The sequence below is a fragment of the Rhizobium sp. S152 genome, from assembly GCF_030380735.1.
Taxonomy (GTDB): Bacteria; Pseudomonadota; Alphaproteobacteria; order Rhizobiales; family Rhizobiaceae; genus Rhizobium.
In genome coordinates, this window is the sequence record NZ_JAUDRZ010000002.1 from 686,913 (window position 1) to 731,808 (window position 44,896).

Below are 44,896 nucleotides of genomic sequence, written 5' to 3' on the forward strand. Positions count from 1 at the left end.
CGCACGTGCATGGCCACCTCGTCGTCCTGGCCAAGTGCCGCGAGCAGCGCGATCGTGACGATCGAGCGCTCGCGTTTGGTCAGACCTGGGCGCGACCAGACGTGGCCCCAGGCGGCCTCGGTAATTAGATCCTGAAACGGCTTGTCGAAGGCCGTCGAAACAGCTTCCGCGCGATCGACGTGGCTGTCGCCCAGCACGGCGCGGCGGGTCGCCATGCCTTGCCTGTAGCGCTCGGAGGCAAGCGGGGTGTCACTCATGAGCTTTTCCATCTAATGCGAAGTCGATGAATGCGCGGATGACCGCCGTCAGGGCCTCTGGCTGCTCGACGCAGGGAATATGGCCGGCATCGCGGATGATCTCGTAGCGGGCGTTGGGGATGAGCTGTGCCAGCGATTTGACGAGGTCGGGCGGTGTCGAGCCGTCCTGATCGCCGACGATGCAGATCGTCGGCACGGCGATCGCCTTCGCCGCTTCGGTAAGATCGGCGTCGCGCACCGCGGCGCAGGTGGCGACGTAGCCGGCCACCGGCTGGCGGACGAGCATGTTGCAATAACCGTTATAGGCGGTGCTTTCGGGGCGGCGGAAAGCCGGTGTGAACCAGCGCTCCATGATGGCATCGCACATGCTGTCGATGCCGTTCTGCTCAATCGCCGAGATGCGCGTGTTCCAGATGTCAGCGGTGCCAATCTTGTGGGCCGTGTCGCAGAGAATAAGAGCGCTGACGAGATCCGGTCGCTGACGGTAGAGCGACTGGGCAATCAGCCCGCCGACCGAAAGGCCGCAGACAATCGCCTTCTTGATCGCAAGCGTTTCGAGCAGACCGATCAGGTCCGAGGCGTGGTCCTCGATCGTGTAGGGTGTCTGGCCGACATCGGAGAGGCCGTGGCCGCGCTTGTCGTAGAGCAGAATGGCGAAATCGCCCGCCAGCCTGACGATCACGTCGCGCCAGATGCGGAAATCGGTGCCAAGCGAATTCGCAAATACCAGAACCGGCTTGTCGGCCGGGCCGCCGATAACCTGATAGTGGATGGCGATGTCGTTGACACGGGCAAATTGCACTGGAAATTCCTCCTGGCAGGAAACTGAATGTTTAATCTGGTTAGGTAAAATGATATTTCGTGGCGATCCTATAACTTGAGAGTTATGTAAGAGATGATCGACAGCCGCATTAAGTTCCGCCATCTGCAAACCTTTGTCGAGGTCGCACGCCAGAAAAGCGTGATGAAGGCGGCCGAGTTGCTGCATGTCAGCCAACCCGCCGTGACCAAGACGATCCGAGAGCTTGAAGGCGTTCTGGGTGTCGAAGTCTTCGAGCGCGATGGCCGCGGCATCAAGATCACGCGATACGGCGAGGTTTTCCTGAAACACGCAGGTGCGGCGCTTACGGCGCTGCGGCAGGGGCTCGATTCGGTCACGCAGGAGCGGATCGGCGATGCCCCACCAATCCGCATCGGCGCCTTGCCGACGGTATCGACGAGGATCATGCCACGGGCGATGCAGCTTTTCCTGATGGAAAACACCTGGACCCGGCTGAAGATCGTCACAGGCGAGAACGCCGTGCTTCTGGAACAGCTTCGCGTTGGCGATCTCGACCTTGTCGTGGGGCGTCTCGCCGGGCCGGAAAAGATGACCGGATTTTCCTTCGAGCACCTCTACTCGGAGCAGGTGGTCTTTGCGGTTCGCGCCGGCCATCCGTTGCTGAAGGCCAGGCAGTCGCACTTCAATGCGCTCGGTGACTACACGATCCTGATGCCGACCCGGGCGTCGATCATCCGCCCCTTCGTCGAGGGGCTTCTGATCGCCAACGGCGTGCCCAGCCTTCCGAACCAGATCGAGACAGTCTCCGACAGCTTTGGCCGCGCCTTCGTTCGAGCAAGCGATGCCATCTGGATCATCTCCGCCGGCGTCGTCGCCAACGACATCGAGGACGGAGCTTTGGCGGTGCTGCCGATCGATACGAGCGAAACCAAGGGTCCCGTGGGCCTGACCATGCGCAACGACGCCATCCCGTCACTGCCGCTTTCGATCCTGATGCAGACCATTCGCGAAGCGGCCATGGAGGTGGCGGCCGGCCGGCCCAGCTCAAAGCTGGACGCTCAGAAGGGTAATCCGACGTAGTTTTCGGCCAGCACCGTTGCCGCAGCTTGCGAATGTGTCAGATAGTCGAGCTCCGCCTCCTGGATTTTCTGGCCGAAGTCGTCGGTGTCGGGGAAACGGTGTAACATGGTGGTCATCCACCAGGAGAACCGGACCGCCTTCCAGACACGCGACAGCGCCCGCTGCGAATAAGCGTCGATCCCTGAACTCGATCCCTCGGCGTAATATTCCGAAAGGCCGGAGAACAGGTAGTGTACGTCGCTCGCCGCAAGGTTCAGGCCCTTGGCACCGGTCGGCGGCACGATATGGGCGGCGTCGCCTGCCAGAAACAGCCGACCGAAGCGCATGGGCTCGGCAACGAAGGAGCGAAGCGGGGCGATCGACTTCTCGAAGGACGGGGCGGTCTGCAGCGCTTCGGCATGATGCGCGGGCAGGCGGCGGCGAAGCTCGTCCCAGAAGCGCTCGTCGCTCCAGTCCTCGATTTTTTCATCGAGCGGAGCCTGGATGTAATAGCGGCTGCGGGTCTGCGAACGCATCGAACAGAGCGCAAACCCGCGCGGATGGTTGGCGTAGACAAGCTCGTGACTGACAGGCGCGACATCGGCCAGAATGCCGAGCCAGCCGAAAGGATAGACCCTCTCGAAGGTGCGGATCGACCGCTCCGGCACCGCCTTGCGGCTCACGCCGTGGAAACCGTCGCATCCGGCGATGAAGTCGCAATCGATGCGATAGGTCACTCCACCCTTCTCATAGGTCACATACGGGGAATCGTCGTCGAAATCATGCGGCGTGACACTGGCCGCCTCATAGATCGAGATTGCGCCGCTTGTCTCGCGCTGTTCCATCAGGTCGCGGGTCAGCTCCGTCTGGCCATAAACCATGACGCGCTTTCCGCCGCTCAAGCCGACGAGATCGATGCGATGGTCGCGGCCATCGAAGGCAAGCGAGAAGCCGTCATGGAGCAGCCCTTCGGCATGCATCCGGGCGCCGGATTTCGCCCTGTCCATCAGATCGACCGTGCCTTCCTCCAGTACGCCCGCCCGCACGCGGCCGAGAATGTAATCCTTGGAGACACGGTCGAGTATGACGTTGTCGATGCCGGCCACGGTCAGCAGTTGGCCGAGCAACATCCCTGCCGGCCCCGAGCCGATGATGGCGACTTTGGTACGCATGTGTCCTCCCAGCGTCCTCTCCCCCAAGCTTAACGACGCGTCATGCGCGCTCCAACGCGATGGCAATCCCCTGGCCGACGCCGACGCACATGGTTGCAAGGCCGAAGCGTCCCCCGCCTGCTGCCATCTCCAAGGCCGCGGTGCCGGTGATACGCGCGCCCGACATGCCGAGCGGGTGGCCGAGCGCGATCGCACCGCCGTTGCGGTTGACGCGCGGATCGTCGTCGGCGATGCCGAGTTGGCGTAGCACCGCGAGGCCCTGACTGGCGAAGGCTTCGTTGAGTTCGATGACGTCGAATTGCTGCTGAGTCATCGACAGCCGAGCCATCAGCTTTTGCGAGGCTGGTACGGGGCCGATGCCCATGACACGAGGTGGTACGCCGGCCGACACGCCGCCCAGAATGCGGGCGATCGGCGTGAGGCTGTGTTTCTTGATGGCAGCTTCCGAAGCGATGATCAGCGCTGCTGCGCCGTCGTTCACACCTGACGCGTTGCCCGCGGTGACGGTGCCGCCCTGGCGCTTGAACGGCGTCCCGAGGTTGGCCAGCGCCTCGATCGTGGTGGCGCGAGGATGTTCGTCGCGATAGAAGACGACAGGGTCACCCTTGCGCTGAGGGATCGAAACCGCGACGATTTCCCTCGCAAGTCGGCCGTTTTGCTGCGCCGCCGCCGCCTTATCCTGGGACCTCAGCGCGAAGGCGTCCTGATCCTGACGGCTTACCTTATAGTCCTCGGCGACATTCTCGCCGGTTTCGGGCATGGATTCGACGCCGTAGAGCTCTTTCATGAGAGGATTGACGAAGCGCCAGCCGATAGTCGTGTCATGGATTTCGGCGTGGCGCGAGAAGGCCGTGTCCGCCTTGGGCATGACGAAGGGCGCGCGCGACATGCTTTCGACGCCGCCTGCGATCATCAGTTCGGCCTCGCCAGCCTTGATCGCCCGCGCAGCCGCAATGATCGCGTCCATCCCGGAGCCGCACAGCCGGTTGATCGTCGTGCCCGGCACGCTTGCCGGCAGGCCGGCGAGAAGGAGGGACATGCGGGCAACGTTGCGATTGTCTTCGCCGGCCTGGTTGGCGCAGCCGAAGATGACATCGTCCACCGCTTCCCAATCCACCGCGACGTTGCGCGCAATCAGTTCGCGCAGAGGAACGGCACCGAGATCGTCGGCTCTGACGGAGGCGAGCGCGCCGCCGAAACGGCCGATCGGCGTGCGGATGTAATCGCAGATATAGGCTTCGGTCATGCTTCACCTCCCGAAAGCGTGGGCACGATCAAATCCACGACCGGCCCGTCGATATGGAGTCGTGCGCCGGTCATCGCCTGCAGAACCTCGTTCGCCAGATCCGGCAACTTTTCCCGAAGCACGAAACGACCGTCCGCAATGTCGATCACCGCGTGGCTGGTGTAGACGCGGGTGATGCAGCCGACGCCGGTCAGCGGGAAGGTGCACTTCTCGACGAGCTTTGGCTCGCCGTTCTTGGTTACGTGTTCGGTGATGACGAAGACCTGTCGGGCGCCATGCACGAGGTCCATCGCGCCGCCCACGGCGGGCACGCCCTTGGAGCCCACCCGCCAATTGGCGAGGTCGCCGCTCTCGGCAATCTGGTAGGCGCCGAGGATGGCGACATCGAGATGGCCGCCGCGCACCATGGCGAAACTGTCGGCGTGGTGAAAAAAGGCGGCGCCGGGTTTCAGGGTGACGGCGCGCTTGCCCGCGTTGATCAGATCCCAATCCTCTTCGCCCGTCGGCGGCGCCTCGCCGAAGTCGAGAATACCGTTCTCGGTATGAAAGATCGCCTGCCGACCGGGCGGCTGGTAGCGCGCCACCATCTCGGGAAACCCGATGCCCAGGTTGACATAGGCGCCGTCGGCAATGTCCTGTGCCGCCCGCCAGGCGATCTGCGCGTTCGAGAGCTTGTTGTTGCTCATGGGCATGTTGCTCCCTCGCGGATCAGCTCTTCTTCCTGTTTGGGATTGGCAATCTCGACGACGCGATCGACGAAGATGCCGGGGGTCACGACGTGCTCGGGATCGATGCCTCCGGGGGGCACGAGGCTCGAAACCTGCACGATCGTCTGCTCGGCCGCCATGCACATCAGCGGATTGAAGTTGCGGCCGGCCTTGCGATAGGTGAGGTTGCCGTGGGTGTCGCCGACATGCGCCTTGACGATCGCGAAATCGGCCTTCAGCCAGCGCTCCTGCACATAGGGCCGGCCGTCGAATTCGGCGATCACCTTGCCTTGCGCGAGTTCGGTTCCGTAGCCTGTCGGCGTGTAGAAAGCCGGGATGCCGGCGCCGCCAGCGCGGATCCGCTCGGCAAGTGTACCCTGCGGAACAAGCTCCAGCTCGATCTCGCCGGCAAGATACCGGTCCGTGAAGGCGCGGGGATCGGAAGAGCGGGGGAACGAGCAGATCATCTTGCGGACCATGCCCGCATCCATCATCGCCGCGATGCCGATCCGTCCGTTGCCGGCGTTGTTGTTGATGACGGTCAGGTTCCGTGGCCGCTTGTCGATCAGCGCGTGGATCAGTTCGATCGGCGCGCCGGAGCCACCGAAACCGCCGATCATCACGACCGCTCCATCGCCAATCCCGTCGACCGCTTCCGCCGCGCTTCGCACTGTCTTGTCCATTGATCCTCCATCGCCGCTTGTCAGCGGCAGCGCTCTAATTTGTAGGGATCTGAGGTGTGGACGGCAATCACGTTTGTGCGCTATGTCATCTTTGTTCGAATATCGCACATGGGAGCCGACGCATGCAGGTGAAGGAACGTGACATCATGGGTGGTCTCGCCAAGGGGCTGAAGGTGATCGAGGCGTTCACGGCCGAGCACCCGCGTCTCAGCATCTCTGAGGCCGCGGACATATCGGGTTACGATCGCGCCACGACGCGTCGATGCCTGCTGACGTTGGCAGAACTTGGATACTGCGCCTATGACGGCAAGTATTTCACGGTGACGCCGCGCGTGCTTCGGCTTGGAACAGGATGCCTAGCCTCCATGCCGTTGCCCCGCATCGTCCAGCCATGGCTGGACCGGCTGTCGGAGGAGATCGGCCAGAGCACCTCGGTCTCGATCCTCGATGATGCCGAGATCGTCTACGTGGCGCGCGCGTCGCAGCGCCGTGTCATGTCGATCGCTCTGATGCCGGGATCGCGGCTACCCGCCTATTGCACCTCGATGGGACGCGTTCTTTTGGCCGCCATTCCTTCGGAGCGGGCGCTGGAGTTGCTGTCGGCCGAACCGCTTGCGCAACGCACGTCGAGAACGCAGACCGATGTGGGGGAACTCCAACGCATCCTGCAGGATGTGAAGGCCGCCGGCTACGCCTCCATCGACCAGGAGGTGGAAATCGGCCTTCGGTCGGTCGCGGTACCATTGGTCGGCGCGCGCGGGCAGACGCTGGCGGCGCTGAATGTCGGTCTGGCGGCGACGGAAGAGCCGATGCAGGCGATGGTTTCGCGTTATCTTCCGGCGCTGCTGCGTATAAAGGCCGAACTGAGCGGAATTCTGGTTTAGGGTTCAGCTATCCTGCTTCAGCAAACCGCGCGCCAGTGCATGCTCGACACCGCCTTCGATATGCGCGGCAAGGATCTGCTTGGCCGCATCGGCATTGCGTTCGAGGGCGGCATCGAGAAGCGCCTGATGCTCGCGTGACGCCACATCGCCGCGGTAGGATAGCGCGACCATCTGATAGCGCAGATACTTGTCGAAGATGACCGAGTGCGTCTCGATCAGAAGCTTGGAGCCACAGGCCGAAATCAGCGCTTGGTGAAATTCCCAGTCGTATCGTTTCCAGTCTTCAGCGCGGCTGGCATCACCGGTCGCCATCAGCCGCTCAAGGCTGGCAAGCTTGTAGTGGGCCGATACGAGGCGCGCTTCCCACTCCATGTCGCCCTGCGCGAAGGATTGTTCCAGCGCATGGGTCTCCAGGAGCAGCCGCAAGGCGGCGATCTCCCTGAGGTCGGCGACGGAGACTGGGCATACTTGGAACCCTCGCTGGCCCTCCGCCAGCACCAGCCCCTCCGAGGAAAGGCGGTTCAGGATCTCACGCAACGTGCTGATCGAGGTCTCGTAGGATTCCTTCAGCGCATCCAGCTTCAATTTCTGGCCCGGTGCGAGCCGGCCGAAGATGATGTCGGCACGGATGCGGCGGTAGCTGCTCTCCGCAATGGTCTCGTTTTCTGTCTGCTGCAACATCCCGATACTCTGCTATTTTCGATGCGAACTGCGCCGTGTACGTTACCTCATTGTCACAGCTGCTGAAATCCTATCGTCTGCCATATTTAAGAAAGACATAGGAAAGGCATTCTACTGTATGATTTTCCAAATCATCGCGACTGGAGCCCTCGCAACGCAATGCTGAAGAAAACGGGAGAGACGGCTGAAACTGTCAGCGAGGTCGTGTTTCGTCAAATCCGCCAGGATATTATTTCCGGCATTCTGCCGCCGGGATCCAAGATCAAGCTGGAACAGGCGCGCGAACGCTATTCGATCAGCGTCTCCCCGCTGCGGGAAATCCTCAGCCGACTGACAACGGAAAACCTTGTCGTTGCCGAGGGGCAGAAGGGTTTCGAGGTCAGCCCGGCGTCGCGTCGTGAATTGCTCGAACTCGCCGACCTCAGGGTGGTGCTCGAAACCCACGCGCTCGATCTCGCTTTCGCTGCGGGCGATCTTGAGTGGGAGGCATCGATCGTAGCGGCGCATCACAAGCTGGCGGCCGCGGAACGGCGGCTCCTCGCCGGTGATGCCTCGCGCACCATCGAATGGGTGCGCTATGACTGGGAGTTCCACCAGGCGATCGTCTCGGCCTGCAACTCCGCGACGCTGATGGCGACGCTCTCCTCGGTCTTCGACCGCTTTCTGCGCTATCACATGCTGGCCGAGAGCTTCCGCGGCAAGCCGGTGGTCGACGATCACCGAGCGCTCTTCGATTTCGCGCTTCGACGCGATGCGGAACAGGCCAAGGCCGTGATCCGCCGGCATGTGCATAGCGGGGTCGAGCACATCCTGAAAAGCGGCATAGTCGCCTGACCGGCATTCCTAGCCGCTGTCGCGCGGCAGGCCCTCCGGACGCATCTGCTTTTTCAGTGCGGCGATGCGGAAAATGGCATTGGCCGCGCCATAGCCTCGATAGCCCTTGCGCTCGACGATCTCGAAGAAGAAGCCTTCGCCGTATGTGCCGCTGTAGAGCTGGAAATACTCGCCTTGCTCATCGCGGTCGTAGAGAATGTTATGTTCCTTCAACCGCTCGGTGAGATCGGGATCCAGCCCAAAGCGCGCTTCCACATCCCCATAATAGTTCGGCGAAATGTGCAGCGGCTTGAAGCCGGCTTTTCGCAAGGTCTCGGCGGTGTTGAAGATATCGTCGGTGCTGAAGGCGAGATGCTGGATGCCAGATCCGAACTTTTCCGCGATGAAATGGCCGGCGAGCGTCCGCCTGTTCTCCGCGCCGTTAAGCGTGATCCGCAGCGATCCTTCCTCGTTCTCCACCACCTGGCTGCGCACGACGCCGCCGGGATCGATGATATCGACCATCGGTGTCTTCTCGGTCGCGAAGATCGAGGTGTAGAAGAGCAACCAGGTCAGCATCTCGTCGTATGAGACGGTCTGCGCGATGTGGTCGATGCGCAGCAGGCCCGCGCTCGGCGCCGATTGCTGTTCATCGACGGGAATGAAGTCGAGCTCCGCGAAGCGTCCGAGTGGCGACGTCTCGTCGATCAGATAGACGATGCCGCCGCCGACGCCGCGGATCGCAGGTAGTTCGAGTTCGCCTTCGGCGACCGGCTGCAGGAAGGGTTCGGCATCGAGTGCCACCGCGCGCCGGTGGGCCTCGCAGGCATCGTCCACGACAAGCGCAAAGGCATAGGCGAGCGTCCCATGGACGGCGTATGCCGCGTTGGCGAAGCCCGCCTGGTCGATATTGACGAGAATGCGGATGCCGTCCTGTTCGTAGAGGCTGACTTCCTTGCTGCGATGCTTGGCCGTCTTGCGAAAGCCCAGCACCTCGAGGATGCCGATCAGTTCGGCCGCATCGCCCTCATCAGCGGTGAACTCGACGAAGCCCACGCCTTTCACCGTCGCGCGCGGCGGCATGGGCTTTCCAATCTGGTTGTTGCCGCCGAGGCCGCGGCGCACCTGATCGCCCAGATAGATCAGCGAACGGTGGCCGTCGGCCGCGATCTCGCGCGTCGAGCCGCCACGGAACTGGTCGTTGAAGATCTCAAGCGAATAGTAGCCGTCATAACCGGTCGCGGCGATAGCGGATGTGAAGGCGGTCACCGGCAGGTCGCCTTCGCCGGGCATGTTGCGGAAGTGCCGCGACCAGTAGAGCAGATCCATGTCGATCTGCGGCGCATCGGCCAGCTGGACGATGAAGATCTTCTCCTTCGGGATGGAGCGGATGGAATTGATGTCGATCTTGCGCGAGAGGCTATGAAAGCTGTCCAGTACCAGGCCGATATTGTCGTGGTCGGCGCGACGCACGATCTCCCAGGCGTCGCGGTGGTCGTTGATGTGACGACCCCATGCCAGCGCCTCGTAGCCGACGCGCAAACCGCGCGCTGCTGCGCGCTCACCCAGTTCGCGGAAGTCGGCGGCGGCGCGGTCGATGCCGCCGAGCGAGGCGGACGAAACGTTCGAGCAGACGAGGACGAGGTCCGTTCCGAGCTGCTGCATGATGTCGAACTTGCGTTCGGCGCGGTCGAAGGTGCGGCTGCGCAGCGGTTCCGGCATGCCTTCGAAATCGCGGAACGGCTGGAACAGCGTGATCTTCAGGCCGAGATCGCGGGCCATCTTGCCGACATCGGCGGGGCTGCCGTCAAAGGCCAGGAAGTCGTTCTCGAAAATCTCCACGCCATCGAAGCCCGCCCGCGCAATCGCTTCAAGCTTCTCCGGCAGCTCACCGCTGATCGAAACCGTCGCTATCGAGGTCTTCATCTCGTTCATCCTCCCTGACCGATATCGTCGTGACAATCATTATGGCGAATGTCGTGAGAAGTTCAATTCAACGTTTGAAAATAGAAGTCTCATATGATTTTGGAAAACTATGTTGATTTATCCGTCCGCCTCAGGCAATTTTGATCTCACAGTCGGAGGAGAAGGAAGGCTGTTCGGTCGCGACGACCATTGAGGAGGAGGAAAAGATGTTGAAATCCATGTTGTCACGGCGCAACGCCATGCTTGGCGCGGCCGCTTTACTTACCGGCATCGCGCTGGCTCAGCCGGCCGCCGCCGTCACCCCGGAAGAGATCAAGGCTCGCGGCAAGCTGATCGTCGGCATCCAGGGCGACAATCCGCCATGGGGCTTCGTCACCAGCGCCGGCAAGCAGGACGGCTTCGATGCCGATATGGGTGCGCTGTACGCCAAGGAACTCGGCGTCGAAGTCGAGTTCGTTCCGCTTGAAGTCAACAACCGCATCCCGGCACTGACGTCGGGTCGCGTCGACGTTCTCTTCGCGACGATGGCGATGCTGCCGGATCGCGCCAAGGCGGTTCAGTTCAGCCAACCCTACAATGCCAATGCCATCGTCCTGATCGGTCCGAAGAACAAGTCGATAAAGACGAATGACGACATGGCCAACCTGACCATTTCCGTAGCGAAGGGCGCCGCGCAGGACACGCAGGTCACCAAGAATGCACCTGCTTCAGCCACCATCCGCCGTTTCGATGGCGATGCGGCCAGCGTCCAGGCGCTGGTATCCGGGCAGGCCGAGGCGCTGGGCGGCAACATCTTCTACATGGATCGCGTCGAGAAGGCGCGCCCCGGCGAGTTCGAGAACAAGCTCGAGTTCCAGAAGCTCTACAACGGCGCATGCACTCGTCTGGACGAGAAGGAAATCAATGCCTCGCTCAACACCTTTATCGACAAGATCAAGGCAAATGGCGAGCTGAAGAAGGTCTACGACAAGTGGATGAAGGTTCCCGTGCCTGAGTTCCCGGCGAGCCTAGAAGGCATTCCCTTCGCAGCAAAGTAGACCCTTTACGATGGGGCGATGCGACGGCGGCGTCTTGAAAACGGTCGCCGCCGCTTTGCCGCGGCGATGAATGTCTCGTGCCGAACGCGGGAGCGATGATGAGCAACACGATCTTTGTATTGAACGGGCCGAACCTCAATCTTCTCGGTCAGCGCGAACCGCACATCTACGGTTCGACGACGCTGGCTGAGATCGAGCAGCGCTGCACGGCCAAGGCGCGCGACCTCGGCTTCGAGGTGGATTTTCGCCAGACGAATTTCGAGGGCGCACTTATCGAGAGCATTCATGAAGCGCGCCAGACGGCTTGCGGGATTATCATCAATCCGGCGGCACTTACCTTCACGTCGATCGCTCTTCTCGATGCCCTGAAGACCTTCGACCCGCCGAAGATCGAGCTGCACATCTCCAATGTCCATGCCCGAGAGCGCATCTACCACAAGTCCCTGATCTCGCCGATCGCGACGTCGATCATGATCGGCTTCGGTGCGGATGGGTACGAACTCGCGATCCAGGCCATGACGCAACTGGTCGCTTGCAGCCGCTGACCGGACAGGAAAGGCCAGAAACAAGACCATGAACTACACACTGGACTTCACGCCTGTTATCGACGGTCTGCCCAGCCTGCTGCTTGCCTGTCTCGGTACGTTCCTGCTGGCGATCTCAGGCATGCTGCTGGCTATCCTGATCGGCATCGGCGGCGTCATGCTGCGCGATTCTCGCTTCGAGCCGATACGCTGGCTGGTGATCGGCTTCGTCGAAATCATCCGCAACACGCCGTTTCTGGTGCAGATCTTCTTCATCTATTTCGCCCTGCCGCTTGCCGGCGTCAGGCTCGATCCGACGCCGACAGCGATCATCGCGCTCGGCATCAATGGTGGCGCCTATGCGATCGAGATCATCCGCGGCGGGGTGCAGGCCATCCCTGCGGGCCAGAAGGAAGCCGGCCTCGCGCTTGGCCTGCACAAGGCGCAGGTATTCCGCTTCATCGTGTTGAAGCCGGCGCTGAGGGCGATCTATCCGTCACTCACCAGCCAGTTCGTGCTTTTGACGCTATCAACCAGCATCGCCTCGGCGATCTCGGCCTACGAACTCACCTCGGTCTCGCAACGGATTGAATCCGAAAGTTTCCGCAGCTTCGAGGTCTATTTCACAGTCACGGTTTTCTACCTCGTGATCTCCTGGGTGATGATGCGGCTCTTCGGACTCTTCTCGTCCCGCTATTTCAATTATCCGGTCAAGTAGGAGGCGCCCATGGGTCGCGATGAATTCATCTTCCTGCTGATTGGTTTGAAATGGACCGTGGTCCTGTCCGTCGTCGGCTTTATCTGCGGCTCGATCGGGGGGCTTGTAATTGCGCTGCTACGCACCTGCGGCCTGCCCTCGCTGGAAAGGTTGACGGCCGGCTACATCGCGGTGTTTCAGGGCACGCCGCTGTTGATGCAGCTCTTCGTCGTCTATTACGGGTTGGCGCTGGTGGGACTGAAGCTCGACGCGTGGATCGCGGTCGCGATCGGGCTGACACTGCATGCGAGCGCTTATCTCGGCGAGATCTGGCGCGGTTCGATAGAAGCTGTCCCGCGTGGCCAGACCGAGGCCGCCAAGGCGCTCAGCATCAAATACGTCTCGCGCATGAAGGACGTGATCCTACCACAGGCAATCCGCATCTCGCTGCCTGCGACCATCGGCTTCCTGGTACAACTGATCAAGGGAACCTCGCTCGCGGCCATCGTAGGTTTCACCGAGCTGACGCGGGCGGGCAACATCATTTCCAACCAGATCTTCGAGCCGCTGACGGTCTTCGGCATCGTCGGCATCCTCTATTTCATTATGTGCTGCCCGCTGACGATCCTTGGTGCCCGCCTCGAGCGGCGCTTCACGATGTCGGCGCGCTGAGTGCGCCTGCCTGTCCGGGAGAATTGAACGATGACCAATGTGTCGACGACCACCACCGCCGAGCCGATGATCCGCCTGGCACAGGTCGAGAAATGGTACGGTGCCTTTCAGGCATTGCACGATATCAACATGGATGTCCGCCAGGGCGAGCGGATCGTGCTCTGCGGCCCCTCCGGCAGCGGCAAGTCGACGCTGATCCGCTGCATCAACCACCTGGAGAGCTACGAGAAGGGCGAGATTCGCGTCGGCGGCACGCTGCTCGGGAACCGCTCCAAGGATATAGATGCCATCAGGCGCGATGTCGGCATGGTGTTTCAGCAATTCAATCTCTTTCCGCATCTGACGGTGCTGCAGAACTGCATGCTGGCGCCAATGCGTGCGCTCGGGCTTGGCAAGGCGGAAGCGGAAGAGCGCGCACGCAGCCTGCTCGACCGCGTCAAGATCCTCGAACAGGCCGAGAAATATCCGGCGCAGCTTTCCGGTGGTCAGCAGCAGCGCGTGGCGATTGCGCGTGCGCTCTGCATGCGGCCGAAGGTGATGCTGTTTGACGAGCCGACATCGGCGCTCGATCCGGAAATGGTCAAGGAGGTCCTCGATACGATGATCGGCCTGGCGGAGGAGGGGATGACGATGATCTGCGTCACCCACGAGATGGGCTTTGCCCGTCAAGTCGCTGATCGCGTCATCTTCATGGCGAGCGGCGCGATCGTGGAGGAAGCACCGCCCGCCACATTCTTCAGCAATCCAAGGCATGAGCGCACGCGCAAGTTCCTTGGCGAAATTCTGCGTCACTGAAAGTTTTCGGCATGATTTCCGGCACCACCAGGATCATTGCCCATCTGGGCTATCCGACGGAGACCTTCAAGTCGCCGCTGATCTACAACCCCTATTTCGAGAAACACGGCATCGACGCCGTCGTCGTGCCGATGGGCTGCCGGGCCGAGGATTTTCCGGATTTCCTGCGCCTCGTGTTCCGCCTGTCGAACATCCACGGCGCATTGATCACCATGCCGCACAAGGTCACCACGATGGGCTTGCTCGAAGAACTGTCGACGCGTGCACAGGCCGCCGGCGCCTGCAACGCCATCCGGCTCGATGAAGATGGCCGGCTGATCGGCGACATGTTCGACGGGGAAGGGTTCGTGCGCGGCGTGCTGCGCAAGGGCAGGCAGGTTGCTGGCGCCGACGTGCTCGTCGTCGGCTCCGGCGGCGTCGGCTCGGCGATCGCCGCGTCGCTTGCCGCTGCCGACGTTCGACGGATAGCGGTTTTCGATGCAAACACGGAGGCCATGAACGGTCTGACGGGACGGCTGCGCCAGCATTATCCCGATGTGGAGGTGACGGCCGGATCGCGCGATCCTGAAGGCTTCGACATCGTGGTGAATGCGACGCCGCTCGGCATGAAGAGCGACGATCCGTTACCGATCGATGTGTCGCGGCTCTCTCCCTCTACCTTCGTGGGCGAGGTCGTGATGAAGCAGGAGATCACGCCGTTTCTCGAAGTGGCACGGTCCCACGGCTGCGACTTCCAGGTGGGCACCGACATGCTGTTTGAACAAATTCCGGCCTACCTCGAATTCTTCGGCTTTCCAACGACAACGGCCGATGAACTGCGATCGATTGCTTGTATGGGTTGAATTTTAAATCGACTGCATCGCGAAAGAAGCTACTTGCTCCCCAAGTGTTCGAACTCCTGATCGTCGATCGAGTAGGGTTGAAGTCAACAGATGTGCATCGGTATAGCCGATCCCCATGCTGAAAACCGAATAGCGGTCAATGATGGTTATTACCTCTGTATGGGTCGCGACCACTGCCTCACGCTTAGCTGCAAGAAACGCTAGAACCGCATCCCGATCGCGCAGACTGCCTATGGCCAGTTCGCCGATACGAAAGGGTGGCACAGCAACCGATCATCTCCGATGATTTTGGTCAGATCCAAGTCGCCGTGTCGAAAATGGTCAATCCAGATTGAACTATCGACAAGGATCACTTGCTCACTTCGCTCCGGCGGCGCGGCGCTACCTCAGCCTCGGGCATAGTGCTGCCAAGAGCTATTAGCCGTTTGCCAGATTCTACTCGTACTAAAGTCTCGAGTGCTTGACGCACAAGAGCCGCCGTCTCCTTTGTGCCTGTAAGGGATCTAGCCGGTTCGATGAGATTGTCGTCAAGACTAATAGTAGATCGCATAGGTAGCTCCCAAATTTTGATACACTCATAGCACCAATTGGTGCGATAATTTATGCCTCTTAAGCCGGCAATTGACACCATGCCTATTGCGGGTCGCCGGTTCGACACCCGTCAAAGCGTTGCAAGATCGTAGCGCTTATTTTGCACCGTACGTTACCCAGCGCGTTGGATTTCCTTGCTGATCACAAACTGTCTCCAGCCTGCGAAGGCGGGATAATCGTCCATTCGGATTGGGGAGCCCATTACTGCTGGCTTACCTGGATTAGCGATGCGAGGCTGTCCCACCATACGCCCAGCTGGCAAGGAAGCTGACATTCGCTCCCGAACTGAGGGACTTGTCCAATCGGCTAGTGCTGCGGTGTCGCATAAGTCAAAATGATGACGACGGGACGGTTCCACAGGAATTGGTATCGCGTTATCTTGTTAGCATGGAGATGACACCAGTATTTGCACGATTGCGGCCAGACGTCCGCGCGCCCGCCGTTGCGGAGAAGCTTCATGATCTAGGTTTGGAGCTGGCTCGCCTTGGTTCTGAGGATCGGGAAGCCTTGGAAATTGAGCATGCGAGAATGTGCTCCGAAGGTTATTACAACGATGCCCATGTCGCGATCCGCCTGTTTGTTTGGTACGTTACTGAGAGTGGTCGATTTAACCCAGAATGCCTCACGCAACCTGGCACCGTCAGCCGGTCGATCTCCAAAATGCGCCAATGGGCGAACGCTGACCCGGCCCAGGCCGCTTCGGTCGAGATCGAAGTCACCGCATTAAAGCTTTTTCTACTTCAAGTATTTGAGCGCGCTGGTGCGCCCCGTCACGCCATATCCGCTGCCCAGGATCGACTGCTTGGCGCCTAGAATGATCAAGAATTTGTTGTGGGAACACGCCTCATCCTCCGACCGGTCGACATTGTTGTTGATATGCACATGCCGCCATAATCGCTATTGCGCTGTTGAACGCACTCACCACTGAAACTGCCGTACGGCCGAGCCGTGGAGAGCTTCACGTTGCCGTGCGGCAATTCTGGAGCTAGGTTGTGAACCTATACGCATGTGCTCATGATGTCAGAAGCCGCAATCTAATCAATAAGGTGGCGCATGGCGGGTGAAGCGGCTCTTGTTTTCGACAATTTTCCAATGGGCCATCGCGAATTTGTGAAGTAGCTACCCCGCAGTGGAACGGGATACTCGGGGCCGAGCCCGTTTTGGCGAGCTACGAACCCTTGGAAAGCAGTGAAAGCCTACGCCGAACCGGCACGTCGAACGCTACGTACGCAATCGCAGAGAAGCCCACGATAACAGCAGTTCCGATGACAGCCACGGCCAATTGCAGGAGCGGTGAGAAATTCATGCCTTTGGCAAGGAAGCTGAATAGATGGACCAGAGGATAGTGGACCGCATATATGGGATACGATAGATTTCCACTCCATATCGCGCAGCGCCGCGTAAAGGGGTCGAGGTCTGCATTGAGACATGCGAAGACAATTGCGGGCATTAGGATCATGACCACAATTGTGTCGACCAGCGCTTTCGGTAGCCCGGTATCCGGTGACATGAGAACTACGATTAAAAGTACGGATGCGGGAATGAAAATGTGCTTAGGGGCGAATGAGCTATACCTGTAGATCAGCAACCCGACGGAAAAGGACCAGACTACGCGAGGAAATCCCCACCAAAACCCGTTGGGGTTGAAGCCAAAATTGACGGTTCCAGCACTTGCGATCGCAAAAAGCAGCCAAATGCCGCTTACAAAAACAACCGCCAGAAGCGCGCCCGAATACAGCTTGAGCCGAGCGCAAAGGGCAAACGCCGCATTCGCGAAAATCTCGAAAAACAGTGACCATGTGGGCGTATTGAGTGGGAACACCGACTGATCGAGCGTCGGGGTGTGAAGCAAGGATGTTTGCAGTATTGGTAAGACCGTGACGCCAAAGACGAAGGCGATCGCGACGTCTCTCATATGCTGCGTTTGGTCGAGATCCATTCGGCCAAATTCCAATATAGCTGCAACCGTAGCGCCCATAACGATGAGTGGCAAAAGCCTGATCAGGCGCTTGCCAAGAAATGCAGTTGTTGTCAGCGACCCATCCCTCAGCTGGCGCTGATAGGCGCTTGCGATAACGAAGCCGCTGAGGACGAAGAAGAAGTCGACTGCCAGATAGCCGTTGGGTGCGAGGTAAGGGAGATCGAGTCGGGTCTTGAAGTGCTTGAATACCACGACAAGAGCCGCAAGGCCTCGCAGCAGGTCCAAACCGATATATCGATGCCCCGTAGACTCGCTTCTTTCTACTCCGCTGCACAATGCAGACCATTGCGGCTTGATGTATGACAGCATAGGCCGAGATCCTGTTGACGATACGGTTTTCAGTTCGGTCGCGCGACCGTCAGGCATCCACCCTGCCGATCCTGAGGCGTCGCAGCGGCTGTGTTACAATCACCTGTCTTTTGTCATCTCGGTCGCGCGTAGCATCAGGACCTTCCTCGAAGAAGTGCCCTTCACGCTGCAGCCGACGGACAAACCCCTCAAAAACCGGAACGCGCACCCCTTCCAACCCGCGCTTATCTCTCAGGCCGTTGTCCATTCTTTCGTTGACCTCCTTGAAGTACTGCAGCGTGGCTAATACATCAGCTGCGGCCGAACTCGTCCACGATACGGATGATGTCGTCTTCGCCGAGATAAGATCCCGTTTGCACTTCTATCAACTCGAGCATGATTTTGCCTGGGTTGGCCAAGCGATGGACCTCGCCAAGCGGGATGTAGACAGATTCATTCTCTCGCAGCATCTGCACGTTGTCGCCGATGGTCACCTCGGCCGTGCCCTTGACGACGATCCAATGCTCGGAGCGGTGGTGATGCTTCTGTAGCGACAGCTTCTTGCCCGGCGTGACGAAGATGCGCTTCACTTGGAAGCGGTCGCCCTTTAGCACTGAGGTATAGCCGCCCCAGGGCCGGTAGGAAGTGGGGTGGGTCTCGGTCAACTGCGATGTAGTGGGGGCGGCCGCGAGCACCTTCACGAGGTTCCCGACGTCTTGGCTGTCCTGCAGTCGGCCAACATACACGGCGTCCTCGCTGGCGATCACAGCGATGTTGTCCATGCCCTGGACGGCGAGGTGTACACCATGTGTCATGATCAGCGAGTTCTTGGTGTTGACGACCGTCGTATGGCCTGCTGCCACATTGCCATACTCGTCGCGGCTACCGCTTTTCCAGACCGAATCCCAGCCGCCGAGGTCGGACCACTTGAACGCCGAGGGGACGACGGCGGCATTGCTCGTCTTCTCCATGATCGCGTAATCGATCGAGATGTTCGGGGCAGCGGAGAAAGCCTCCTTGTCGAGACGGATGAAGTCGAGATCTCTGGCACTTTTGGTAAATGCTGCTTCCGCTGCCCTCAATGTCTCCGTTGCAAAGCTGCGCATATCAGCCAATAGGCTGGACACAGAGAACATGAACATGCCCGAATTCCAGTAAAAGCCGTCGGTTGCAACCATGTCTTCTGCCTTGTTTCGCGGCGGCTTCTCGATGAAGCGGGCGACCGCGCGCGCCCCGGTTGGAAGTGTCTTTCCGCCTTCAATGTAGCCATAACCGGTAGCCGGTTCAGTAGGCTGTATGCCGAAGGTTACCAGCTTTCCCTCGGCCGCCGTGGCGGCCGCAATGTTGACACAGCCAAAATAGGTGTCGCCGGCAACGATTTCGTAGTCGGAGCCGAGCACGTGCATAATGGTGTCCTCGTCGAGACGATCGCGTACCAGCGTCGCAGCGGCGGCTACGGCGGCAGCGGTATTGCGGGCAACGGGTTCGAGTACGATGGCGGCGATCTCGATGTCCAGTTCACGCGCTTGCTCGGCGACAAGAAAGCGGAATTCTTCGTTGGTAAGAACGACGGGCGGTTCATAGAGCGCAGGATCGGACACGCGCCGCAGCGTTTCCTGAAAAAGCGTTTTGTCGCCCACGAAACGGATAAACTGCTTCGGCGCGGCGGCGCGTGATAGTGGCCAAAGCCGGGTACCCTTGCCGCCTGCCATGATCACTGGAACGATCTTTTTGGTCATCTCTAATATCCTTGGCTATCTCTTGCTTGGTCTATTAATTCGTCTCGACCCAACAGTTGATGCGTTGCAGTCCAAAACCGAGCAACGCTGCCGCGGCTGCTTCGCCTTCCGCTTCGACGTTGCAGCGAATTTCCGGAGCATTGCTGAAGGGGCGGAAATGAATGGTGCGCCGGTCCCCAAGCGTGAGACGCAGCCCGTCGATATCGCTGACGCTGCCGACTTTGCCGATAGGGTCCAGAAGCGTCGCGAGGTTGGACGACCCGGACCGGAGATGTGCCATCAGACGGGCACTTGTCTCAACCGGAAAGTCTTCGAAACGGTCAGCCACGGCAAATGGCAACTCCCAGGAATCAGATATAACCGAAACCGGTTGCCGCCTGGATGCTGCAAGAAAGAGCGTCGCGAGGAGGGGCACGAAGCAATCGCGAGTCGGACGTGCGCGCAGCGTGTGGCCGTTGATGTCGAAGCCGCTCGCGGTCAGCACGCCTCCATTCGCTTGGAAGCCCGCGACATTGTGGTCGCCCGATACGATTGCCTTCTGCATCCCCGATATCACGAAGGGACAGCCGACGCGGGTGCGAATAACGCTGAAGCTATCAGCAGCTTCAATCCCCGAATTCGACGTGACCGGTGTGACCACCAATGTCGCGCCGAGGAAGTTTGCAGCGATCAATCCGAGAACATCACCGAGCAACGGGGTGCCCGTCTCGTCTGCCACTATCGGACGATCCCCGTCGCCATCAGCCAAGACGATTGCGTCGAGGCCATGTTGTCTGGCAGCATCCGTCAGTTTGGCAATCGTCTCGTGACAACTGGCTTCTGTGTCGACGGGAACGAATGTCTCCGACCGACCAAAAGGCACGACTGTCGCACCGAAATGCATTAAGAGATCCACGAGCAGGTCGCGGGCGATCGTGCTATGCCGGTAGACGCCAACCTTGAGGCCAGCAAGCGCGCCCGCAGGAAGAGTATGGGCATTCCGTTCGCGGAGGGTCGTCAGGCATTCGGATGAATCCTCCTGCGTACGCGTGCCGCGGGGCGCAAATGCAAAGCCGGCGCCATCGAGCGCGGTTGCTGCCGCAGTGATTGCAGCCTCGTCCGCTTTGATCTCGCCGGTTGGTCGATGGAACTTGACGTCATTTCGATCCGCTGGGATATGAGAACTCGTCACCATCAGGCAGCCGGCCTTTTGCTGGAGATCATAAAGCGCAAGTGCTGGCGTCGGCGCTGTGCCGCAGTCTTGGACATCGACGCCGAGACTAACATGGGGATCAGTGCAGTTGGTCGCGATCTCTGGACTCGAATCCCTGTAGTCCGGGCCGATCAGGATGGCGTCGCCCGCTTGCGCCAGTCCGCTATCGAGCAGCAGGTAGCGTCCGAACGCGGTGGCAAAGAGAGCCGGGGCTCGACCCTTGAGGTCCTCGGACAGGCCGCGAAGTCCACTCGTTCCGAATTTCATCTTAGGCAATCCTTTTAGGCGTGCACGTTGCTCGCGCCCTAAAAACCCCCCGTTCTAGTCAGGCACATGATCAGGCGTCGTCGCGCTTGGAACTTTCTCTCCAGATGACGAAAATTACGCCGCCAACATATCCCAGTTGCATCAGCAAAAGGCAGAAGGCGCCGTAATAGGCGGTGGTAGCGATGCTGCCGCTATGTGCATAGGACACTGCAGAGAAGACGATACTTGCGAGAAGCATCCTGAAATAGAAGGCCGGCGCTCGCATCAACTCGATGAAGCGCTCGATAGTGTTTCGATTTCCCAGTTTCTTTGTATCGGAGAAAATTCGACGGAACGGTGTGATGCAGGGCGTCAGAATTGACATCGCTCAATCCTCTCTCGGGTCGACCATTTGCCGCGTCCAGTCTATGCCTTCAATAGCGGGGGACGAAATGGACGTCGGCTTTTGACGAAATCGCTTTTGAATTGCTTTCCAGCTTCTGATTATCGGATTGATGAAGGCGCCTCGCAGAGTGTTGAATTTTTGCAGGGTTGCATCACTGTAACCAGCGATCCCAAACTCAACTTCCTCGCCCTTCGCAGGTCTGTACCCGGTTCCAAAAATCCAGTCATATATGGATAAATTGGTGCCGAAGTTTTTGTCCCAATGCGGCTGGAGCTTGCTGTGATGCACCTGGTGCATGTGAGGACTGATTAATACCCGGTCGAACCATCCCAGACCTACGGGAATATGCGAGTGCTTGAGCGGATCAAGGGTCCAGATGGTGAAAATCTTGCTGGCAACTGCCTTAAGAAGGAGGGCTTCGGGAAGGCTGATGTCAAAAAGATATATTAATACGCCGGCCACCGCTCCCGTTATTACGCCCGCCATCGCGCCACCGTAGAGGATAGGCAGCGAGTGGCCGCGCTTGGACGTCAGGGGATTGAGAAAATCGGCTGAATGATGGACCTTGTGCAACTCCCAAAGTGCGGGAACCTTGTGCTCGAGATAGTGGACGACATAGTCGGCGAACTCAGCGGCTAGAAACATCACAATTGTGCAGAGAAACGCCACTGCAAAGGTTGTCGGAATGGGCGTTAAATGACCGAAAAGTGCCGTCAGCGATGTGTTCACGCCAATCGACAATAGCCCCGCTATTGCAAAACCCGGCGCGGCAAAGATGAAGTCCGTGAATTTCCGATAGATATAAATGATCACGTCCATGTGGAAGCTTTTAGAGCGCCATGGATCAAACGGCACGCAGTGCTCAAACACCTCGCGAAGCGAGAATACATGACGGTTCCGGCGAAGCTGGATCGCAAACGAGACAAGGCCGGCGCCGAAGAAAATACCCCAGGTTAGGGCAAACTGCGGAAGGTTCATGAAGTAGGAGTAGAGAACATCGACACTCATGGCATTGCTCCACGGTGCGAAGTAACGCTGTCACCATTGCCCGCTCTCGGACGCCCGAATTCGCGAGAGCTCGAGACAATAGCGGTCCAAAACAACGCTCGGTAAGCATCCATTGTGAATATCATAGCGACATACTCCGCGCGCTTGCGCTTCAGGGGTCGGGCTCCTCCTTCCCGCGACATGTGCTAATTCGGCCCGGTGTCCGCAACGGCCTCCCGCCATCGCTGCACTGCCGCATGTGTATCGATAAGTCATGGTGGAATGGCCAGAGGCCATCGAATTCCATCAAGTATCGTCACAGGACCAAAAGTAATAGTCCGGCGTGACAACTTTATAAAAGTAATCAAATAATTTCCTGAATGTCAAATTACGTCAGATTTTGCAACTTTATTACGCATCTGTCTATAAAATGTTCACATGTATTGAAGTTGGTAAAAAATATCACCGCTTGCTTTCACAAGCGCGCCGTGAATAGGCTTTGTTTCAAACGTTTACATAAGTTTGACTTCCCAAAAGCCGGTCTAATCGCTAGTGTGCAATGCAGCAAGGCTGCTTCCTAGTAGATGCGGGCGAGGACGATGAGTGTCGAGCCGATTGGAGTCTTCACGTTAGTGTTGGGGTTTTACGCCCTTTCGCTTGGCAGCGCGTTTACAGCTGCTCTTCTTGTAATAATGAGCATTTTTGGTTCCGCCGCAGCTCTTGTTGTCGGTTCGGCGAGCGTGCCTCCCGCTCACCTGTTCCTGCTATTTCTGGTTATCTCGATCGTAAGTGGTCGGACTGATCTGCGTCCTGCAACAGCCATGCTGAGCGTAGGAAAACCAGGATTTTGGCTCGCTGCGTTGGTGACCTATGGAGCGATAAGTGCGTATTTCCTTCCAAGATTGCTTTCCGGTGAAACATTGATCGTTCCGCTTGGAATTTCTGAATATCCACTCACGCGCGGCGTCGTCCCTCTCGGACCTGTCTCGAGCAACTTTACCCAGCCAATCTATCTGTTGGCCGATTTTGTCTGTTTCGTTGCGATTTCGGTGATCGGGTCGACATCAGCGGGCTGCAGAGCAATCGTGAATGCTCTGATCGCATATGCCGCGTTGAATATCGGTTTTGCCCTCTTGGATCTGGCAACGGCTGCCACGGGGACGCAGGACGCCCTCCAATTCATGCGCAATGCTCAGTACACGTTCCACGAGAACGAGAGCGTTAATGGCATGAAGCGCATAGTCGGCTCCTGGCCGGAAGCATCGGCCTTCGCAGGCACGACACTCGGCGTACTTGGCTTTACAGGTACGCTGTGGTTGTGTGGAAGAACCAGCCGCTGGCAAGGGTTTCTGGCCGTGGCGTCGCTTTTGCTCATTATGCTGTCCACTTCCTCAACCGGGCTCGTCGCCACACCAGTTTGTTTAGCCATCATGTACTGCACCGCACTTTCAAAGTGCGGCACCTCTCAAGCGAGTGGTAACGCGACCGCCTTTGTTTTGCTATCACCTCTGCTTCTTGTCGTCGCAACCTTGGTCGTCATTTTGAGCAACGATCTATACGGCATGCTCTACGAGTACGTTGATATTCTGGTTCTTAGCAAGGCGACGTCAAATTCTGGTATAGCAAGAGGTGCGTGGAATTCATTCGGGATGCAGAACTTCTGGGATTCTTCCGGATTCGGCGTAGGCCTGGGCACCGCGCGGACGTCAAGCTTTCCGATCGCTGTTTTGTCAAATGTCGGCGTTCCCGGAGCGATCTTTTTCGCGACCTTTGCGATCGCGGCGCTGACGCGGATGGGAAACTCGCCCCAAACATTCGAAAGAGACGTGAAATTGGCCGCACGTAACGGTTGCCTTTGCCTCCTCGTAGGGGGAACTGTCGCCGGGGCAACCGTCGACCTCGGTCTGCTGTTCTTCATTCTGGCTGGGTTGGCTGCCAGTCGCCCGGTACCCTCGGTGGAGGCTGCCGCACCATTTCTCCGCCTGCGCCAACAAAGCGATGGTCCGGCCTGGGTGGCTCGAAATGATCATACCTTGCCATAGAGGGTCGATATGTCCGCGGGCGACCCGACCGACATGACGAGGAAAAACCTGCCCGAACTGAATCCATTGGCGGGCAGTTAGCCGCTCAAGAAGGCGGGGGATTTGTCGCCGATTTGAAAACGACATGGAAGAGGTGATGGCCATGCCAACCATTAATCTGCAGCCTAGCGATACGCTCGTTCCGTTGCTTCGCTGCGATGTCTGCATTGTTGGGTCGGGCCCGGCGGGCGCTACACTGGCACGCGAATTGTCTAATTCGGGACTGAGTGTCGTGCTCTTGGAGAGCGGCGGCGAGCTGCGTGATCCCGAAAATGACGCGTTGAATGATATTGAGAATGTAGGACGACCGCGGGTTCGCGACCAATGGTCGGTGCGCAACCGGATCCTAGGCGGCAGTTCACATACTTGGGGAGGGCGGTGCGGTCCTTTCGATGCCATAGACTTCGAAAAGCGCAATTGGATTGAGAATTCTGGATGGCCCATCGCCATGCAGGAGCTCGATCCTTACATGGATCGCAGCGCCAACCATCTTGGGCTTGCACTTGGCAGCGGCTATAGCGACCAGCGGTTCTGGTCGATTGCAGGACGCAGGGCGCCCAGGCAAGAAGTTGCGGCTGACCTCCTATTGCCGTTCTTTTGGCAATTCAGCAGGGACACCGCGGAATCCTATCCTTTCGAGTATATGCGCTTCGGGCGACACATTGCCAAGCACCTCGGAGCCAACGTCACGCTGGTGACGGGCGCGACTGCGCTGCGGGTGCTGGCAAACGAGGCGCGCACGAAAACACATGGACTTGAATTTGGTACTCGCGACGGGCGAAAGCACAGCCTTGTCGCAAGCTCTGTAGCGCTCTGCGCCGGAGGCGTCGAGAATGCTCGCATTCTCCTGAATTCTCATGAACAAGATCGCAGGTCCCTCGGCAACGATCGGGATCGGGTCGGTCGCTATCTGATGGATCACCTTCGTGGCCCAACGGCGTTTTTTTCTCTTGCCAGTTCCAAAGCGTTGCGTCGCAGGTTCGGACGCTACAATGTTCGCGGTCGTTTCTTCCGTGCGGGCCTCAGACTAAGCCCGGCAGTCCAACGAGACGAAAAATTGTTAAATTGTGCCGGCTGGCTTGGGGAAGTTCTTGCGCCCGATGATCCTTGGGACGCGTTGCGCCGGCTTGCGGCTCGAAAGCCGAGGCTGCCGGAGGACGTTATCAGTGTCGCACGCAACGCCCCTTTGATGCTGGAGGGCGCTATTGACTATTTCGGCGCGCGAAACGGCCTGCCGCGAAAGCTGCAGGAGCTTACGCTCGACTGCATGTGTGAGCAGATGCCCGATGAAGATAGCCGCATAAGCCTGTCGGATCGCCGGGATCGGTATGGTGCGCCCCTGCCAAAGATAGACTGGCGCAGCCATCCGGACGAGGCGCGCACGATGCACCATATGGCCGCGCTGGTTGCTGCCGAATTTGCAAGAATAGGTTTCCCGGAGCCGGCTCTGGCAGATTGGGTTCGCGATAAGGCGCCGATCCCCGCGAGTTTCGTAGATGTTGCTCATCCGACAGGTACGACGCGCATGTCGGATGATCCGGCAAAAGGTGTCGTCGACGTGAATTGTCAGGTTCACGGCGTCCAGGGTCTTTACGTCTCAGGCAGTTCGGTGTTTCCGACGGCCGGACATTGCAATCCCACTCAGATGATTGTGGCTATGGCAATTCGCTTGGCCGACCATTTGAAGGACAGGCTTAATCGCCCATTTTTGACAAAGGTGATCGCTCATGCCGGATGAAACCATTCTTGTCACCGGCGCGACGGGTCGGATTGGACGTTTCGTCGTTTCCGATCTGCTTGAACGCGGCTATCAAGTAAGAGCGACCACCTCGCGAAAGCCACCGCCCGACGACCGGAGGCTTGAATGGCGTAAGATTGATCTTGCTGGCGATCCAGATTTTAACGCGCTCGTCGACGGTTGCAGCGGCGTGATCCATCTTGCCGCCGAACTTGGCAAGAAGGATCGCATGCGAGCGCTGAACGAAAAGGCGACCGAACGCCTTGCAACGGCTGCTGAGGAATTGGGTGTCAAAGCGTTCTGCTATGCGAGCTCGGTCGCCGTTTACGGGAGCGGCCGTTCGGTCGAGATCTCCGAAAGCTCACCCGTCCTTTCCGTTGATCGGGACATCGCCTCGGAATACTGGGCTCTCGACTATGTTCGCGAGTATGGCCGCACCAAGCTTGCCGGAGAAAGGGCGCTCATGCGGGTCGCAAGACGGATGCGGTGCACGGTCCTGAGACCCGCAGTCGTCGTCGACGTTGGCCAGATCATCGGCGTTCGCGACTGGAGCCTCTTTAAGCGCACGCTCGCATCACATCGCCACGCTCATCATATCTACGTTGGCGATGTGTCGGACGCACTTATCTGGGCAGTGGAGAATGGGCTAATGGGCGGGGGCGAGGCTGGGCGTGTGGAGATATACAATATGGCGGAAGACAATCGCGAAATGCCGCGGCACATTGACTTCATGCGCAAGGCTTTCGTAGCAAGTGGTGACCGTCGCTATCGTGTCGCGTGTGCCCCATGGGTCATCGACTGGCTCCATGATTTTCTGCGTTTTCACACCTGGCCGATCAGAAATCCACTTTGGCGCATGCGTTTTTCCGCCGAACGCCTCGAGAACGCCGGATACAAGCTCAAATTCGGGATGGCAAAAGCCGAACAGCTCGCGCTCTCCAGATTGGCCAAGGAGGCCAAAACAGGCGCGCAATCCACACTCGCCGGCCAGAGCAGCGCAGTCTAAGGCTGCGCAAGGTGGCGCCGTCCCTTCTGTTCTAGTCGACAGGATATTTCGATTGTGCTTGTTGTGGAGCCCGGTTTTCATTGTCGCTCGCCCGCCGCGTATACAATGAATGCAGGAGCACATGTGTAAACACATAGCCGGCTTCCAGCACGAAAGCGAATACGAAGCCCCAGGCGATCGCGTTGAGGATCGGACTGCCAGTCGTATAGCCGATGCCAGTATAGACGATCAAGACGACCAGAACAATCAAAGTGAAGATCAGGACCGGCACGCGCAATGCGCTGACCGCCCCGATCAGAAAAGAGATTACAAGCGCCCAGCCCATAGGTTGCTCCGACCTCCCAATCGAATTCTCCCTAATCGAATATAATCATTTATCGCCCATGTCGAGACCAAGCTCAAATTGCTTTACGACAGACGTTACAACCACCGGCAGGTCAATTGCTGCTGACGTTCGTCGAGTTTGCCGCAGGCTCTTCGCGTTGCTGAACCCTTATCATGTCGCCTGGCATGACGGGATCATTGTCGCTGACAACAAGCGTCTGCATGGATCCACCGACAACCCGGTTGACCGTCATCAGGAAGGAGTAGGGATCCTTTTGCTCCGCAAGGGAAGCCATTGCGGACGGAGCGCGGACCTCAAGGTTCTTTAGCTGATCGCGGGCCGTCTTCGTTTTTTCGGTGTTCGACGCGAACCGATCGCGAAGTTCGCCGGCTTCAGTCAGCGCGTTGACTCGATATCTGTTGTGAACGTCGGCAATATCTTGATCGACCTTCGCAAGATCCTGTTCCGTCTTCAGCGCCGCCAGCGCAACGTCGAGATTGCGGCTCTCTAGTTCGGCGACGTTCTGGTTGGCGCCGAGCTGGCGGGCCGATACCGTCAGCCCTTGCGAGACAAGCTTGTTAACCGAGTTTAGATCCTTGCTTGCGAGGTCTATCTGTTTGGCAAGCGAGGCGGCTTTCTCCTTGAGCGCATCGATCTGGTTATTGGCGAGAACCTTGGCCCGATTCAGCGCGTCGATCTCCGTGATCATCGAGCGCTCGCGGGTCTCAAACAGAGACTGTTCTTCTTCCATCATTTTTGAGAATCGCGGTTCGCTAGCCCTTGACGTGAGTTCTTGCGGAAAGACAACTGACGACGTCCCGGCTAGAACTGCCTCCACGCGCGATTGTCGCGCAACAAGGCCAAGTCTTTCAGCCTCCAGCTCCCGTACCTGGCCGCGGCTCGACAAGGCGTCGCGCTGCAGGCTGATCATGCTTGCATCGCTCGAACCAATCCCACCTGCCATGCTGAGGGCCTGTATCACGGTAAGGCCAGGGGTATAGTTGTACTTGCCCGGGCTTGCGACCAGTCCGGTCACAAACAGCGGGCGATACGAGGAGATTTCAACCGAAGCGCTGGGACGCTTCTGCAGCCCGACTTCGTTTTGGAGACGCGATCCGATCGTTTCCGATATCTGCTCCAAAGTCTTGCCTGCTACCGGGACGTTGCCGATAATCGGCAGTGACAGGTTGCCCGCTGAAGAGACGACGAAATCTCCAGACAACGGAGCCCATTCGAATGCCGTCAGCGTGCTAGGGCGCCATTCATAGACGCGTATCTTCAATGTATCTTGTGGTCCAGGCACGTATTCTTCACCAGCATGGGCGCCACCGGCTGCCATGGCAACCGCGACCAATGCTATTGAAACTCCAAGCGTGCGACTTTTCTTTTCGCCGCCGCCCGAAGGACCTTGTCCCCGGATCATTTCGCGTAAGGAGGAAAGACGCATCCTATTACTCCGGTTAAAACTGTCTTGACATCGTGCCGTCTGGGTCAGGCTGATACCGCCAACGTGGCGCCGGTCGCTCGCGCCACATAGCTCCGAAAGCGATCGACAAACACATCACGTCGAAAATCGGCGGCGCGGGATACGGCGTCGGCAGAGTTGAAATCCAGACGGTCCATCCGCTCGACAGCATCAATCAAAGCCTCAACGGTCTGTGCATCAAAGAAGACACCGGTTTTATTGTTGACGACAGTCTCGGTGGCGCCACCCCGGCCAAAGGCGATGACCGGTCGCCCGCTCGCCATCGCCTCGACCGGTACGATTCCAAAATCCTCTTCCCCTGGAAAGATTAGCCCCTTGCATCGCGCGTAGTGATGTCGAAGTGCGTCAAAGGGCTGCGGGCCAAGGATGGTGACCGTCGGACCGGCATTTTTCTTGAGCTGGTCGAGCATCTCGCCGCCGCCGATCACAACCAGCTTAGTCTTCATGCGATTAAAGGCTTCGACGGCCAGATCCGGTCGCTTGTAGCTGACGAGCTCACCGACCATGAGGTAATAATCCTCGACGTCGGCGGGTGCGACCGGTCGAAAGGCAGTGGTGTCTACCGGTGGATGTATGACGGTTGCCTCGCGGCGGTAGTAGCTCCTGATACGTTGGGCGACGGTCGTCGAATTGGCCAAAAAATCATCAACCCGATTGGCCGTCGCGACATCCCATGTCCTCAGATAATGCGCCATCGGGGGCATCATCATCCGTGTCACCAGACCGGAGCTGTCGTAGTATTTATTATACATGTTCCAGATGTAGCGCATCGGCGAATGGCAATAGCAAAGATGGAGGGCCGGTGACGTGGGTATGATACCCTTTGCCGGGCCCGACTCGCTGCTGATGACCAGATCATAGGCGCCAAGATCGATCTGCTCTAGCGCCATCGGCATCAACGGCAGGTAGCGCTTGTACATCCGCTTGGCATAGGGCAGCCCCCCGATGAATGTCGTCTGTATTTTGTGCCGTTTGATCTTGTCCGAAATGGCGGCAAGATCACAAACGTGTGTATAGATGTCAGCAGCCGGGAATATGTCGCAGAGTGCTTCGAGAACCTTCTCGCCGCCGCGCATTCCCACCAACCAGTAGTGAATAATTGCTACTCGCACGCCAAGTCCCTCTAGATTAAACAATCGAAACTATCGTGGCGTGCATTGCGGGCGTATTACTGCCCGTGTCTCGATCGAAAATCAGACTATAGGCAACTATATTAGGCAGTTAAGACAGAAATATGATCAACAAGTGGCCTCAATTTCCCGCGCTGCACAGTTACATAGTGCAGTGCGAGAATTTTATTGTCAAATCGTTTAATACTTGTTAGCTTTCCTGTGCGTGCCATGATGGCATTGTCTGCAAGTGCCCGAAGTCTAAGTCTTTACGAGGGGAGTACGCAGATGAGGGAAATTGATCTCGGTCGAAATTTCGAAAGATTCAACAAGGCGCCGCTGCACTCTCGCAGAGCACCTTCCCGAAGCTCCGATGTGTTCGGACATGAATACCGATCCGCTGTCATGGACGGCGTCAAATACGCAATTGATGCAACAATAGCGAGCATTGGCCTTCTGCTCCTTGCGCCCATGATTCTGATGCTTGTCGTCGTTCTGCTAATCGTGCAAGGGCGGCCGATCTTCATCGCCCACCGCCGGATCGGCAGGCATGGCGTGATGTTCCCGTGTCTGAAGTTCCGATCGATGGTCAGGAATGCCGATGAGGTATTAAGTCGTCACCTGGCGGCCAACCCTTCGTCGAGAGCCGAGTGGAACGCGACGCGCAAGCTGAGAGATGATCCACGCATCACGGCGCTCGGTGCGCTACTGCGAAAGAGCAGCGTCGATGAAATTCCCCAACTCTTCAATGTCATTCGCGGCCAGATGAGCCTCGTTGGCCCCCGGCCTATCGTTGCAAGCGAAGCCGAACTCTACGGCATTTATTACGCGGACTACATGAAGGTGCGCCCGGGTGTTACCGGCTTGTGGCAGGTGAGTGGACGAAGCGATACGAGCTATAGCGAACGTGTCCAACTCGACGTTCGCTATGTCGAAGAACAAAGTGTTTTCGGCGACATCTCGATCATGCTGAAGACTGTCCCGGCGGTGCTGCGCTCGCGCGGCAGCTACTGAAACAAGTGGCGCGGTATCGCGCCCTCCACTTCAATTCAGGTATTGGCGCATGCTCAAAAGGGCAGGCGTGGCCCATTGCGCCCGTTGTCAGGTTACAGAAAACGAAGAACGAAAATTTGATGCAATTTCAGCGGCCCTGCGAAACGATCCGGCGCGGTCAGGAGAACTTAGAATGAGCGCGAGGGAATTCGCATTCAATGGCCGCTTTCTCACGCAGGATGTGACCGGTGTCCAGCGCTACGCACGCAATGTCCTTGATGCAATGGACGAGCTTGCGGGCGCCGATGAGGTGAGACTTATTATGCCCGCTAAAGCATCGGGGCCCTCTCTGCAGCACGTGAAGCTTGAGAAAGGTGGTCAGTTGATGGGTCACGCCTGGGAGCAGATCGAGCTTCCGCATTTAACTAGCAATCGTCGGCTTCTTAATCTGTGCAACACCGCTCCTGTAGCGAAAGCTAATCAGATTGTGTGCATCCACGACGCGAATATTTTTGCAGCGCCCGAGAGTTACAGCAGATCGTTTCGCGCAGTTTATCAAAATCTCCAACCCTTGCTCGCGCGGCGCTCTCTGCGGATAGCAACCGTATCGCATGCGGCAGCCCGGCAGATAGCTCGATACCTGCCAGTCCGCCTTTCCGAGATCGCCGTTCTTTCGAACGGGCACGAGCACGCGTTGAGTTGGGACCCAGATCGAGCCGAGTTGGCACCACAATTGCCTTCCTTGGTTAACGCCAACCGACCGTTTGTCCTGGCGCTCGGATCGCGCGCACGCCACAAGAATCTGTCGCTCTTGATCGATATTGCGCCAGTGCTTGACGAGATGAAACTGGATGTCGTCATTGCTGGCGGAGGAGACGGCATATTCGCCGAGCACGCCCTGAAACATCGACCCAATGTTCATTTTCTCGGGCGGGTATCCGATCACGACCTTGCCTATCTGCTTGATCGGGCGCTTTGCCTTGCGTTCCCTTCGCTGACGGAAGGTTTTGGCTTGCCGATCGTGGAGGCCATGGCAAGATCCTGCCCGGTCATTTCATCTTACGGCGCCAGCATGCCCGAGGTTTGCGGCGATGCCGCGCTCACGGCGTCGCCATTTGAACCAAGGGAGTGGATCAACGCGGTTCGGACACTTGTTGCCTCTGTGGATCTACGCGGCGACCTGGTGGGCCGTGGGCGCGAACAGGTACGCCAATTCTCATGGGAGAAGACGGCGAGCGGCTATCTCGAACTTCTCGACAGCCCGAACGCCGAGGTAAGAAGTCACAGATTGGTCGATCCCAAACAGCCGCGCGCCACTGTCATCTTCGCAACCCGCGGCCGACCGGAGACCGTTGCGGCCAGCGTGCGCCACTTTATTTCGACTCAAAGTCTGAAGCCTGACGCGGTAATTGTCTCCTGTGTTGATGCGTCTGACGCCGGCGAACTTGTAGGCCATCCAGACGTGACAATCATTACAGGTCCGCCAGGGCTTGCGGCACAGCGTAACACGGCTCTAAAGCATGTCGAATCGGGAACTGAAGTTGTCGTGTTCTTTGACGATGATTTCATCGCCGATAAAAACTGGTTGGCAATCGCAATCCAAACCTTCCGCGATGAAAGTCGGGTTGTCGGCTTTACCGGGAACGTTCTGGCGGATGGGATAAAAGGGCGAGGAATCTCATTCCAAGATGCCGTCGCCCTGGTTAGGGACGGTCAGCCAAATGCCGAATGGTTGGAACCGTTCAGTCCTTATGGCTGTAACATGGCCTTTCGTTTCTCGTCGATTGGCAGCGTCCGCTTCGACGAGCGTCTTGTGCTCTACGGATGGCTCGAGGACCGTGATTTTGCAGCGGCGCTTGCAGCACAGGGAGGCAGGCTTGTGAAATCGGGTCTCGCATTCGGCGTCCACATGGGCGTCAAAAGCGGCAGGGTCAGCGGGGAACGGCTCGGATATTCGCAGGTAATCAACCCGCTTTACATGATGACCAAGGGCACAATGAGCCTTCCCCAGGTTGTTACTCACATCTTCGGCAACACGGCGAGCAACTTCGGTCGCGCCGCGTGGCCCGAACCCTTCATTGACCGGCGCGGTAGAGCTCGCGGCAACCTTTTGGCCGCCTTCGACGCCATGCGCGGCAAGCTCGAGCCGGAGCGCGCTGCTGTGATCGCATGCCAAAGTCTGCCACCAGAACCTCTTGATCGCTAGGAGCACGAATGATGTTCAACAGACCCCGCCCGATTGATGTAACCTCGAGGCTTTGGCGGGTAAACGAGACGCAATCGGACGTGGCCGGAGATGGGCCGATAGCTCTGTTGCGCGCTTTGATCGACCTCGGCGCGCGGCACAGGGTCGCCCTTGCTGCCTGCAGCGCAACCGGTTTCGTGGCTGCGGCGCTCTATGCCAATTCAGTGCCGCCAACCTATCAGGCAACAGCAACGCTTCTACTGGAACCGCGTCAGTCTGCAGTCTCTGGGGGGGAGTTTGGGGCGCAGCAGACGCTCGATCTTAACCGAGCCGACAGCGAACTGCAGACGATAAAGTCGGAGCGGCTCTTGTCAGCTGTATTTGATAGCCTGAACCTGAGGGATGATCCTGAGCTTGGCAGCCGGCAGCCGGGCCTGCTTGCGCGATTGTTGAGTGGTGCGGGGTTGACCAAGGTCCAGGGTAGTGGCGAGACCGCAACGGTCGGCCCTGCAGAACCGGACGCGGCTAATGCAGCGATCGAACTTGCAAACGAGGCCGCCCAAGCAGCTTTCCTGAATTTTATGTCACGTCTCAACGCTCGCCGGGTCGGCCAGTCATTCGTCATCGAAATCGAGTATTCCTCGTCGGATCCAAAACTGCCAGCGCGCGTCGCCAACGCAACGGTGTCGGGCTACATCTATCAGACGGTTGCCTTCAAGGAGCAGATTGCACGCGCCGGCACGGAGGCTTTGCAGGGCCGACTGGATTCGCTTGCCAGGCAGGTGGATGCTGCGCGCGATGCAATGCACGCTGGCACCTTGCCGGCAATTGCAACGCCTGATGCCGATGCGCGCATTATCGGCGCTGCCTTGCCGCCCCTTGGACCGTCGGCTCCGCGAAAATCTCTCATCATGGCTCTTGGCGGTGTACTCGGACTGCTGGTCGGGTTCGGCGTCGTCGTCGTCAGAATGGCGCTTGATCGCCGTGTTCGCAGCGCCAAGGAACTTGCCCGCGAAATAGAGGTCCGTTGCCTCGGCTCAATCCCGGACGTTCCAGGCGCGGAAGGTGTTCCCTGGCATATTACGAATCCGCAGCAGCAGAAATTTGTCGCCGCCATTCGCGACGTTCGGACCAACGTCGAGATTGCCTGCACGAGCTTGCGAAACGAAAAGAGTATCGTGATTGCAGTCGTTGGGTGGACACCGGGCGCTGGGGTTTCGACACTGTGTGCCAGTCTCGCGCAACTTATCAGTCGCGGCGGTCGGCAGGTGACGCTCTTCAAGGCTGATGACGGCGAGAATGCACGCGAAAGCAGCGACAACCAGCCAGCTGTTTCGTTGGCTGGCGCTGCATTTGCCGGACTGGTGCCGGAGCAATTGTCGTTCGAGGATGTTGGTGGAGTGGCGGTTCTGCCGATCCATTCGAAAGACACCAACGCGAATCTGTTTACCGATTTTCGCAATCCGCGTGTGCGGCGTATCTTTGAAGCGGCACGCGCTCGCGGAGACGTGCTTCTCGATCTTCCGGCCCTCCGCCATTCCATGGACGCGCTTGCGCTAGCAAGCTATGCGGATGCCGTCCTCGTTGTCGCCCGCGCTGGCCGGACGACGATCGAAGAGGCGTCGGAGTCTGTTCAGCTGCTGCGCCGTGCCGGCGCCAACGTGGTCGGAACGGTAATCAACCGCACTCGTGGCTGATTGCCTGTTTGCTTCGAGTGACAACCAAGACCGGGTCCCGTCGCGCCTTGCTCTCCTGCGGTCATCTGGCCGCAGGCCCCATCTTGGTTATCGATCAAAGATCTCGATACGACCTCTCCCGGCGATCAGCCGCACGCCGAGCAACAGCAAGGCGCCGGCATACGTTGCTGCCCCGATGGCGATGACGACAGCAAGCTCGAACACATGGGTGTAGTTTCGCCCTGCCAGTTCGTCGCGCAGGAGCCAGACGACAGTAGCCATAACAAGGACAGCTGCTGCCGCCTTCCATAGGTTTCTGAGCTGCGAGATAATTCCAAGATCAAGCAGGCGGCGCGCCTCATTGAGATAAAAGGCAAACATGAGAGTCGAGAGCGTAAGTCTTGCGATGCTTACACCGGTGACTGAGCCAAGATGGAACCCGATCGAAATCAGAAGTACGCGAAAACAAAGATCGATTGCGTTCAGACGGAAGATCACATGCGGTCGGTCAAGCGCCACGCTGACGGATGAAAGTGTCTGGAAATATGGAATTGGCGCGACCGCAAGCGCAAGCAGGCTAAGCAGCGGCGCTGCATGCTCCCATTTGTCGCCAAGCAGGAGGTCGGTGGCAAGGTCTGCCGTCAAGGAAATGCCAACGCAGGCAGGGGCGGAAATCAGCATGGCGAAACGCGTCGCCTTGAGGAAGGCTTGCCGCAGACGCGCACGATCTTCGTTAATCTGCGAGAACGCTGCCATGATGGGCTGTAGGGCAGGGCCAATCAGGCTTTGTGTCGGTATGACGGCAACGTCGCTCGCAACCGCATAGCGCCCAAGTGTCGGACGATCGGCGAGTGCCCCAATCAAGAATCGATCGAACTGCCAATTGAGTGCCGACACGAGTTGGGCAGACGAGAACCAGCCGATGAAGCCGGCAAAGTCAGGCAGGCGCGCCAGCGAAAAGGCTGGTCGGTAGGGCGCAAGGATGTAGGATGCGACTGTCGACGCAAAGGAGGCGATCACGAAATTGGCGACGATTGCCCAGTAAGCTCCACCGCTCAAGACAACGAGCATTGCGATGATGGCCGCTGTCACCTTTCCTGACGCCTCGAGTATGAACGTCTGACGAAATCCCAATTGGCGCGCGAAATTGACCATGGCGGGACTGGTCAGGCCCCGCGAAATCGGCCCGAGGGAGAGGACGGCGACGAGTAATACCAGATGGTTGTCGTGGTTGATCCATGAATAGGGCCAGGCGGCCGCCAAAAGAATGGTTCCAATCACGATGCCTCGCATGAGCCCAACCGTGAAGCCGGTATCAAGATGGCTCTTGTCGATGGTCGGAAGCCGCACGAGAGCCTGCGTCACGGGAACTTCAAGCATGGTGTCGACAACCACCACTAGCGATGTGGCTAGTGCGGCCAGTCCGAAATCGGCAGGCGTCAGAATGCGAGCGAGGACAAGCAGGGTGAAGAAATCGATTGTTCGTCCGACAAAGCGTGAGAAGACGAGCCACCCAGCCCCCTTGATTGCCTTTACCGCAAGCATGTCTCACTCCGAAATCCTGAGCTCCAGCCACGTCGCAGCGGGGGCTGCGACGCATATTCGCGTGCAGGCCACGGTGGCTCGTGCCCGCCCCGCAGTCGTCCTCCCACATGATGTTTCGCCGGAGCCGGACTGTTCCGCCGGCTGATCAACAACGTTCCTCCGCGTTGCAGACCGGCTATTTGAGGCGTGCCGACACTCCCCTTACAATGTGTGCCATCTCCAGTGCCGGTAAGAGCGCGGTTTTAAGGAAAGGAAAGTCGCGCGCGATTGCGCCTTCTCGCCACAGCTGCGATTTGACGGCTGTCAGTCTTCTCGCAAGATCCACAGCGCCCGGTTGCCTCAGCACATACACGCTTTCCGGACGACCGAAATCAACAGAGCGGGCGCCGACACTCAGTGCCACCATATCGAAAGCCCGAGGATTGGTGATCGCCTGTTTGAGCCTGCCCCAGGCACGATCGGCATCCGACATGATCTCCGCCCCATTTACGACGCCAGCGATGTATTGCAGGACGCCGGCAAGCAGCAGATTTCCGTCACTGGGATCAAGCTCGCCGTAAGCGATCTTGCCGGCATTGCTATAGACGGTGCCGTCGCCCGCTTCACTCAACAGTCGAACAGAGGGAATTGCGGGTTCAAAAAGGCTTTCGATAATCTGCCAGTAGCGCAGGATGACGGTCTCAATCCTCAGCGGATTGTAGAGGTCTTCCTCGACGACCAATCCCGTTACTTGCGGGAAGTGATCTTCGCTGAGGCCTTTGTAGTTGCACCTTGCAAACTGGATCGTCTCGAATGTCCTCTCGGGCACCCCGGCCGCGACAAGACGCTGCGTACTACCGTAGAGGCCGGTATCACATAAAATGATACGTGAGACGTCACCGGTGGTCTGCTCCAAATGACGCTCAAACAGCTCGTTCTGTCTCGCAACGTCGTTGAGCACCACCCGGCCTGCCGGGGTGTCGATCATGGCAAAGAAGTGGTTGGGATCGAAGGGAAGTTGCCAATGGTCCGTCAAGTCATACTTTTTACCGCCAAGTGCGTCGGCAACATCTGCGAAGGTGTTTTTCTTGAACTCCCGGCCAAGTTCATCGAGGACCGTGGGGCTATGCTGCATGAGTGCCGCGCGCGCAGCCACGAGCCGCGAGATGAGGATGTTTTCGCGGCGCATTTCAAGCGGCAGGTTCAGTCTGGCAAGCAGCTTTTCGAAAGCTTCCCTGATCCCGATACCGCCGCGTGCGCAAAACAGCAACGCGGCGTTCCCCTGCGCTTCGGCTTCCTTGGCATAGAGCCAAATGTAAAGGCAAAACTGCGCAACGACTGGCCCGAACACTTCCCGCCCGAAAGCCGCGCGATCCTCCGGCTCAGCCATCCCGCCTGGTTGTCTCGTGACCCCGTTGCGAACGCCGCGGACGGCTTCGGCCCGGGCACCATCGGCGCGGGTGGCAAAGCGCTTTAGGCGGCCCTTGGGAATGTGCAGGGCATGGATGCCCATGGTTTTGGGCACGACGTAGTCGGCAAGATGGTCGTCACCGATATGCAGCAAGCGCGACGCTTCAATGCCTTCCGCCTCGAGAACCCTTGAAAACAGTTTGCCAAATCGCTTGCTCTCGCCGATGTCGGCGCTCGAATAGACGTTATCGATCAAGCCGGGACCGTGAAAATAGTCGATCAATTCCGTTAGCTGGCGTCGTGGCAGTGCCGTATCGGAAATAGCGACGATGCGAATGCCGGCCTGGCGATGCAGGCGCAATATCTTCGCGAGCTTTCTATTTGCAGACAGTGAAACCTTCTCAATCGCCATCTCGAATGAGATGCGCTGCTCCATCAGCCGTTCAGGCAGGCCAAGCATGACGAACTGGCGCTGGATGATGTCGACAAGGCGGACCTCACCAGAACCACCGCCAACGTTGAGTGCGCGATAAGCAAACCGCTCCGCCAATTGCCGGGTTCGAAAAAGGTGCTCCGCGCTGATTGGCGTTCCTTCGTCCCGCAGAAAGCGGGCAAAGCGTTGCTCGGCCTGCATAAGGCGTGACCTTTGCGACCGGGCGTGGCGTAGCAGCAAGGTGTCGAACACGTCTGTCGAGATCAAATCTATGCCGTCCAATGGACCGCGAAGAAGATGGGCGAGGTTTTGCCGCAGCACTGGATAACCCTTTGCCGTCGATCAGCCCTGCCTGCCTTCCGACAGAGTTTCGCAGCGGATGCACTGCAGCAAGGCTGGTTCCTTTTATTCGCAACCGCAAAAACTCTGCCGCATTATTTGCTATACATCAAGTGATAAAATTAATTTTATTTTGCAGTGCGGGAGAGTTGCAAAAACTAATCAAAAGTCTATTGTCTATTGGGTGTAGTGCCTGAGGTGTTGGCTGTTTTTTAATTGCACTATACTGTCTCATTCCGTTGGCAAGGACAGTTCGGGGACGACCAAATGGATGACGTAAGCCATCATTCCTCACGCATGTCCGCAGTGCAGCAATTTGATGTCATTGTGCTCGGCGCCGGAATTTCAGGCCTCGTCGCTGCGTCGATATTTTCAGCTGAGGGCAAGCGTGTCGTCGTCGTTGACGAATATGATCATGTCGGCGGGAACCACATCGACTGGACTTCGGACGAAGGTTACACGTTCGATGTAGGAAGCTTGATCTTTCAGGACGACTCCCCTTTGCTTCGACACTTTCCGGAGCTTCTTGAGCACTACGTGCCGATCAAGCCGAGCTGGGGGAGGCTGAATCCGCAGGGTAAGATCACCGTCTATCCGATATCCATCCGCGATGACATTCTCGGCGCCGGGCCAATCGGGGTAATCCGGATATTCGCCTCGGTTCTTCGTGCGCGTTTATTCTGTCGCCGGATGGAAAACGCGCGCGATTTCGCGCGCTACTGGATCGGCGCCTATCTTTTGCATCGGTCGGGACTAGCAACCTATATGCGGCGCTTCTACGGCATCGATGCCGAAGAGATCGATCTTGATCTGGCTCGCAAGAGAATGCTGTGGATCGCCGAGTATGCTTCCCTCATCAATCTGTTGCGCCGCTCCTTGAGGCACAAGAGAAAGACCGGGCCGAAAAACCGCCAGATGGCACGTCCGAAGAAAGGCTTTGGTGTGCTTTACGGTTCAAGCGTGTCCAGGCTCGAAAACTGCGGCGTCGTCTTTAAACTTTCAGCACACTCGCGCCAGCTTCACAAGGCCGGTTCCGGTTACGAGTTGGTGCTCGACGATGGAACCCTGAGCGCGAACAGGATTATTTCTACGGTGCCAATTAACGTTGCCGAGCGGATATGCGGAAACGGACAAGCATCTGCGTTGAAAACCATCACGCTCATAACGCTCTATTTCAGCTTTGCAGGCGAGCGCGGCTTTTCCCAGCCAATCATTTACAACTTCTCGCACGATGGCTCGTGGAAGCGTTTGACGGTTTATTCCGACTTTTACGGGCGCGCTGCTGAGCGCGAGTATTTCGCAGTAGAGGTCATCGCCGGCGCGGTGACGTCGAGCGAGCAGGCGGAAGTGGATTTCCGCAAACATGCTTGCGCCAACGGACTGTTTCGTGGCGACCTCAAGCTGGAGGGCAGTCACGTCCTCGCAAATGCCTACCCCATCTACAGCAAGGGGGCGGCGCAAAGTGCTGCAGAAGCGATCGCCAGGCTAAAAGGCTTCGGAATAGAATCCATCGGGCGGCAAGGGGGCTTCAACTATCAGCCAACCGCCCGGGTTTCCACCATCGACGTGGAGAACGCGATAGCGGCTCCGTGAATCGCAACGCCTTGCCGTGAAATGCAACTTCGGCAGGCATAGGCAGCAGAGACGAGAGGTCGATGATGCGTATTCTGCATATCCTCAATCACACCCGACGTTTGAATGGGCATGTGCATGCGGCTGTGGATCTCGCTTGCGCGCAGATTAAGCTCGGTCATCAGGTTTACCTTGCCAGCGAGGGGGGGGATTTCGACCCACTCTTGAAATCCAACGGGATCGAGACGCTTTTTGTCGGTCATCAGCGGAGGATCCTGAGCCTTCTAAAAGCGCTATCGCGCCTGAGTTCTTATATCAAGAGATACGACATCGACATCGTTCACGCGCACATGATGACAAGCGCGGTCATTGCCTTCCCAATCTGCAAACTGCGACGCGTCCCACTGATCACGACTGTCCATAACGAGTTCGAAAAGAGCGCAACGCTGATGGGACTGGGAACACGTGTAATTGCGGTAAGCGACGTTGTCGGCGCCTCGATGCGCCGCCGAGGCGTTCCCCAGTCGAAATTGAAGGTGGTACTGAATGGCACGATTGGATCAAGTCGATCGGAGGGACGAAGTGAAGAGCCAAAGGTGCTTTTCTCGCCGAGTATCCTTTTTGTCGGCGGTCTTCATCCGCGCAAAGGGCTCCCCGATCTTTTCGAGGCGTTTGAAATCGTCCATAGGTCCTTTCCGACAGCACATCTTTACATCGTCGGCGATGGACCGTTTCGGGAAGAATACAAGGCGAAGGCGGCCACATTGGAAAGTGCACCGGACATCACCTTCGTCGGATCGACAAGGGACCCATACCCTTACATGCTGGGGGCAGACATCTTTGTCCTTCCGTCCCATGCCGACCCGGCACCACTTGTGTTATCAGAGGCGCGCGAAGCCGGATGCGCCGTCATTGGTGCGTCTGTCGACGGTATTCCCCAGCTTCTCGAAGGCGGTGAGGCCGGGCTTCTTGTGCCGCCGCAGGACCCCGCGGCTCTCGCTGAGATGCTTGGGCACTTGCTGGAAGCACCGGAACGGATTGCCGACTGGCGGCGGAAAAGTCAGCTTCGTATAGAACGTCTGACGATCGAGCGCGTCGCCAGAGAGACACTTGAGGTCTACGCTTCGGCAATGCCAGGCGGAAAGGCTGTTGCCCTAGCCACGTGACGTCTTGCCTAGCGCTAGCCAGAAAGGGCCTGTTTCAGACGGGAGCGAACTTGGCGAGAGCGTGAGGGGTCGATTCGGATCGCAGCCAGCTGCTGCGCCATGGCATTTGGAAGCAAAAATAGCGCAACGGCAAAGAGGCACAGGCCAAAGCGCTTCTTGCCGGTGTTTTCGCGTATCACGGAGCCGATATGAGCTGCGATTTGGCGAATACCCGGCCGCTTGCCGTCAACGACGACGCTCATCGTATTGAGTTCCATGACGTAGGCGTAATCGCTTCGGACTTCCACCATCGGGGTTGACGCACAGCGTGCCTCAACGAGCTCCGCAAGATGACTGAGGCGTCCCATGAACCGATCGACGTAACCCTTCATTCGTTTTGACGTCAGGACGGAAAAGGAAGACTGGTTGGCGTTGTGAATCCTGTATTTGCCCAGCGTTTTCGGGATCGAGATGACCTTGCCGACGAAGGGAGCAAGCAGATAGGAGACGCCGTCGATACCGCGCTCGTAGGCCATTTCACCGAGGCCTTCGTAGACGTCTCGTCTGTAGATGTTTCCAGAGGTCGGCGGCGTATTATAATGGCCTCTTTCACGTATCGATCGGATTAGCGGCTCGGAGTCGTCCGACGGCTGAAGAGATGGAAAGGCATTGCCAATCACCTTGCCATCCTTGTCGATTGGCAGAAGCATGAACTGAATTTTTGAAACGTCTTGCCTGAGATGAGGGGCTATTTCAGCGAGCGCGCCTTCACCGAGAACGTCGTCGGCATCGAGAAAGTATACAAACTCTCCCCGCGACAACGACAGACCGTGCAGCGACGTTTTCAATTGCCCACGGTTTTCAGTCCGCACTGCGGTGATCCGATCGCCAAATTCCAGAATCCTGATCCAGGAACGGTCTGTTGATCCGTCGTCGACCACTATTATGTCTAGATTATCATAGTCTTGTGAAAGAACACTTCTGATGCATTCTGAAATGTACATTTCGTAGTTGTAGCAAGTGATTATGATGCTAAGAAGCGGCTGGACTTTTAACATCTTGCAAACCTTCTCTACTCGGCTTATGTTGCAAAGCAGCATACCAAGTGCAGTGCACGACGTCCATAGAAATAACCATATGGGTACTGCGATATAGGTGATCGCAGCGGCCATACATCTATGCGTCCCGAAGTATTTTGGGGCTAGACAAGTATTAGTTCGTCGGTATTCGCCGTTGCTTCATCGATATCACGTGCTGTGATTTTGAGAGCTCTGTTGGATTCCCTCGTCCTATATTGATCGCACCCGATGCGATTTACAGTTGTTTGAATGCTTGTCCCTTTGGCGTCCGGTGCGCGTGTACCGGCACATCGAGTTCTGCTGCCTTTTGGTCCGGAGGACGAATAGAAATGCAAGTCGGCCTGCCATTTCGCGATCGATCCCAACGTCGCATGAAAATCCTTTACATCCAGCCGGGAACAAGTGCATTTGCCGGAATAGAGCGAGTTGTCGATGCTGTCTGCACGATGCTTGCCGATCGATTTCCCGAGGATTTTGAAGTGGACGTGCTCTACACCTCGGTGCACAAAAATCGGCCGACGGAAGCGCGCGGATATAATGTCATCGATCGCGTAGCTTACGGGCGCCTGGACTTGATGCGAATTTTCCGAAGCGTCATCAAGTCGAAGGACTACAGCGTGGTCGTCGTCCCGCAAATTGAGCCAACGGTGATCTGCATGGCGGCGTGTATTGGATTAAACCGTCGGTTTGCCGTCCATTTGCACGGAAATCCAAAGCGCGAGCGCAGCCATTTCAAGGCGAAGATCCTCTTCTTCATGATGCGCGTCTATTTCCTCTCGAGGGTGTCTTATGTTTTCGGAACATCGCCGAGACAACTCGACTCTTTCAAGAAAATGTTCAACAGCAGGGTGCCTCAAGTGTGGGTTCCCAATCCGGTGCGGGCTTTTGACCTGTCCGAAACGCCGCCGTCCGGCGCATCCTCTGGAACCGTCACATTTGTCAATGTTGGTCGCTTTGCCTTTCAAAAGGGGCAGGATATCCTCCTTCAGGCGTTCTCCGAGCTCGTCAGAATCCGACCAAATGTCAAGCTGAGGATCGTCGGTTATGGCATTGGCGAGGCGGACCTGCGCGCCGAAATATCAAGGCTGGGGATCGATGCTTACGTCAGTATCGAACACTACCCAATCAACCCTCAGCCGGCCCTTGCAACGAGCGACGTATACATCTCGACCTCGCGGTGGGAAGGATGGTCGCTTGCAATCTGCGAAGCCTTGCGGTTCGGCTTGCCGGTCATTTCGACCGACTGCGAATTCGGACCGAGCGATATCCTCGTCGACCCTCGGCTTGGGCGCCTTGTTCCGGTGAGCGGTAGAAAGCCTCTCGTGGATGCGATGGCGTACTACTACGACAACCTTTCGCTCGAAATCTTGCATTCTGAATTTCGAAAGGCCTTCATCGACAGATACAGCCCCGAGCGCGTGGTGGAAATCCATGCGGAGGCTCTTCGGATCGCTGCGGGTGAACCCGCTTGAGGTCAATCGCCGGAAAGGAGACCGTGCATGCTGCCTTCTTTATCACGGCGTGGCTTTCTCAAGGCATCCGCTGCGTCCCTAGCCCTGAAGTGCCACGATGCGGCTGCAGCGACGATTGCTTCAGACGACCCTACCCTCGGACGAAAGGTCGTCTTTGAGGACACCTTCCATTCGCTGGATTGGTCCGTCTGGAACGCCGGTCCGAAGGCGACAACCGACGGAACCGGATTTTACGGTCGATCGGCGTTCGCGACCAAGGACGGCGAAGAGGGGTTCAATCCGTACTCTATCGTCGATGATGTGGCCGCGGAAGATGGCAAGGCGCTACAGATCTCCGCGAAATATATCGGACGCTCGATGAACGTTCGCAAATACTACGGAAACGCGCTTCCGGAATTTCAGTGGATTTCCGGAAATCTTCAGACAGCAAAAAAGGATGGTGTCGTCCTCAAAGGATGGCGCAAGGGCTATTTCGAGACGCGCATGCTTTTTCCCCGCCATCCGTTGACCTGGCCTGCATTCTGGATGCTGAACGGCCGAAGCATTTTGGAACCCAAAACTAGCATCGAGCTTGATATCGTAGAGCACAAAGGTTGGGAGCCCACCGTCTACGGAACCTACCTTCATGAATGGGGAGGGCCGGACCAGGGCGGACGAAGCACCGGCGTCAAAACCCCTGTCGACATGACGACTGGATATTGCCGGTACGGCATGCTCGTCGATAATACACGATGCGTCCCCTACTTTAATCGAAGTCCCGTCATGGACACGAAGACGGGAAAACCCGCTGATTGGCCAATTACTCGTTCATCCCGATTGGACGAGGAATTTGATGTGTTTTGGCCCCTCTTAACGCTTGCATTGAGGACAGACGTGAAATTCCCGCAACCTTTGCAGGACACTGACAGGATCACTTCCATGCGCGTCGACTATTTCAGGGTCTACGAGTGAGCGCAGCTGAAGCGTTCGCCTGAAGAAGCAAACTGGCGAGCTGAAACCGGGACGTTGTGAGGTCAAATGCGTATTGTGATGATTGGCTCGGGCTATGTCGGTCTGGTCTCGGGGGCCTGCCTTGCCGATTTCGGCCATCACGTCACCTGCGTCGACAAGTCGGCAG

The 44,896-nt window shown here is 58.0% G+C and carries 43 protein-coding genes and 1 pseudogene (1 of these 44 running past the window's edge); 22 read left to right on the forward strand and 22 right to left on the reverse strand.

Annotated features, from left to right (window positions below):
- On the reverse strand, positions 1 to 257 hold the 5' portion of the coding sequence (gene pcaC, locus QTL95_RS04455; protein ID WP_289718744.1) for a 4-carboxymuconolactone decarboxylase. 148 nt of this gene lie to the left of the window's left edge; the window shows 257 of its 405 coding nt (coding positions 1-257); it begins with the start codon at positions 255 to 257; its stop codon lies beyond the left edge, outside the window.
- Entirely contained in the window at positions 250 to 1,059 is an 810-nt protein-coding gene (gene pcaD / locus QTL95_RS04460) for a 3-oxoadipate enol-lactonase (RefSeq protein WP_289718745.1), read from the reverse strand. Before pcaD ends, pcaC begins: the two co-directional genes overlap by 8 nt.
- 93 nt (positions 1,060 to 1,152) lie before the next feature.
- Here pcaD and pcaQ point away from each other — a divergent pair, with 93 nt between their 5' ends.
- Positions 1,153 to 2,118, forward strand: a complete 966-nt coding sequence (gene pcaQ, locus QTL95_RS04465) for a pca operon transcription factor PcaQ (RefSeq protein WP_289718746.1) — start codon at positions 1,153 to 1,155, stop codon at positions 2,116 to 2,118.
- On the opposite strand, the gene pobA is transcribed toward pcaQ, so the two are convergent.
- From pobA to QTL95_RS04485, 4 genes are read right to left on the reverse strand one after another with little or no spacing between them, the layout of a single operon-like run.
- On the reverse strand, positions 2,097 to 3,269 hold the full coding sequence (gene pobA / locus QTL95_RS04470) for a 4-hydroxybenzoate 3-monooxygenase (RefSeq protein ID WP_289718747.1): 1,173 nt from the start codon (positions 3,267 to 3,269) through the stop codon (positions 2,097 to 2,099). The genes pcaQ and pobA overlap by 22 nt on opposite strands.
- Positions 3,270 to 3,309: 40 nt before the next feature.
- Positions 3,310 to 4,515, reverse strand: a complete 1,206-nt coding sequence (gene pcaF, locus QTL95_RS04475; protein ID WP_289718748.1) for a 3-oxoadipyl-CoA thiolase — start codon at positions 4,513 to 4,515, stop codon at positions 3,310 to 3,312.
- A complete protein-coding gene (locus tag QTL95_RS04480; protein ID WP_289718749.1) occupies positions 4,512 to 5,201 on the reverse strand; it encodes a 3-oxoacid CoA-transferase subunit B in 690 nt (229 codons plus the stop codon). The genes pcaF and QTL95_RS04480 overlap by 4 nt, the downstream gene beginning before the upstream one ends.
- The gene (locus QTL95_RS04485; protein WP_289718750.1) at positions 5,198 to 5,905 is read right to left on the reverse strand and encodes a 3-oxoacid CoA-transferase subunit A; all 708 of its coding nucleotides are present in this window, start codon (positions 5,903 to 5,905) and stop codon (positions 5,198 to 5,200) included. Before QTL95_RS04485 ends, QTL95_RS04480 begins: the two co-directional genes overlap by 4 nt.
- Positions 5,906 to 6,027: 122 nt before the next feature.
- On the opposite strand from QTL95_RS04485, the gene QTL95_RS04490 reads away from it, so the two are divergent.
- Positions 6,028 to 6,789: an IclR family transcriptional regulator domain-containing protein gene (locus QTL95_RS04490; RefSeq protein ID WP_289718751.1), complete on the forward strand. Its 762-nt coding sequence runs from the start codon at positions 6,028 to 6,030 to the stop codon at positions 6,787 to 6,789.
- A gap of 3 nt (positions 6,790 to 6,792) precedes the next feature.
- Here QTL95_RS04490 and QTL95_RS04495 read toward each other — a convergent pair whose 3' ends face one another.
- Positions 6,793 to 7,470, reverse strand: coding sequence for a GntR family transcriptional regulator (locus QTL95_RS04495; RefSeq protein ID WP_289718752.1), 678 nt, complete (start codon positions 7,468 to 7,470; stop codon positions 6,793 to 6,795).
- 159 nt (positions 7,471 to 7,629) lie between these two features.
- Here QTL95_RS04495 and QTL95_RS04500 point away from each other — a divergent pair, with 159 nt between their 5' ends.
- Positions 7,630 to 8,304 carry a GntR family transcriptional regulator gene (locus QTL95_RS04500; RefSeq protein ID WP_289718753.1) on the forward strand — a complete coding sequence of 225 codons (675 nt, stop codon included), beginning with the start codon at positions 7,630 to 7,632 and terminating at the stop codon, positions 8,302 to 8,304.
- Between the two features lie 9 nt (positions 8,305 to 8,313).
- Here the strand turns inward: QTL95_RS04500 and QTL95_RS04505 are convergent, their stop codons facing one another.
- The gene (locus tag QTL95_RS04505; RefSeq protein ID WP_289718754.1) at positions 8,314 to 10,209 is read right to left on the reverse strand and encodes a bifunctional sugar phosphate isomerase/epimerase/4-hydroxyphenylpyruvate dioxygenase family protein; all 1,896 of its coding nucleotides are present in this window, start codon (positions 10,207 to 10,209) and stop codon (positions 8,314 to 8,316) included.
- 206 nt (positions 10,210 to 10,415) lie between these two features.
- On the opposite strand from QTL95_RS04505, the gene QTL95_RS04510 reads away from it, so the two are divergent.
- The 6 genes from QTL95_RS04510 to QTL95_RS04535 all read left to right on the forward strand — a co-directional run bounded on the left by QTL95_RS04510 (position 10,416) and on the right by QTL95_RS04535 (position 14,776).
- Positions 10,416 to 11,246, forward strand: a complete 831-nt coding sequence (locus QTL95_RS04510; RefSeq protein WP_289718755.1) for a transporter substrate-binding domain-containing protein — start codon at positions 10,416 to 10,418, stop codon at positions 11,244 to 11,246.
- Positions 11,247 to 11,344: 98 nt separating this feature from the next.
- Positions 11,345 to 11,791, forward strand: coding sequence for a type II 3-dehydroquinate dehydratase (gene aroQ / locus QTL95_RS04515; protein WP_289718756.1), 447 nt, complete (start codon positions 11,345 to 11,347; stop codon positions 11,789 to 11,791).
- 28 nt (positions 11,792 to 11,819) lie between these two features.
- Positions 11,820 to 12,488: an amino acid ABC transporter permease gene (locus QTL95_RS04520; protein WP_289718757.1), complete on the forward strand. Its 669-nt coding sequence runs from the start codon at positions 11,820 to 11,822 to the stop codon at positions 12,486 to 12,488.
- Between the two features lie 9 nt (positions 12,489 to 12,497).
- On the forward strand, positions 12,498 to 13,139 hold the full coding sequence (locus QTL95_RS04525; RefSeq protein WP_289718758.1) for an amino acid ABC transporter permease: 642 nt from the start codon (positions 12,498 to 12,500) through the stop codon (positions 13,137 to 13,139).
- A 66-nt stretch (positions 13,140 to 13,205) separates the two neighbouring features.
- Positions 13,206 to 13,934 carry an amino acid ABC transporter ATP-binding protein gene (locus QTL95_RS04530; protein WP_289718812.1) on the forward strand — a complete coding sequence of 243 codons (729 nt, stop codon included), beginning with the start codon at positions 13,206 to 13,208 and terminating at the stop codon, positions 13,932 to 13,934.
- An 11-nt stretch (positions 13,935 to 13,945) separates the two neighbouring features.
- The gene (locus QTL95_RS04535; protein ID WP_289718759.1) at positions 13,946 to 14,776 is read left to right on the forward strand and encodes a shikimate dehydrogenase family protein; all 831 of its coding nucleotides are present in this window, start codon (positions 13,946 to 13,948) and stop codon (positions 14,774 to 14,776) included.
- A 3-nt stretch (positions 14,777 to 14,779) separates the two neighbouring features.
- Here QTL95_RS04535 and QTL95_RS04540 read toward each other — a convergent pair.
- A pseudogene (locus tag QTL95_RS04540) lies at positions 14,780 to 15,129 on the reverse strand (type II toxin-antitoxin system VapC family toxin).
- Positions 15,126 to 15,326 (reverse strand): type II toxin-antitoxin system VapB family antitoxin, encoded by a 201-nt coding sequence (locus tag QTL95_RS04545; protein ID WP_289718760.1) that lies wholly within the window; start codon positions 15,324 to 15,326, stop codon positions 15,126 to 15,128. The pseudogene QTL95_RS04540 and the gene QTL95_RS04545 overlap by 4 nt, the downstream one beginning before the upstream one ends.
- A gap of 434 nt (positions 15,327 to 15,760) precedes the next feature.
- Here QTL95_RS04545 and QTL95_RS04550 point away from each other — a divergent pair, with 434 nt between their 5' ends.
- A complete protein-coding gene (locus QTL95_RS04550; protein WP_289718761.1) occupies positions 15,761 to 16,180 on the forward strand; it encodes a hypothetical protein in 420 nt (139 codons plus the stop codon).
- 355 nt (positions 16,181 to 16,535) lie between these two features.
- On the opposite strand, the gene QTL95_RS04555 is transcribed toward QTL95_RS04550, so the two are convergent.
- The 6 genes from QTL95_RS04555 to QTL95_RS04580 all read right to left on the reverse strand — a co-directional run bounded on the left by QTL95_RS04555 (position 16,536) and on the right by QTL95_RS04580 (position 22,227).
- Positions 16,536 to 17,657 carry an acyltransferase family protein gene (locus QTL95_RS04555; protein WP_289718762.1) on the reverse strand — a complete coding sequence of 374 codons (1,122 nt, stop codon included), beginning with the start codon at positions 17,655 to 17,657 and terminating at the stop codon, positions 16,536 to 16,538.
- 49 nt (positions 17,658 to 17,706) lie between these two features.
- On the reverse strand, positions 17,707 to 17,904 hold the full coding sequence (locus QTL95_RS04560; protein WP_289718763.1) for a hypothetical protein: 198 nt from the start codon (positions 17,902 to 17,904) through the stop codon (positions 17,707 to 17,709).
- 43 nt (positions 17,905 to 17,947) lie between these two features.
- Positions 17,948 to 19,375: a mannose-1-phosphate guanylyltransferase/mannose-6-phosphate isomerase gene (locus tag QTL95_RS04565; protein ID WP_289718764.1), complete on the reverse strand. Its 1,428-nt coding sequence runs from the start codon at positions 19,373 to 19,375 to the stop codon at positions 17,948 to 17,950.
- Positions 19,376 to 19,409: 34 nt separating this feature from the next.
- A complete protein-coding gene (locus QTL95_RS04570; RefSeq protein WP_289718765.1) occupies positions 19,410 to 20,834 on the reverse strand; it encodes a phosphomannomutase in 1,425 nt (474 codons plus the stop codon).
- 70 nt (positions 20,835 to 20,904) lie between these two features.
- Complete coding sequence (locus tag QTL95_RS04575) at positions 20,905 to 21,198, reverse strand: hypothetical protein (protein WP_289718766.1); 294 nt, start codon at positions 21,196 to 21,198, stop codon at positions 20,905 to 20,907.
- Positions 21,199 to 21,201: 3 nt separating this feature from the next.
- A complete protein-coding gene (locus tag QTL95_RS04580) occupies positions 21,202 to 22,227 on the reverse strand; it encodes a sterol desaturase family protein (RefSeq protein ID WP_289718767.1) in 1,026 nt (341 codons plus the stop codon).
- A gap of 578 nt (positions 22,228 to 22,805) precedes the next feature.
- On the opposite strand from QTL95_RS04580, the gene QTL95_RS04585 reads away from it, so the two are divergent.
- From QTL95_RS04585 to QTL95_RS04595, 3 genes are all read left to right on the forward strand, one after another.
- The gene (locus QTL95_RS04585) at positions 22,806 to 24,248 is read left to right on the forward strand and encodes a hypothetical protein (protein ID WP_289718768.1); all 1,443 of its coding nucleotides are present in this window, start codon (positions 22,806 to 22,808) and stop codon (positions 24,246 to 24,248) included.
- A gap of 124 nt (positions 24,249 to 24,372) precedes the next feature.
- Entirely contained in the window at positions 24,373 to 26,025 is a 1,653-nt protein-coding gene (locus QTL95_RS04590) for a GMC oxidoreductase (protein WP_289718769.1), read from the forward strand.
- Positions 26,015 to 27,031, forward strand: a complete 1,017-nt coding sequence (locus QTL95_RS04595) for an NAD-dependent epimerase/dehydratase family protein (RefSeq protein WP_289718770.1) — start codon at positions 26,015 to 26,017, stop codon at positions 27,029 to 27,031. Before QTL95_RS04590 ends, QTL95_RS04595 begins: the two co-directional genes overlap by 11 nt.
- A 31-nt stretch (positions 27,032 to 27,062) precedes the next feature.
- Here the strand turns inward: QTL95_RS04595 and QTL95_RS04600 are convergent, their stop codons facing one another.
- The 3 genes from QTL95_RS04600 to QTL95_RS04610 all read right to left on the reverse strand — a co-directional run bounded on the left by QTL95_RS04600 (position 27,063) and on the right by QTL95_RS04610 (position 29,918).
- Positions 27,063 to 27,356, reverse strand: a complete 294-nt coding sequence (locus tag QTL95_RS04600; protein WP_289718771.1) for a hypothetical protein — start codon at positions 27,354 to 27,356, stop codon at positions 27,063 to 27,065.
- Between the two features lie 112 nt (positions 27,357 to 27,468).
- Positions 27,469 to 28,803: a polysaccharide biosynthesis/export family protein gene (locus tag QTL95_RS04605; protein WP_289718772.1), complete on the reverse strand. Its 1,335-nt coding sequence runs from the start codon at positions 28,801 to 28,803 to the stop codon at positions 27,469 to 27,471.
- Positions 28,804 to 28,847: 44 nt separating this feature from the next.
- Positions 28,848 to 29,918: a glycosyltransferase gene (locus QTL95_RS04610; protein WP_289718813.1), complete on the reverse strand. Its 1,071-nt coding sequence runs from the start codon at positions 29,916 to 29,918 to the stop codon at positions 28,848 to 28,850.
- Between the two features lie 321 nt (positions 29,919 to 30,239).
- Here QTL95_RS04610 and QTL95_RS04615 point away from each other — a divergent pair, with 321 nt between their 5' ends.
- From QTL95_RS04615 to QTL95_RS04625, 3 genes are all read left to right on the forward strand, one after another.
- Entirely contained in the window at positions 30,240 to 30,965 is a 726-nt protein-coding gene (locus QTL95_RS04615) for a sugar transferase (protein ID WP_289718814.1), read from the forward strand.
- A gap of 172 nt (positions 30,966 to 31,137) precedes the next feature.
- Positions 31,138 to 33,150, forward strand: a complete 2,013-nt coding sequence (locus tag QTL95_RS04620; RefSeq protein WP_289718773.1) for a glycosyltransferase — start codon at positions 31,138 to 31,140, stop codon at positions 33,148 to 33,150.
- An 8-nt stretch (positions 33,151 to 33,158) separates the two neighbouring features.
- Complete coding sequence (locus QTL95_RS04625; RefSeq protein WP_289718774.1) at positions 33,159 to 34,826, forward strand: GNVR domain-containing protein; 1,668 nt, start codon at positions 33,159 to 33,161, stop codon at positions 34,824 to 34,826.
- Positions 34,827 to 34,913: 87 nt separating this feature from the next.
- Here the strand turns inward: QTL95_RS04625 and QTL95_RS04630 are convergent, their stop codons facing one another.
- Together QTL95_RS04630 and QTL95_RS04635 are read right to left on the reverse strand one after the other, a co-directional pair.
- Positions 34,914 to 36,350: an oligosaccharide flippase family protein gene (locus tag QTL95_RS04630; protein ID WP_289718775.1), complete on the reverse strand. Its 1,437-nt coding sequence runs from the start codon at positions 36,348 to 36,350 to the stop codon at positions 34,914 to 34,916.
- Between the two features lie 175 nt (positions 36,351 to 36,525).
- The gene (locus QTL95_RS04635; protein ID WP_289718776.1) at positions 36,526 to 38,493 is read right to left on the reverse strand and encodes a hydrolase; all 1,968 of its coding nucleotides are present in this window, start codon (positions 38,491 to 38,493) and stop codon (positions 36,526 to 36,528) included.
- Between QTL95_RS04635 and QTL95_RS04640 the strand changes: the two genes are divergently transcribed.
- The 3 genes from QTL95_RS04640 to QTL95_RS04650 all read left to right on the forward strand — a co-directional run bounded on the left by QTL95_RS04640 (position 38,454) and on the right by QTL95_RS04650 (position 41,249).
- Complete coding sequence (locus QTL95_RS04640) at positions 38,454 to 38,708, forward strand: hypothetical protein (protein ID WP_289718817.1); 255 nt, start codon at positions 38,454 to 38,456, stop codon at positions 38,706 to 38,708. The two genes, QTL95_RS04635 and QTL95_RS04640, sit on opposite strands and share 40 nt — an antisense overlap.
- 70 nt (positions 38,709 to 38,778) lie before the next feature.
- Positions 38,779 to 40,104 carry an NAD(P)-binding protein gene (locus QTL95_RS04645; RefSeq protein ID WP_289718777.1) on the forward strand — a complete coding sequence of 442 codons (1,326 nt, stop codon included), beginning with the start codon at positions 38,779 to 38,781 and terminating at the stop codon, positions 40,102 to 40,104.
- Between the two features lie 65 nt (positions 40,105 to 40,169).
- Positions 40,170 to 41,249, forward strand: a complete 1,080-nt coding sequence (locus QTL95_RS04650) for a glycosyltransferase family 4 protein (RefSeq protein WP_289718815.1) — start codon at positions 40,170 to 40,172, stop codon at positions 41,247 to 41,249.
- 14 nt (positions 41,250 to 41,263) lie between these two features.
- On the opposite strand, the gene QTL95_RS04655 is transcribed toward QTL95_RS04650, so the two are convergent.
- Complete coding sequence (locus tag QTL95_RS04655) at positions 41,264 to 42,286, reverse strand: glycosyltransferase family 2 protein (protein ID WP_289718778.1); 1,023 nt, start codon at positions 42,284 to 42,286, stop codon at positions 41,264 to 41,266.
- A gap of 350 nt (positions 42,287 to 42,636) precedes the next feature.
- On the opposite strand from QTL95_RS04655, the gene QTL95_RS04660 reads away from it, so the two are divergent.
- The 3 genes from QTL95_RS04660 to QTL95_RS04670 all read left to right on the forward strand — a co-directional run.
- The gene (locus tag QTL95_RS04660; protein WP_289718779.1) at positions 42,637 to 43,779 is read left to right on the forward strand and encodes a glycosyltransferase; all 1,143 of its coding nucleotides are present in this window, start codon (positions 42,637 to 42,639) and stop codon (positions 43,777 to 43,779) included.
- A gap of 27 nt (positions 43,780 to 43,806) precedes the next feature.
- The gene (locus QTL95_RS04665) at positions 43,807 to 44,730 is read left to right on the forward strand and encodes a glycoside hydrolase family 16 protein (RefSeq protein ID WP_289718780.1); all 924 of its coding nucleotides are present in this window, start codon (positions 43,807 to 43,809) and stop codon (positions 44,728 to 44,730) included.
- Positions 44,731 to 44,796: 66 nt separating this feature from the next.
- Positions 44,797 to 44,896: NAD-binding protein (locus QTL95_RS04670; RefSeq protein WP_289718816.1), on the forward strand; the 100-nt coding region annotated here is incomplete at its 3' end.

Coding starts and splice junctions, on each gene's coding strand:
- QTL95_RS04640 (WP_289718817.1), top strand. CDS start 38,454: ATGGACCGCGAAGAAGATGGGCGAGGTTTTGCCGCAGCACTGGATAAC.
- QTL95_RS04505 (WP_289718754.1), bottom strand. CDS start 10,209: ATGAAGACCTCGATAGCGACGGTTTCGATCAGCGGTGAGCTGCCGGAG.
- pcaF (WP_289718748.1), bottom strand. CDS start 4,515: ATGACCGAAGCCTATATCTGCGATTACATCCGCACGCCGATCGGCCGT.
- pcaQ (WP_289718746.1), top strand. CDS start 1,153: ATGATCGACAGCCGCATTAAGTTCCGCCATCTGCAAACCTTTGTCGAG.
- QTL95_RS04530 (WP_289718812.1), top strand. CDS start 13,206: ATGATCCGCCTGGCACAGGTCGAGAAATGGTACGGTGCCTTTCAGGCA.
- QTL95_RS04480 (WP_289718749.1), bottom strand. CDS start 5,201: ATGAGCAACAACAAGCTCTCGAACGCGCAGATCGCCTGGCGGGCGGCA.
- QTL95_RS04625 (WP_289718774.1), top strand. CDS start 33,159: ATGATGTTCAACAGACCCCGCCCGATTGATGTAACCTCGAGGCTTTGG.
- pobA (WP_289718747.1), bottom strand. CDS start 3,269: ATGCGTACCAAAGTCGCCATCATCGGCTCGGGGCCGGCAGGGATGTTG.
- QTL95_RS04560 (WP_289718763.1), bottom strand. CDS start 17,904: ATGGACAACGGCCTGAGAGATAAGCGCGGGTTGGAAGGGGTGCGCGTT.
- QTL95_RS04660 (WP_289718779.1), top strand. CDS start 42,637: ATGCAAGTCGGCCTGCCATTTCGCGATCGATCCCAACGTCGCATGAAA.
- QTL95_RS04610 (WP_289718813.1), bottom strand. CDS start 29,918: ATGCGCGGCGGCGAGAAGGTTCTCGAAGCACTCTGCGACATATTCCCG.
- QTL95_RS04620 (WP_289718773.1), top strand. CDS start 31,138: ATGAGCGCGAGGGAATTCGCATTCAATGGCCGCTTTCTCACGCAGGAT.
- QTL95_RS04605 (WP_289718772.1), bottom strand. CDS start 28,803: ATGCGTCTTTCCTCCTTACGCGAAATGATCCGGGGACAAGGTCCTTCG.
- QTL95_RS04650 (WP_289718815.1), top strand. CDS start 40,170: ATGCGTATTCTGCATATCCTCAATCACACCCGACGTTTGAATGGGCAT.
- QTL95_RS04545 (WP_289718760.1), bottom strand. CDS start 15,326: ATGCGATCTACTATTAGTCTTGACGACAATCTCATCGAACCGGCTAGA.
- QTL95_RS04555 (WP_289718762.1), bottom strand. CDS start 17,657: ATGCTGTCATACATCAAGCCGCAATGGTCTGCATTGTGCAGCGGAGTA.
- QTL95_RS04550 (WP_289718761.1), top strand. CDS start 15,761: ATGACACCAGTATTTGCACGATTGCGGCCAGACGTCCGCGCGCCCGCC.
- QTL95_RS04615 (WP_289718814.1), top strand. CDS start 30,240: ATGAGGGAAATTGATCTCGGTCGAAATTTCGAAAGATTCAACAAGGCG.
- QTL95_RS04520 (WP_289718757.1), top strand. CDS start 11,820: ATGAACTACACACTGGACTTCACGCCTGTTATCGACGGTCTGCCCAGC.
- aroQ (WP_289718756.1), top strand. CDS start 11,345: ATGAGCAACACGATCTTTGTATTGAACGGGCCGAACCTCAATCTTCTC.
- QTL95_RS04570 (WP_289718765.1), bottom strand. CDS start 20,834: ATGAAATTCGGAACGAGTGGACTTCGCGGCCTGTCCGAGGACCTCAAG.
- QTL95_RS04600 (WP_289718771.1), bottom strand. CDS start 27,356: ATGGGCTGGGCGCTTGTAATCTCTTTTCTGATCGGGGCGGTCAGCGCA.
- QTL95_RS04485 (WP_289718750.1), bottom strand. CDS start 5,905: ATGGACAAGACAGTGCGAAGCGCGGCGGAAGCGGTCGACGGGATTGGC.
- QTL95_RS04585 (WP_289718768.1), top strand. CDS start 22,806: ATGAGTGTCGAGCCGATTGGAGTCTTCACGTTAGTGTTGGGGTTTTAC.
- QTL95_RS04575 (WP_289718766.1), bottom strand. CDS start 21,198: ATGTCAATTCTGACGCCCTGCATCACACCGTTCCGTCGAATTTTCTCC.
- QTL95_RS04490 (WP_289718751.1), top strand. CDS start 6,028: ATGCAGGTGAAGGAACGTGACATCATGGGTGGTCTCGCCAAGGGGCTG.
- QTL95_RS04500 (WP_289718753.1), top strand. CDS start 7,630: ATGCTGAAGAAAACGGGAGAGACGGCTGAAACTGTCAGCGAGGTCGTG.
- QTL95_RS04645 (WP_289718777.1), top strand. CDS start 38,779: ATGGATGACGTAAGCCATCATTCCTCACGCATGTCCGCAGTGCAGCAA.
- QTL95_RS04495 (WP_289718752.1), bottom strand. CDS start 7,470: ATGTTGCAGCAGACAGAAAACGAGACCATTGCGGAGAGCAGCTACCGC.
- QTL95_RS04510 (WP_289718755.1), top strand. CDS start 10,416: ATGTTGAAATCCATGTTGTCACGGCGCAACGCCATGCTTGGCGCGGCC.
- QTL95_RS04665 (WP_289718780.1), top strand. CDS start 43,807: ATGCTGCCTTCTTTATCACGGCGTGGCTTTCTCAAGGCATCCGCTGCG.
- QTL95_RS04595 (WP_289718770.1), top strand. CDS start 26,015: ATGCCGGATGAAACCATTCTTGTCACCGGCGCGACGGGTCGGATTGGA.
- QTL95_RS04655 (WP_289718778.1), bottom strand. CDS start 42,286: ATGTTAAAAGTCCAGCCGCTTCTTAGCATCATAATCACTTGCTACAAC.
- QTL95_RS04590 (WP_289718769.1), top strand. CDS start 24,373: ATGGAAGAGGTGATGGCCATGCCAACCATTAATCTGCAGCCTAGCGAT.
- QTL95_RS04565 (WP_289718764.1), bottom strand. CDS start 19,375: ATGACCAAAAAGATCGTTCCAGTGATCATGGCAGGCGGCAAGGGTACC.
- QTL95_RS04630 (WP_289718775.1), bottom strand. CDS start 36,350: ATGCTTGCGGTAAAGGCAATCAAGGGGGCTGGGTGGCTCGTCTTCTCA.
- QTL95_RS04525 (WP_289718758.1), top strand. CDS start 12,498: ATGGGTCGCGATGAATTCATCTTCCTGCTGATTGGTTTGAAATGGACC.
- QTL95_RS04580 (WP_289718767.1), bottom strand. CDS start 22,227: ATGAGTGTCGATGTTCTCTACTCCTACTTCATGAACCTTCCGCAGTTT.
- QTL95_RS04535 (WP_289718759.1), top strand. CDS start 13,946: ATGATTTCCGGCACCACCAGGATCATTGCCCATCTGGGCTATCCGACG.